Here is a 55,403-nt window from a genome sequence, read left to right on the forward strand (position 1 = left end):
CGGGGGCGACGAGCCGTCGGAGCCGGAGGTGTTCCGGGCCCTCGACCTCCTGCATCGTCCGCATGTACGGGCGGCAGTGGTCGGGGATGTCCATCCGCTGATAGCTGTTCTCGCTCAGGGCGAAACGCGGGTCGCTCAGCATTTTCCGTGCCTCTTCGTGGCGCAGGATCGCCCACATCGAAAACCCCGGCGCGGCGAGCTTGGCGATCGGGGAGCGCTCGCGGACCGGGCCGTAGGCGGTGAACGGGTCGCGCAGGACCTCGGGGTCGGTCAGGAGGATCTCGGGAACGTCGGACAAGGCAGCTCTCCAGTTCGGATGTTCAAATCAGATGTTCTCGTCATCTGAATGGTCAAGGTATCTTGTTCCGTGTCCGAGAGCAATCGTGCTGGCTGACGGGAGGCCGATGGTCCGGCTGAGCAGGGCGGAGACGCAGGAGCGCAATCGCGCGAAGGTGCTGGCCGCCGCGCGCGACGAGTTCGCGGAACAGGGCTTCCGGGACGCCAAGATCGACGTCATCGCCGAACGGGCGGAGCTCACCCGCGGCGCGGTCTACTCGAACTTCCCGGGGAAACGCGCGCTGTACTTCGCCGTCCTGGCCGAGCTGGCGGAACGGTCCGCCGGAGCGCCGCACGCCGTGCCCGGTGAGACGCTCCAAGGTGCGCTGGGCGCGCTGGCCAGGTCGAGAGTGGCGGCGCTTCCGCTGGACGACGACCAGGCGGGCCTCGCGCGCGACCTGATGCCGGAAGTGCTCGCGGACGAGCGGATCCGGCGCCCGTTCGCTCAGCTGGTGAAGCTCAACGGACTGCTGCTCGGGCTCGCGCTGGAGCGGCTCGACCCGCCGGAGCGTCCGGCGGGAGCGCCGATCCCGCGTCGTGTCCGGCTCGCGGAGACCGTGCTGACCACACTGCACGGCGCCGGCCAGCTGGCGGCCGCCGCGCCGGGGCTTGTCGAACCCTTCGACGTCGTGAGCGCCTGCGAACGGCTGGCGGGGCTGGCCTTCAACGACTGGTGGGCGCCGCCGGTGATCGCGCCCGCGGCGCAGGCCGCCGACCGGCCGTGGTCACCGCCCGGGACCGTCGACCTCGTGCGCTCCGAACCTTTCGTGCCCGCCGACGGCGTGGTCGTCGTACTGGGAACCCATCGGCTGGCCGCCGCGGAAGAGGCCGTCCGGGCATCCGGCCGCGATGTCACCGTCGTCGTCGTGACCAGTGAGCCCGACGAGCTGGTGCCGCTGACCCGGCTGACCGTCGCGGAACTGTGCGGCGGTCTGCGGCAGGCCTTCCCGGAAACATCCTGGCCGGGAGTGCGCGTGGTGTGCGACGTGACCGGGACGCTGGCGGCGGCCGCCGGGGTGCTCGCGGTCAGCGACGAGACCGAGGCCGCGATACGGGTCGAACAAGGCCGGATCGTCGCCACTGCGGACGGTCGCGGCGCGGGGCACGCCGTCTCGGGCGAAGTGTCCCGCGTGGACAGCGCCTAGGGCAGTACACCTAGACGATGTCCGTGTGCCGGATCCGGTACACCTGCAGGCGAAGCCCGTAGTACTTGTCGGTTTCCCCGACCCACATCATCCCGAGTCGTTTCGCTGTCGCGATGGCGCGCACGTTGTTCGGCCGCGCGACGGCGAAGAGCTCGTCCGTGTCCTGGGTGAACGCCCAGCCGATCAGCGCGCGGGCGGCTTCGGAGGCGTACCCCTCGCCCCACGCGTCCGGATGGAGCTGCCAGCTGATCTCCAGGTCCTCTTTGTACGGTGGCAGCAGATGGATGCCCAGTCCGCCGATGACCACGCCGTCCTCCTTGCGCTGCACCGCCCATCTTCCGCGCGGCGGCACGAGATCCGACTGCGCCTGTTGCCAGGCCTGAAGAACCGAACGCATGGCCGCGGCGTCGGTCACCCGGTCCATCGCCGGGGTGAGCCAGCGGGTCACATCGGCGATGCCGTAGATCGCCAACGCGGCTTCGGCGTCGTCCTCGGACCAATCACGGACGACGAGCCTTTCGGTGGTCAAGTCCATGACAGAACGTTACGCGCACAGGTGGGGTCATGGGGTGTCCGGATCATGACAACTCGGCAACCCGCGTACCTTGGCTTCATGCGCGCCGACGCCTCGACGACCCCTGAACAGGCCTGCCCGATCGCCCCGGTGGTCGACCTCGTCTTCAGCCGCTGGACCACACCGATCCTTTGGGTGCTCAACGAATTCGGCAGGCAGCGGTTCGTCGAACTCGAGCGGCGCATCGGCTCGATCACGCCGAAGGTGCTGACGCAACGGCTGCGGCAACTGGAACGCGACGGTCTGCTCATCCGGACCTATCACGCCGAGGTACCGCCCCGGGTCGAGTACGAGATCAGCGACCTGGGCCGGAGCCTGGCGCCGCTGTTCGCCACCCTCGCGGACTGGTCGACGGCGAATCTGCCGAAGGTGGAAGAGGCCCGATCGGCTTACGACTCCGCTTCCTGAGCGTTCTTCCTGCTCGCAAGTAGGTGACTACTTGCGGCGGGGTTGCTTTCTTGACCGATCGGTCCAGATGTGGTTGAGTTTCTCTCGTGTCCAGGGTGAAGGAATTCGACGTCGACGCGGCCTGTGAAGCCGCGCTGGAGCTGTTCTGGCGGCAGGGGTATGAGGCCACCTCGGTCAGTGACCTGGTCGCCGAGCTCGGCATCGGCAAGGCGAGTCTCTACGCGACGTTCGGTACCAAGCACGAGCTGTACCTGACGGCGTTGAATCGCTACGTCGCCCGGGGTAACGAGCGGTTCGTCGAAGACTTCACCGGGCCGGGACCCGCGCTCGAAGGGGTGCGGCGGCTCATCGACCGCTATCTCGCCGAAATACTCGGCGAATCGGGACATAAAGGCTGTTTCGTGGTCAACGCCGCCATGGAGATGATGCCGAGGGATCCCGAGGTCGCGCGGGTGGTCGAGCGCAGCTGGGACGCGCTCGAGCTGGCTGTGCGGATGGCGTTGAGCCGGGCGAAGGCGCAGGGCGAACTCGACGAGGCCGCCGACCCGGAAGAGCTGGCCGGCTTCCTGCTCGCCGTCCTGCAAGGGATGCGGGTGCTGGGCAAGGGGCCCGATCCCGCGGCGCGGGTCAAGGCGACGGCGAGGCAGGCCGTCGCGGTTCTCGAAGCCGCTCGCAGACACTGATAATGGAACGATCGGACTAGAAAGTTGGCTACTGTGTCTACTGCGGGGAAGCGATTCAGCGGCAAGGTCGTCCTGGTCACCGGGGGAGGTTCCGGGATAGGCCGCGCCACGGCGGCGGCTTTCGCGCGCGAAGGCGCTCAGGTCGTCGTGTCCGGGCGTGACGGCGAGAAACTACGTCAGACGGTGAAGGAGATCGAGGCCGACGGCGGAACGGCCGACGCGGTGACCGCCGACGTGAGTGCCGGTCCCGAAGTCGAGCGTCTCGTCGCCGAGACCGTACGGCGGCACGGCAAACTCGACATCGCGTTCAACAACGCCGGTGTGCTCGGCAGTCCCGCGCCGACAGCGGATCTCGACGAAGACGGCTTCGACGCCGTCGTGCGGACGAATCTCACGGGCACCTGGCTGTCGATGAAGCACGAGATCGCCCAGATGCGGCAGGGCGGCGGGGGAGTCATCGTCAACATGTCGTCCAACCTCGGCTCGCACAGCCGCCTGCCGGGAATGGCCGCCTACGCCGCTTCGAAGGCCGCCGTGGACGTGCTGACCCGGACCGCCGCCCGTGATCACATCGCCGAGGGGATCCGGATCAACGCGGTCAGCCCCGGCGCCACCGACACCGGCATGTCGTTCCGGCCCGGCGAGACCGAGGCCGACCGTGCCGAGCGGCTCGGCGCGGTCATCCCGCTCGGCCGGATCGGCGCGGTCGAGGAGATCGCCGCGGCGGTCCTCTGGCTGGCCTCCGACGAGTCCGCGTACGTCGTGGGACACGACATCGTCCTCGATGGCGGTGCGAGCGCCTGAGCTTCAGCGACGTGAGGGCAGCAGTTCCTGCATCTTCGTCTTGATCCCCTGCGTCACCAGGTGCCAGGCGTCGGGCTCGCCCTTGAGGACGGCTTCGGTCATGGCCTTCACCTGTTCGAAGGTGGCGTGCGGCGGAATCGGGGGCACCTCGGGATCGCAGCGGACGTCGAGCACGGTCGGCACGTCGGCCGACAGCGCGACGTCCCACGCCTCACCGAGCCGGGCGGGATCGTCGACGGCGATCCCGCCGAGGCCGATCTCGAGGGCGAAGTCCGCATAAGACACTTCCGGCAGGGTCTGCGACGGTTCGAACTTCGGCGCGCCGCCCATGGCGCGCAGTTCCCAGGTGACCTGGTTCAGATCACCGTTGTGGAACACGCAGATGACGCACCGCCGGTCCGCCCACAGTTCGCGGTACCGGGCGATGGTCAGCAGTTCCGCCATCCCGTTCATCTGCATCGCGCCGTCTCCGACCAGCGCGATCACCGGCCGGTCGGGATGGGCGAACTTCGCGCCGATCGCGTAAGGGACGCCGGAGCCCATCGTCGCCAGCGTGCCGGAGAGCGTGCCCCGCATCCGGCCGCGCATCCGGAGATTCCTGGCGTACCAGTTGGTCGCCGAACCGGAGTCGGCGGTGACGATGGCGTCCTCGGGGATCCGTTCCGACAGTTCGTGCACGATCCGCATCGGGTTGACCGGTTCCGCGTCCAGCATCGCCTGGCGGGTCACCGTCTCCTGCCACTCGCCGACGTTCTTCTCGATCCGCTCCCGCCAGCCGCGTCCCGTTTTTCCTTCCAGCAACGGGATCAGCTGTTGCAAGGTGCCCTTCGCGTCGCCGAGCAGATTGACCTCGGTCGGATATCGCAGCCCGAGGAACCGGGGATCGATGTCGATCTGGACGGCACGCGCCTGGCCGAACTCCGGCAGGAACTGCGCGTAAGGCATGTTCGAGCCGACGATCAGGAGCGTGTCGCAGTCCCGCATCATCTCGTACGTCGGCCGCGTGCCGAGCAGGCCGATGGAGCCGGTGACGTACGACAGGTCGTCGGGCAGGACATCCTTGCCCAGCAACGCTTTCGCCACGCCGGCACCGGTCAGCTCGGCGACCTCGCGCAACTCGGTGACGGCGTTGCGCGCGCCCTGCCCGACCAGGATCGCGACCTTCTCACCCGCGTTCAGCACCTCGGCCGCGCGGGCGACCTCCTCCGCGGGCGGGATGACGCTGGCCCGCGGGTGATCAGGAGGGGACGACGGCACGTGCTTGAATTCGTGCCGCGGCGGCTGGTAGGGCTCCTCCTGCAGATCCGCCGGGATGATCAGTGCCGTGGGGGCGCGCTGGGCGATGGCCGTGCGGAGGGCACGGTCGAGCGCGTTCGGCAGTTGTTCGGGCACGTTCACCTCGACGAGATACTCGCTCGCGACGTCCTTGAACAGCGCCTGCAGGTCCACCTCCTGCTGGTAACTGCCGCCCATCGCGCTGCGTGCCGTCTGCCCGACGATCGCCACCACCGGCACGTGGTCGAGTTTGGCGTCGTAGAGGCCGTTGAGCAGATGGATCGCCCCCGGGCCCGACGTCGCCATGCAGACACCCGGCCGTCCGCTCAGTTTCGCGTAACCGACGGCCGCGAACGCCGCCATCTCCTCGTGACGCGTCTGCACGAAACGAGGCTTGTTCCCCGCCGCGCCGAACGCGGTCACCAGCCCGTTGATCCCGTCCCCGGGATAGGCGAAGACCTGCTCCACTTCCCATTCGCGCAGCCTGGTCAGAACATGGTCCGCAACGGTTTCGCTCATGGGCGCCGGATACCGCCCCCGCCTGGCGGCTAAACGTCCTCGAGGATCTTGGTGATCCCGGCGACGACGTCCGGATGCCCGAGCGGGAGCGGCGGAGGGACCCGGTTGTACGGTGCGCCGGTGCTGTGGGGGAGTACGTCCACCGCGGTCCCGGCGGAGCGTACGCGGTCGGCCAGTTCGGAGGACTCGTCCGGCACCGGGTCGATCAGCAGGACATGGGACGCGGCGCCGGGATGGCGTTCGGCCAGCCGCAGCGCGTGCGCGGCCGAGTCGCCGGCGGCCACGACGTCGACCGGCGGGCCGCCGGGTTCAGCGTCACCGAGTAGGTCTTCGGCCTGACTGAGGGCGCCGTCGACCGGCAGCCTGCACCAGATGACCTGACGCCGGGCCGCGAGTGGCCGCCATGTGGCCGGGAGCTCACCATGCTTGCCCTCGCCCGCGGGGTCGAGGACCAGCAGCTTCGCCCCTTCGTCACCGCCATCGGTGACGACCGAGGGGCCTTCGGCGCGGACGGGATCGGATTCGGCGGTCATGGACATCCCTCCTCAGCAGTTCGTGCGGGGCAGTTCCGGCGAATCGGTGTCCAGTGGCACCGACGCGGCCCGAACTAGTCCTAATTGGACGGTATGGCGCTTCGTCACCGCTTCGAGCGCCCAGTCGGTGGCGGTGCGCAGCCGGTTGCCCGGCATGGCCAGCAAATGGTATCCGCGGGTGACCGCCTTGGCGGCGAACCCGGAAAGCGGGATGTGCAAGGGGTTCGCCGCGGCCTGGTGGGCGCCGAGGTCGACGACGAAGCCGAGATCATGATGCCGGTAGGTACTGTGCGAACCGTGTCCGAGGGACGCCGCCACGTTCAGCCCGGCGAGTTTGCCCTGCCGTTCGGCGTGCTGCGCCGTCATCGGCGTGTATTCGCCGGGCCTGGTCAGGTCCGGGACCGCCGCCGCGTCCCCGCACGCGTAGACGTCGCGCCGTCCGGGAACGTTCAGTTGCGCTGTCACGACGAGCCTTCCCTTGGCCGTCTTCATGCCCAGGTCCTCGATCAGTGGGTCCGGCCGGACCCCGACGCACCACACCAGGGTGCGGGTCGGCACGGATTCACCGGAGGTCAGCGTGACCCCCTTTTCGCCGGCGTTGTCGATCGACGTCTTCATCAGCACCTCGACGCCCCGTTCCCGCAGGACCTCGTCCGCGGTGGCCCCGAGCCGCCGGTCGAGTTCCGGCAGGACACGATCGGCCACGTCCAGCAGCAGCCACCGGATCTTCTGGCCCTTCAGCTCGGGATGCCGGGAGGCGAGCGCGGCGGTGAACGCCGGGCCCTGCGCGGCGACCTCCGTGCCGGTGTAACCGGCGCCGACCACGACGAACGTGCAGCGCGCGTCGCGTTCGGCCGGATCCTCCTCGGAGGCGGCGAGTTCTATCTGCCGGGTGACGTGGTCCCGAAGGTAGAGGGCCTCCGGCAGACCTCGGAAACCGTGCGCGTACTCGGACACGCCGGGGATCGGCAGGAGCTTGTTCACGCTGCCGACGGCGAGCACGAGGCGGTCGTAGCCGATGCTGTGCTCGCGGTCCTCCGGGTCGGTGTAGCGCACGCTTCGGCCATCGAAGTCGACCGACGTCGCGGTGCCGAGCACCAGGCGCACCCCGCGCAGAGTGCCGGGGATGGACACCGAAATCCGCCGTGGCTCGAGGATTCCCGCGGCGACTTCGGGCAGCAAGGGGAGATAAAGGAAGTAGTCGGTCGGGTTCAGCACGACGATCTCGGTGTCGCTCCCGGCCGATTTGAGCAGGGCCTTGGCCGCGTTGTATCCCGCGAACCCGCCTCCGATGATCACGACGCGCATCGTCAGTCCTCCGTGGGCCAGTCGCCGGTAGCCTTGCGGTAGCCGACCGCGCCCGCCCGTTCGGTGGCCGCTTTCACCGCCCCGAAGATCGCGCCCTGCGCGGCGGCCGCGACGATCACCTGGGTCCAGGTGAAGTCCCGGTCCGTGGCGTTCGGCGCGTCTTCTTCGCCGCTCACGCGTTTCCAGATCTGCTTGAACGCGATCCCGGCGAGCACACCGCCCGCGGCGCTCACGACCATGTTCAGCGGTTTGTAGAGAACCTTGTTCACGACGAAGACCTCTTTCGCATGATGAGCCGGATCGTCACGAGCAGCGCGAGGACACCGGCGAAGATCGGCACGGGGTTCGCACGGACGACCTCGGTGCCCTGACGGAACTTCTCCGCCGCGGGCTCGGAAACCTTCTCGGAGATCTTGGCGCCGGCCTGATCGACCTTGGCGTCGAGGTTGTCGTTGATCCTCGCCTTGACGTCCATCTTCTTGCCCAGCGCGTCCAAGGTCTCGGTGAGTTCCTCGCGAGTCACGTCACGATCGGCGCGGGCTTCTTCGGCGTTCTTGGGGAAATCGGTCATGAGCGCACTCCTTGCTTGACGGTGTCGACATCCTCGCGGACACCTTCGATGGCCTCCTCCGGCACCGGCGGGCTCGCGCTCGAGACCTCCTTCTTGCCGACGATGGCCGAAAGGCCGCCGATCAGCAGCAGGGCCGCACCCGTCACCACGGCAGCCAGCCACGCGGGCATCACCAGAGCGAGTGCCAGTACGGCCGCGGCGATCAAGGTCGCCAGGCCGAACAGCGCCATAATGCCCGCGGCGCCGAACAACCCGGCGCCGAGGCCCATTTTCTTTCCTTTGTTCTGCAACTCGAACACGGCCAGCCGCATCTCGTCGCGGACCAGGTGTTTCACCTCGTCGCTGAGATCGGAAACCAGTTCGCCGACCGACTTTTCCTCGGGCGGCTTCCGGTGGGTCTCTTTGATCATGGGGCACCTCCTCGGAGCGTTCTGCCCGCCGGGTACCCGGCGACCCGGCCGGTCAATCACAGCGTGTTTCGCCCCGCTGAGCGCCGGGTAGCCGTGGAGTGCCGGCTCGAAAAGCACCCAACCGACAGGAGGATGCATGAGCACGATCACCGAAATGGTGGACGTCGAAGTCCCGGTGCAAACCGCGTACAACCAGTGGACTCAGTTCGAGAGCTTCCCGCAATTCATGGAAGGTGTCGAGGAGATCCGTCAGATCGACGCGACCCACACCCACTGGGTGACCAAATTCGGTGGGGTGAGCCGGGAATTCGACGCGACCATCACCGAACAACATCCCGACGAACGTGTGGCGTGGACGTCGGACTCCGGCCCCGACCACGCCGGTGTCATCACCTTCCACCGCTTGGATGACAACAAGACCCGTGTCACCGCGCAGATGGACATCGACCCGGAAGGCTTCGCCGAGAACGTCGCCGACAAACTCGGCGTGCTCGACCGCCGGGTCAAGGGCGACATGAAGCGGTTCAAGGAGTTCATCGAGAGCCGCGGTCACGAATCCGGCGCGTGGCGCGGTGACGTGGACCGCCCCGGCAGCTGACCGGCACTCCGGACCTCCCCCTGGAAGACGGCGTTTTCCTGGGGGAGGTCCTGGGTATTTCCTGGGGTGAGGTCCATTACGAAGGGAGCGTTCCGGCATGACTACCAACGCATACGTGGCCTTCCTCGTCATCGGGGTGGCACTGGTCATGCTCGACGGTCTGATCATCTACCAGAGCGGGAAGCGCTACCTGCGAGGTTCCCACGGCGATCCGGCCGCGGGCGCGTCCATGACGTGGCTCGTCACGGTGCTGTTCCATCTCGCGACGCTGGGCGTCTTGGCGCTGCTGTCGACCGTCGACATCGGGGGCAGCGACCTTCCTGGTGTGGTGGGCAGGCTGGGTGTTCTGCTGCTGGTTCTGGCCATCGCCCACGCGATCACGCTCAGCGTGCTTTCACGGATTCGTGGTGAGCAGGAGGCCGAAGCGGTCATCAACCGGCCCAGGCAGCGTGTCGAGCCCGAGCAACAGGGCACGACCGTGACGCCGGTGCCCGGACAGGAAGGCCGTTACCCGGCCGCGAGCCCGTCCATCGAGCAGCAGGCGCCGTACACGACGCCTTAGGAAGTCGAGTGCTGGCAGGAGGGTTCGCCGTGCACGAGATCGATGACGAACTGTGGGACGAGTTCCATCGCGTCGTCAACATGACGTCGCGGGAACTGGCCGACTGGCTGCGCACGCGGTCGGCCGACGACGAGGACGAAGCATTGCCGGACCAGGCGGGTACGCCGACCGGGCGGCATGTGCTGGGCATCCTCGGCAAGCGCAGGACCGACCTCACCGCCGAGGACGAGCGGGTGATGCGCTCGGTCGTGCGGCGGGTCGAGGACCAGCGGCGTGACGACCTCGAACCGGTCGCGGGCGAGGCGCATTGGCGGCACAAGCTGATGTCGATGGGACATGATCCGCTGAAACCCGTGTGACCATTGATATTTGAAGGCTCCCTTCATTGCGTCCGACGCAGTGAAGGGAGCCTTCAAGTACTGGTAGGTGGAGGACAGACGGTCGCGGGTGCTCGTGAGTGGTAAAGAGGGTTAGAACGCTCTTTACCACTCACGACCCCCACGCGAAGCCAGCCACTCGCGCCGCCAACCCCACCTCGCTACATTTGCCCTACCCCTCGATAACCGTCCTCACCACTCACGAGGCTACTCCGAGAGCTTCCCGCGCAGCTGGTCCAGAGTCTGCGACAGGAGCCGCGAAACGTGCATCTGCGAGATGCCGATCCGTTCCGCGATCTGCGTCTGGGTGTAGCCGCCGAAGAACCGCATCACCAGGATCGCGCGTTCCCGCTTCGGAAGTTCCCGCAGCAGCGGTTGCAGCGCCTCGTGGTTCTCCACCAAGGTCATCTCGTGGTCCTCCTCGCCGATCGTGTCGGCGAGAGAGAGGGCCTCGGTGGCGTTGTCGTGGACCGGTTTGTCGACCGACAACGTCTGGTACGCCTGGCCGGCGAGCAGCCCTTCGCGCACGTCGTTGACCTCGAGCCCGAGGTGTTCGGCGAGTTCGGTCGGGGTCGGCGCGCGGCCCAGTCGCTGGGACAGCGCGGCCGTGCCCTGGCTCAGCGAGACGTGGAGTTCCTTGAGCCGCCTCGGTACCCGGACGGACCAGCCGGTGTCCCGGAAGTGCCGCCGCACCTCGCCCATGATCGTGGGTACGGCGAACGAGAGGAAGTCGTGCCCACGGCCGGGGTCGAACCGGTCGACCGCGTTGATCAAGCCGATCCGTGCCACCTGCACCAGATCTTCGCGGGGCTCGCCCCGGCCGGAGAACCGGGTGGCGATGTGCTCGGCGAGCGGCAGGAGTTCGGTGACGAGCCGGGCGCGCAGGTCCCGGCGGCGCCGGGAGTCCTCCGGCAGGGAGGACATCTCCTCGAACAGGGGTTCGCAATGGGCGTAGTCGTCCGCCTGCCGGGTGAGTGTTTTGCGCTCGTCACTCACCCGTCGCTCGTTCCCGGGGCCAGGACGAGGTCGATCGTCGTCGTGCCCCCTGTTTCGCCGGGAATCGGTTCGCACCGTGCCTTCACCGAGTGGGTCAACGTCGTCAAGACGTGCCAGCCGAACGTCGTCTCGCTCGGCAGATAGGGCCTGCTCGTCCGCGTCGAGATCGAGACGGCGATTCCTTCCGGTATCTCGTGAAAGACACAACAAAGAACGGCTCCCAGTTCTGCTGGCTGGACAAGTTGGGAACAGGCTTCGTCAACGGCCATCTTCGCGTCTGAAATGGCGTCCAAGCCGAAGTCCGCACGGGCCACCACGCCGTGGGCGAGCGTGCGGACGAGAGGGATCTGCTCCGCCTCGGCGGGAAGACGAAGCTCGACCCGGTCGGACAGACCGTCCGACTGGAATCGGGTTTGCGGGGTCAGGCCGCCCCGCCCGTGTGCATCCATTACGAAACCCATCCGTCCGTGGCCGTGGGGGAAACGCGGCGGGAATCCGCCGCGGGACGCGTGATCAACGGCCGAGGGCGCGCTGAAGCTCCTTTTTGGACATCTTCGACCTGCCCTTGACGTTGCGCTGCTTCGCTTCGTTGTAGAGCTGGTCCTTGGTCGGGCCGTTCGGGCCCAGTCGGTTCCCGGACCGCTTGCCACCCCGCCGCTGCGGTGACATGTCCTGGAGGGAAGTGCGGCTCGCCTCGCGGGATTCGCCCGCCTGCGCGCGGTTCTTGTTGACGGTGCGTGCGGCGATCTCCTTGGCGCGGCCGGTGCTCGCGCCCCGGTCCTTCGCCGAATCCTTGATGTGCTCGTACTGACGTTCTCGTTTGTCACTCCAAGCCTGCTGCGGCATCGCGGCTCCTTTCTTCCCCGGGTCAGGTACCCCGTTCGGTTCACCGGATAAACGTCTGGTTGATCCCGGAGACGGGCGGGTACGCGGAGGTCGGACGGAAGGAGGCTTCTATGCGCATCGGCTACACACTCATGACCGAACAGGCCGGACCGAAGGACCTGGTGGGATACGCCGCGGGGGCCGAGAAGGCGGGATTCGACTTCGAGGTGATGAGCGACCACTATTCGCCCTGGCTGGACGAGCAGGGGCATTCGCCGTACGCGTGGAGCGTGCTGGGAGCGGTCACCCAGAGCACCGAACGGGTTGAACTGATGACCTTCGTGACATGTCCGACGATGCGCTATCACCCGGCGGTGGTGGCACAGAAGGCGGCGACCGTTCAGGCGCTGTCGGACGGCCGGTTCACCCTCGGGCTCGGCGCGGGGGAGAACCTCAACGAACACGTCGTCGGACGCGGCTGGCCGCCGGCGAACGTCCGGCACGAAATGCTCGCCGAAGCGGTCCAGATCATCGGAGGGCTGTTCGACGGCGGTTACTTCAACTACAAGGGCGACCACTTCCGGGTGGACTCGGCGAAACTCTGGGACCTGCCGGAGCACCGTGTCCCGATCGCGGTCGCGGTGTCCGGGTCGCAGTCGGTCACCCGGTTCGCGCCGATCGCCGACGCGATGATCGCGGTGGAGCCGGACGAGGCGCTGAGCCGGGAGTGGGACGCCACCAAACTCGGCCCGCCCGCCAGGAAGATCGCCCAGTTGCCGGTGTCCTGGGGCGAGGATCGCGACGCCGCTGTCCAGCGGGCACACGAGCAGTTCCGCTGGTTCGGCGGCGGCTGGAAGGTCAACGCCGAACTGCCGGGGCCCGCGGGGTTCGCCGGAGCCACCCAGTTCGTCAAACCGGAGGACGTCGCCGCGGCCATCCCGTGCGGCCCCGACGTCGATCAGATCGTGAAGCAGGTGGGCGAATTCGAGGCGGCCGGGTTCACGGATCTCGCCTTGATCCAGATCGGTGGCGATCAGCAGGAGGGCTTCCTTCGCTTCGCCGAAGACACGCTGCTCCCGGCGCTGCGGAGCTGATTCACACGGACGGAGTAAGACGCCTGTGTCTCTGCGCACCCGAACAGGAACACCTGTGTTCAAACCCGCGAGCGCGGGTACCAAAGCGACACGTCGTTCTTCACCCAAGGGGGAACCGATGCACAACGAACTCGGACTTCATCCGGTGCCCGACCTGCTGCCGGAAGGGCAGGACACGCCGGAGCAGGAGGAAATCCGTCGTAAGGCGGCCCTCGCCGTGGCTTCACGGGCGACGAGCGCCGAAGACTGCGCGACCCTGCTGGACATGCTAGGCCTGCACCGCGGCGGCCGTAGCTCCGAAGTGGCTTGATTCAGCGGTCGCCGCGCGCCGCCACGAGATCCGCGACGAAGGCCCGATAGGCCTCGTCGCGATCCGGCGCGCGCAGCACCGCGGACGGGTGCACCGTGGCGACCGCGGTGGCGGCGAACTCGGCGAGGTCGATCCGCTCGCCGCGGCTACGGGTGATGCGGAAATCGTCGCCGAGCAGCGACTTCGCCGCCGTCGCGCCGAGGAAGATCAGCAGTTCCGGGTGGACCGCCGCCAGTTCGGCGTGCAGCCACGGACGGCAGGCGGCGATCTCGGTCTTCGACGGCGTCTTGTGGATACGCCGTTTGCCGCGTTCGTCACGCTTGAACTTGAAGTGCTTCACCGCGTTGGTGACGTAGATCTTCCGGCGATCGAAGCCCGCTTCGTCGAGAGCCCGGTCGAGCAGCCGCCCGGCGGGCCCGACGAACGGGGCACCCTGCCGGTCCTCCTGGTCACCTGGTTGTTCACCGACCACCATGATCTCCGCCGCGCGGGGGCCCTCACCGAAGACGGTCTGGGTGGCATCGCGGTAGAGGTCGCATCCACGGCAGCCGGACGCCGCCGAACGGAGACGCTCCAGATCCGCGGTCTCGGGCGGGTCCGCCCCGGGTGCCTTCGTCGCCATGACCACCGGATTCCCCGCCTGGCGGTGCGACAAACCGGTTACGTGCCCGCCGCGCCGGGTAGCCCTCCGGTATGGCGACTACGACCGAACCAGCCACCGCTTCCGTTCAGGACACCGTGCGTGTAGCGCTGCGGGTCGTGCTTCCCACGCTCGCCGGAGGGGTGATCAAGCGGCGTCCGCTGGGGCTGGCGGTGGCCCAGAAACTCCAGCTGGACCGCCCCGCCGTGCGGCTGTTGTGCCGGCTTCGGTCCCAGTACGGTCCGGGGCCGCTGCGCCTGCGGGTGCCCGGCCGCACGATCGACCTGGTTCTGTGCGGGGAAGACGTCGGCGAGGTGCTCGCCGCGGCGCCGGTCCCGTTCAGCCCGTCGAGCAAGGAGAAGAGGGCGGCGCTGGGACATTTCCAGCCGCACGGCGTGCTCATCTCCGACGCGGTGGAGCGTTCACCACGCCGCCGGTTCAACGAGGAGGTCCTTGAACCGGGCAGGCCGCTACACGACCTCGCGGCTCCCTTCGCGGCGGTGATCGGCGAGGAAGCGGCATCGCTCTGGGACGGCGGCACGCTGGACTGGGACACCTTCAACGTGGCCTGGTGGCGGATGGTCCGCAGGGTCACTCTTGGCGAGTCCGCGGCGGACGACCACGGCCTCACCGATGCGCTCGCCCGCCTGCGGAAGGACGCGAACTGGGCGTACGCGCATCCCCGGCGCGACAGGCTCCACGACCAGTTCCGAACCCGGCTCATCGGCCATCTGGAACGGGCGGAGCGGGGGAGCCTCGCCGAAGCCATCGCGTCGGCGGGCCCGTCGGGCGAGCGGACGATGGAGGTCGTCGCCGATCAGGTCGCCCACTGGCTCTTCGCGTTCGACGCCGCCGGGATCGTCACCTTCCGCGCGCTCGCGCTGCTGGCCACCCACCCCGCCGCGCGGGAGCGCGCCGACGAGGAGGTCGCGGCCGCCGACCTGGCCGCGCCGGACCAGTTCGCGTACCTGCGCGCCTGCGCCCTCGAATCGGTCCGGCTGTGGCCGACCACTCCCGCGCTGCTGCGCGAGAGCACGGCCGACACCGCCTGGGGACCCGCGGGGACCACGGTCCTGATCTTCACCCCGTTCTTCCACCGCGACCCCGAATCCCTGCCCTACGCCGACCGGTTCGAACCCGGGATCTGGCTGGACGGCAGCGCGGCGGCCAATCCGGCACTCGTCCCGTTCAGTGCCGGGCCGGCCATCTGCCCCGGCCGGGACCTGGTGCTGTTCTGCGCGAGCACGATGCTGGCGCACTTGATCAAGGATCGCCGCTTCGAACTGGTCTCCGGTGCCGTCCTCGGGCCGGAGCGGCCGTTGCCCGCGACGCTGGACAACTTCCACCTGAAGTTCGCGCTGGTCGCCGGCTGAGTGCCTCATCACGACCACGAGCAGGCCCCGCACGGGACGCCGATCAACGCCGGGAACACCAGCAGCGGCAGACCGGGGTCGTCGGCGTTCGCACGATGGCAAGCCCGTCGGCTCAGCCGAGGAAACTCGGCCTTCACACCCTGGCGAAGTACATGATGGCCCCCTTCCTCGCGCTAGGCGCAAGGAAGGGGGCCATCATGTACTCGCAAGACCTTCACGCGGCACCGCTGTGACTGCTGGTGTGCCTGGGGCCGCAGATGCCGTTCACGGACACGCCACTCGACACGACACCTTGCCTTACCCCTCAATAACCGTCTTTACCACTCACGAGCCGGTGCACAGGCCGCGCCGCATCAGCCGGCGCGGTCTCCGGTCCGAACGGGCCTTTGGCCTGGCGCGTTCGGTGAATCGCTCACCGCATTCGGCGAACGGGGTTGAATTTTCGTTGCGCGAAGGAATTCACCCGGCCGTTGTCGCGCCAGGAAGCGTCTGCCAGGATGCTTGAAACCCGACCAAAAGGAGCGTTCCAGTGGCTTCCCGTCTCAATCCTTACATCAGCTTCGCCGGCGACGCCCGGCAGGCCATGGAGTTCTACAAGTCGGTGTTCGGCGGAGAACTGACGCTGAATACGTTCGGTGAGTCCGGTATGGCGGGGTCGCCGGTGGAGAACCAGATCATGCACAGTCAGCTCGATTCCCCGAGCGGCTACACGATCATGGCGTCGGACACGCCGCCGGGAATGGAGCACAAGCCGGGCACGAACGTGTCGGTCAGCCTCAGCGGTGACGACGGCGAGGAATTGCGCGGATACTGGGAGAAACTCTCCGCCGAAGGCACCGTTTCGGTCCCCTTCGAAAAGCAGATGTGGGGTGACGAATTCGGTGCCTGTACCGACAAGTTCGGCATCTCGTGGATGGTGAACGTCATTCAGTCCTAGAGACTCCCGGCCCTGCCCGGCCCGTGCCGAAGTGTGAGCGGTCGTACGGGAAGCGGAACTAGACGGGCCTGAACCGGACGTCGATCGCTCCGCGTGGATCTTCCCGGCCGAGCCCGCGCAGCTGGATCGGCGCCCCGCCGGGGTTGTCGTACAGCCGGATGCCGTCACCGAGCAGGACCGGCGCGATGTGCAGGTCGATCTCGTCGATCAACCCCAAGGCGAGCAGTTGACGGCCGATGTCCGGCGAGAACACCTCGAGGTTCTTCCCGTTCGCCGCCTCCAGGCCGATCCGGACCGCTTCGCCCGCGTCGCAGTTCAGGAACGTGACCCCGTCCGTGGGCGTGGCGTCCTCGGGGTGGTGGGTGAGGACGAACACCGGCCCTTTCCAGGCGCCACCGTAGATGCCGCCCGGGTCGGGGTAGGCGTCCCAGCCGTCGCGACCGCCGAGGACGGCGCCCGTGGTCGTGGCGTACTCGTCGATCAGGTCCGGCCGGAAGGTGGTGCCGGTCATCCAGTCCATGCTGTGGCCCGGGCCCGCGACGAAGCCGTCGAGGGACATCGTGAAGTGCCACAGCACTTTTCCGTCCGCGGTCTGTGGTTCGAGCATCGCGGCCTCCTGGTGCTTGCGTTCTGCAATCGGTTGATTCACGATAAATTGGGTGATGGTAGTTTGCAATCACTTCTTCCGGAGGTGAGGGGATGGCGGAACCCGCCCGTTCCGGCTGTCCGATCAACGCCGCGGTCGAGGCGTTCGGCGACAGCTGGAGCCTGCTCGTGCTGCGGGACATCATGTTCGGCACCCGGCGCTATTTCCGGGAACTGCTCGCCGGATCCGAAGAGGGGATCGCGTCCAACATCCTGGCCGACCGGTTGAAGCGGCTGGTCAACGCCGGGCTGCTCACCCGTGAGGACGCCGGGCCCGGCAAGAAGGCCGCGTACAGCCTGACCGAGGCGTCGATCCAGCTGGTGCCCGTGTTCGCGCACCTCGGTTCCTGGGGGCTCCGGCATCGTCCGACGACCGAACGGCTGAGGGTGCGGGCCGAACTGCTCGCCGCGGGCGGGCCGGACCTGTGGGCCGAGTTCATGGCGGAACTGCGGGTCGTCCACCTCGGCGGGCCGGCACCGGAGAAGGACGGCCCTGGCGTGCTGGAGCGCCTTGCCGCCGCTTACGAAGCGGCCCTCTGACAGCTGCCCGGGAGCCACTGGGCAATCCTCGTATCACCCGCGTCCCCACCACGCATCCCGTTGATTGTTCTTCCCGAATCAAGGGTTCCGGTCAACCCGCCCCCGGGATGTAGTAGCCCGCGACGAAGCGACGGGCTGGTGGGGAGAGGGAATGAGCTCAGCGGAGGGTGTTGTCCTGGTGATCGGCTGCGGGATGCGGCCGTACCGGGAGTACCTGTTGGCGTCGGCCGGGCACCGGCATCCCTTGTGGCTGTTCAACGGGACCGAACCGACCTGGCAGGAGCGCTACATCACCGGCGCGACGGTGCTGGACACGCAGGACCAGGACGCCGTGCTGGCCGCGGCCCGCGCGCTCAACGCCACCACGCCGGTGCTCGGCGTCGTGTCCTGGGACGAGGCGTTGATCGTGGCGGCGGCGCATGTCGCGGACGAACTCGGGGTACCGGGTGCCGGGATCTCCGCGATCGAAGGCTGCCGCGACAAGTGGTTCAGCCGACGGACGCTCACCGCGGCCGGCGTCGCGCAGCCCGATTTCGGGTTCGTGCACGACGACGACCAGGCGGTCCGCGTGGCGGAGCGGATCGGGTACCCGGTCGTCGTCAAGCCGCGCGGGGGCGGGGCCAGTATCGGCGTCAGCCTCGCGGAAGACGCGGAGGCGGTGCGGAAGGCGTTCCGGACCGCGGAGGACGCCAGCTTCGGCGGCTCTCCCGCCTACAAGGGCGGGGCGCTGGTCGAGGAGTACCTGAGCGGTCCGGAGATCAGTGTGGACGGCGCCGTCGTGGACGGTGAGTACACGCCGATGTTCGTGGCGCACAAGACGGTCGGCATGCAGCCGTACTTCGAGGAGCTCGGCCACCTGGTCAGCTCCGCGGACGAACTCCTCGCCGACCCGGCACTGCGCTCGACACTGGCCCGTGCGCACAGCGCGATCGACTTCCGGTACGGCATCACCCACACCGAGCTCAAGCTCACCGAACGCGGACCGGTGATCGTGGAGATCAACGGCAGGCTCGGCGGCGACCTGATCCCGCTGCTCGCCCGGTTCGCGACCGGGGTCGACCCGGGCGCGGCCGCGGTCGACGTCGCGCTCGGCATGCGTCCCCACATCCCGCACGAGGCCGAACCCCGATGGGTCGGCGTGCGGTTCGGCTACCCGAAACAGGACTGTGTCGTCGAGTCCGTGTCCGTACCGGGTTCCCTGCGGAACAACGGAATCCTCGCCGCGGACGTGCTCGTCGAGCCGGGCGCGCGCATGCGGCTGCCGCCGGCGGAGTTCATCTCGCGGCACGCGTACGTGATCTGCGCGGGCGCCGATCCCGACGACTGTGAGGCGGTGCTGGACAAGGCCATGGCCCAGGTCCGGCTGACCGCGCACCCCCTGCTGCCCTCGGTGGCCGCCGGTGGCTGACCGCGCACGGGCACCGCAGAACACCTTCCCAGCACTCTCAACGATGGCGGAGCAAACAATGGCGAACCGTGATGTCGAGCTGCTCGCAGTCGGAGCAGGACCGTCCAACCTGGCACTCGCAGTGGCACTGGAAGAGCTCGCGCCCGGCCTGGCCCGCGAATCGGTCCTGCTCGAACGCGACGAAGAGGTCTCGTGGCAGCGGGGTATGCTCCTGCCGGAGGCGCTGTCGCAGGTCTCGTTCCTCAAGGACCTGGTGACCCTGCGCAACCCGCGCAGTCGCTTCTCGTTCCTGAACTACCTGCACGCCACGAACCGGCTCAACGAGTTCGTGAACATGGGCAGTTTCGTCCCCTACCGGGTGGAGCTCGCCGACTATCTCAAGTGGACGGCCGACTCGCTTTCGCTGGTGGACCTGCAGCGTGGCCGCGAATGTCTCGAAATCACTCCGGTGTGGACGGACGGCACGCTCACCGGCTGGGACACGCACGTCGCCGACGGCGAGACCATCCGCAGCCGGTACCTGGTGGTCGGCGCGGGCCGCGACGCGCGGATTCCCGACCGGCTCCGGACGGTGAACCAGGACCGCGTCATCCACAGCACGCAGTACCTGCCGAGGATCGCCAAGCTGCGCAAGGACCTCCCGTACCGCGTCGCGGTGATCGGCGCCGGGCAGAGCGCGGCGGAACTGTTCGGCGCGGTGCAGAAGGACCTGCCCGAGTGCAAGCCGACCATGGTGATGCGTTCGATCGGCCTGAACTACTACGAGAGCAGCAAGTTCAACAACGAGCTGTTCTTCCCGTCCCATGTGGACAAGTTCTTCGAGGCGCGGCCGGAGGCGCGCGAGCAGATGCTCAAGGAGATGCACCACACGAACTACTCCGGGCTGGCGCCGGGCACGATGGACGCGTTGTACCGCTCGATCTACCTGGACCGCCTCTCCGGCCGTTCCCGGCTGCGGATGATCACCATGAGCGACATCACCGACGCCCGCGACGAGGGCGACGAGATCGTGCTGGAACTCACCGACCGGCGTACCGGCGAGACCCAGGAACTGCGCACCGATCTCGTCCTGCTCGGCACCGGTTTCTCCCCGGAGATGCCGAGGATGGTCCAGGACATCGCGAAGTCGATCGGCCTCTCCGAGATCAAGGTGACCCGTGACTACCGGCTGGAGATCGAGCAGCCCGCCACCGCGGCCGTCTACCTCCAGGGTGTCAACGAAGCGACGCACGGGATCGCGGACTCGCTGCTGAGCGTCCTCGCCCCGCGGGCCAACGACATCCTGCAGGACATCCTCGCCCACCGCGGCGAAACCCCCGAGGTGCCACCGCAACCGACATCGGACGCCGCCCCCATCGTCGCCACCCGCTGAGTCCGGAAAGGAAAAGAGAGTCATGGAGATCCGTCCGCTCGAGCGGGAAAAGATGGTCTTCGAGAACGGCGCCTACGGCCAGCGGCTCCTGCCGTGGGCGGCACTGAACGCGCCGTTCGAAGGCGCCTGGGTCACGGTGCCGGCGCACGGCGCGACGGGTGCGCATTCCCACCACGAGTACGAGATCTTCATCGCCGTCAACGGCGAGGCGGTCGTCGAGTCCGGGGGAGAGCGCCGCGCCTTCCGGCCCGGCGACATCGAGTTCCACAAGCCCGGCACCGAGCATCGCATTCTCAACGACGGCGCGGAGGACTTCGAGATGTACGCGATCTGGTGGGACTCCGACATGACGGCGAAGTTCGCCGCCCGGCACGCAGCGCAGGCGTCCGACCGGGAGGAGGCGTGACCATGGCCGACACGAGACCGGTGGTCATCATCGGCGGCCCCCCGACTTCCAATGGGGACCTGCACATCGGGCATATCGCCGGCCCGTACCTCGGTGCCGACGTGCACCGCCGGTACCTGCGCGCGGCGGGCCGGGAGGCCGTGTTCGCCTCCTGCACCGACGACAGCCAGACCTACCTCGTCACCAGCGCGGCCAGGGTCGGGCTGACGCCGCCCGAACTGGTGAAGCAGTCGACCGAGAACATCCAGCGCACGTTCAAGGCCATGGGTGTCGAGGTCGACGGCTTCTCGCCGACCGACGACGGTTACAAGGCGCTCGTCTACGACTACGTGAAGCGGTTGTACGACAAGGGAAAGCTCCGCCTGCGCAAGGTTCGGCTGCCCTACAGCGAGAGCAAGGGCGAGTTCCTGGTCGAGGGTTTCGTCGGCGGTGGCTGCCCGACCTGCCTCGCCGACAGCCGTGGCGGGTTCTGCGAGGGTTGCGGGCATCCGATCGACTTCGACGCGCTCATCGAGCCGTACTCGGTGCTCGACCCGGCCGACGAGGTGACCTACCGCGAGACCGAGATCATGGTCTTCCCCGTCTCGGAGTACCGCGAGCAGCTGCTCGCCTACTACGAGGAACGCGGTCCCGCGTGGCGGCCGCACGTGCTCGGGCTGATGCGGGAACTGCTGTCCGGGCCGTTGCCCGACTTCGCGATCACGTACCCGGTGAAATGGGGGCTGCCGGCGCCGTTCCTCCAGACGCCGGGGCAGCGGCTCAACGCCTGGGTCGAGGGGATGCCCGCCTCGATGTACTGCACCGAATACGCGTTGCGGCGCAACGGGAAGCCGAAGGTCGCCGACGACGACGCCTGGCTCGTGGAGAACGACGCGCGGGTCGTGGTGTTCATGGGGTTCGACCCCTTGTTCACCTGGGGCGTCGTCCACGTCGCCGAGCTGATCGCCCTGGAGGGCCGCTACGTCCTCCCGGACACCCTGCTCGTCAACGAGTTCTACGAACTGGAGAACGAGAAGTTCTCCACCAGCAAGGGACATGTGGTCTGGGCCCGTGAACTGGCGGCCGAGGTACCCCGCGACATCGCGCGGTTCCACCTCAACCTCACCGCCCCCGAGTTCGCGCGGACCAACTTCTCCCGCGCGGCACTGGAGAAGGTCGCGGGGGAGCGGCTGGTCACGCCATGGAACGAGCTCGCCGAGACACTGGCCAAACTCACCGCCGAGGTCGGCGGAGAGAGCGGCTCGCTCCCGGTGTCGACCGAAGCCACGGAACGCGCGGCGGCGATGGTCTCCCGGTTCGCGTTGAACTACGAACTCGAGGACTTCAGCCTCAGCCGCGCCGCCGATCTGGTGGTGCAGCACGTCGAACGCCTGCGGGCGGCGACGGAACGCACGCTGAAGGGCAACCTCGACCAGGAGATGCTCCGCGCGCGGCTCGGTGACCTCTTCCTCGAACTGCGGGCGCTGATCGGCTGTGCGTCGCCGATCCTGATCGACCTCGCCGGACGTGCCGCCGAAGCGGGCGGGTTCGACCTCCGGATCACCGCGGCCGCCTTCGACGTCACGCACACCACGGCCTTCACCGTGCCACCACTGGAATTCACCCCGACGAGCGAGGTCTGACACCCCATGTCACTCGACAGCACCCTCTCCACCGACGCGGTCCGGAGTTCCCGGCTCGCCGAACGCCTGCTGGTCCCGGCGGGATTCATCACCACGGCGGGCAACGCGTTCCAGATCACCGCGGCCGCGATCCTGGTCTTCCACGCCGAACAGACCACGCTCGCGGTCGGCTGGCTGTTCATCGCGGTGTCCATCCCGCAGGTCGCGCTCGCGGTCCTGTTCGGCAAACTGGTCGACAAGGTCGACCGCCGGATGCTGTGTGTGGCGGCGGACCTCGTCAGCGCGATGACCGCGTTCGCGCTGCCGGTGTGGTTGTGGATCGGTGGTCCGGCGAACCTGGGTTCCTACCTAGCGAACTTCATGCTCGCCTGCACCGCGGCGTTGTTCATGCCCGCGAGCAACGGACTCATCAAGGAACGGATCCGGGACGAGCGGCTCGGGAAGTTCAACTCGCACTTCGAGATGGCGAGCAACTCCGGCATGCTGCTGGCGTCTTCGCTGGCGGGCTTCCTGGTGATCTGGTTCGGCGCCACGCCGTTGTTCGTGTTCAACTCGCTGAGCTTCGTCCTCTCGGCCGTGCTGGTCTACGCGATCGGCCGCAAGCCCGCCAAGGCCCCGGTGGCCGAGGAGACCACGGCCACCGGCACGTCGACGCCGGTCGAAGCCCCCGTGCGCCAGCCGATCAAGCGGCTCGCGCTGCTGTACGCCAACGGCAACATCGGCCTGATGGTCGCCAACGTCATCCTGACGACGCTGATCCTGCAGACCTTCAACCAGGGCGCCTGGATGATCGGTGTGGTCGATGCCCTCGCCGGCGCCGGGTTCATCATCGGCGCCGCGGCCTACGGCAAGGTCAGCAAGCGGTTCAAGGGGATCCACCTGGCCGTGCTCGGCACCCTCGGCAACCTGATCTGTCTGGCGATCCAGCCACTGCACTACATCGCGCTGATGGCGGCGATCCCGTTCGCCGGGTTCTGCTTCGCGCAGGGCCGGATCGCGGCCCGCACGCTGCTGATGCGGGCCAGCCCGGAAGACCGCGTCGGCCGGATCTTCGGCAGCACCCAGGCCCTGGGCCTCGGGCTCGGCGTCGGAGCGACGGTCGCGCTGTCCTCGCTGGCGGACGCGACGACGGTGCCCTACGCCTTCTGGGGATTGGCCCTCCTGCAGGGCGCGATCGTGATCGGCACCTACTTCAGCCTGGCGAAACCGTTGTCGGCGCAGGAGAAGCGGCCGGCCGAGGTTCTCGAGGCGACCGCCGCCTGAGCGCGGCGACGAGCGGAGGAAACGAAAGTCATGACGGAAAAGCCGATCAAGGGCGGCGTGGCGACGTGGGCCTGCCTGCCGGGATTCCCACCCGCGATGATCTTCCCATTCACCCCCGGTGAGCGCTACGGCATGCGGAGCCTTTACGAGTTCCAGATGCTGATGTACCGGCCGCTGTACTGGCTCGGCCGCGACGGCCGGCCTGAGGTCGACTACGACCTCAGCCTCGGCGAGGAACCGGTGTGGGACGAGACCGGCCGCACCTGCACGGTCCGCATCAAGCCCTGGAAATGGTCCAACGGCGAGACGGTCTGCGCGGACAACGTCATCTTCTGGGTCAACATGCTGAAGGTGAAGGGGCCGAAGTTCGGCGCCTACACCGAAGGATTCTTCCCGGACAACCTGGAGTCGTTCGAGAAGGTCGCCGACGACAAGGTGAGCTTCACCTTCGACAAGGCGTACTCGAAGAACTGGATCCTGCTCAACCAGCTCACCATGATCACGCCGATGCCTAAGGCCTGGGACCGCACCGCGGACGGGCCCGCCGACGCGACGCACGACATCGGCCAGGCCGAGGCCGTGTACGAGTTCCTGATGGAGGAGAACGGCGATCCCGTCGCCGAGGACAACAGCCACCGCGCGACCTGGGCGGACAGTCCGGTGTGGAGCGTGGTCAACGGACCGTGGAAGCTGAAGAGCTACACGGAGGAAGGCGTCGTCTCCTTCCTGCCGAACGAGCACTACAGCGGTCCGAACCCCGCGCACCTCGACGAGTTGCGCCAGGTCGCGACGTCGTCGGACGAACAGCAGTACGCGCTGCTGGAATCCGGTGAGGTCGAGGTCGGCTTCCTGCCGCTGGGGATGGGTGTGCAGCCCGACGGCGACCCGACCCGGGGCGGGCCGAACCCGCTCGGCGACGGTTTCCAGCTGGAACCGCAGATCCTGTTCACCATCAACTTCATCGCGGTGAACTTCGGCAACCCGACCATCGCCGGCGACCTGATCCGGCAGCCCTACATCCGGCAGGCGCTGCAGAGCTGTCTCGACCAGGAATACGGGGCGCGCGAGATCTACCAGGGCTACGGCTGGAGCCAGACCGGCCCCATCCCGATGTTGCCGACGAGCGACCTCGTCTCGCCGAAGATCGCCGAGCGCGGCGGCTTCTGGCCGTTCGACCTGGAGAAGGCGCGGAGCCTGCTCTCCGAAAACGGGTGGGACGTCAGCGTCTTCCCCGCGGTGTGCGTGCGTCCCGGCACCGGCCCCGGCGAGGCGGGTGAGGGCATCCCGGCGGGCACCGAGCTGAGCTTCTCCCTGCGGTACTGGGAAGGCAGGCCGGCGCTGACCCGGCTGATGGAGCAGCTGCGCGACAACGCGGCCAAGGCCGGGATCGAGATCCGCCTCCAGGAGGTGATGGGTTCGGTCCTGGTGGCGCAGGACGGGCCGGGCGACGCGCGGTTGTGGGAGCTGTCCTGCTGGGGCGGCGGCTGGGTCTACAACTACCCGACCGGCGAGAACCTGTTCCAGAGCGGGGCTTCCTGCAACTTCAGCAACTACCGCGACGCCAAGGCGGACGAGCTGATCGCGAAGACCGTCACCAGTGACGACCTCGGCGCGCTGCACGAGTACCAGGAGTACATCGCAGACCAGGCCCCGGTGATCTTCATGCCGACGTTCCCGCGGCGGCTGTTCGAGGTCAAGGGCAACCTGCGCGGGTTCTCGCCGATCAATCCGTACGGCCTGATCAACCCCGAGAACTGGTACTACGTCGAGGACGAGTCATGACGCGCCCGGTGGTGCTGGTCGGGTTCGTGGCCGCCGCGCTGGGTTCGTCCATCAAGGACTTCCAGCCGGACGGATCGGTCATCTTCGTCGAAGAACCCGATGTCATCCGCAAACGCAACGCGCGGGAGACGGTGGCCGGTTCGGCGCTGGTGCGCGAGCTGATCGAATGGGAGTTCCACCTCCCCGGCAAGGCGGACGAGTTCTACCATGTCCACCACGACCTCGACCCGGCCGCGGTGGTCCCGCTGACCGAGTACGCGACCCCGTTCGCGGCGCGGCTCGCGGAACGCTACGGCCTGCCGGGCGCGGGGTTCGGCGCGGCGCAGATCCTGCGGGACAAGGCGGTGCTGCGCCTGGTCAGCCGGGCGGCGGGGATCGCGAATCCGGCTTCGGCGCGCGTCGAAAGCCCCGAACAGGTCCGTGAGTTCATGGCGCGGAATCCGGGGAAGACCGTGCTGAAGCCCGCGAACCGGCAGGCGTCGGTGGGGACGCAGGTGCTCACCGACCCGGCCGAGGCCGAGCAGGCGTGGGCGAACTGCGTCGTGCAGGACGAAGGGATCTTCGTCCCGGACCGCGCGATGGAACTGAAGATGCTGGCCGAGAGCTTCGTCGAGGGCGACGAGTACAGCGTCGAGATGCTGCTGCGGGACGGCGAGCCGCTGTTCGCCAACGTCACCGGCAAGCGGCTGTTCCCCGGGCCGCGTCCGATCGAACTCGCGCACATCGTCCCCGCCGACATCCCGGACGAGCTGACGGCGTCGCTGACCGAGGAGACGCGGCGGCTCACCGGCGCGGCCGGGTTCCGCACCGGGATCGTCCACTGCGAATGGATCGTCTCGGACGGCGTCCCGTACTTGGTCGAATGCGCCGGCCGGTTCGCCGGCGACGGCATCATCGAGCTGATCCAGCGCGCCTACCCGGTGGAGCTGAACCGCGCCTACTTCTCGGTGATGAAGGACGAGCCGGTCGTGGACGTCTTGCCACGCAAGGCCGAAGGCGGCGCCGCGGTCCGGTTCCTCTCGATCGAGCCGGGCCTCATCGCGGACGTACGCGGAGTGGAGAAGGCGTCGCAGTCCGAAGGCGTGTTCATGTGCGACGTCGGGGTTTCGGCGGGCGACCGGTTCGGCGGACTGCGCAGCTCGTGGGACCGCGTCGGCGATCTGATGGTGACCGCGGACAGCCCGGCGGAGGCGTCACGCCTGGCCGAAGAGGCGGTCGCGCTGATCGAGATCGACGTGCGGCCGGACCGCGAAGAGAGGGAGAACGCCGCACCATGACCATCGAAGCCGTCCAGTCCACGCTCCCGGACGCCGGTCTCGACGTGATCGTCACCGGGCTCTCGTCCGACGCGCACACCTGGAACCTGGTGTACCTGGAGCTGTTGCTGGAGGAACTGGGCTGCCGGGTCACCAACCTCGGCGCCTGCGTCCCGGACGCGACCATCGTGCGCGAATGCGTCACCCGGCGGCCGGACCTGCTGGTGATCAGCAGCCTCAACGGGCACGGCCGTCAGGACGGCGTCCGGTTGATGGAAACCTTCCGCGCGCGGGCGGAGCTGGTCACGACGCCGGTCGTCATCGGCGGGAAGCTCGACGTCACGGGCGGCAGCAACGCGGCACGGCTGCTGGAGGCCGGGTTCGACGCGGTGTTCGAGGATTCCGGCGGGCTGACCCCGTTCCGCACTTTCCTCCGCACCCTGTCCGTGCGCACCCCCGGTGTCCCGCTGGGCGCGGGATGAGCGTGCTCACCCCGCGGCGGGGGCTTTCGTTCGGCGAGGTGGTCGCGCGCCACCACGCGAGGGGGGACCTGGTCGTCCAACCCCGGATGGGGTTCGCCGATCCGGGGCGGATGGCCCGGGGGCTGCTGGCGACCAGGGCGGCGCGGGCCGCGACGGTCGGCACGATCACGATCGACAGCTACACCAGGGTCGGCGACCACGAGGCGGCTCGCGCCGCGCTGGCCGCCGGCGCCGATCTCAACGGGTACCCGCTCGTCGACCACGACCCCGTGACGACGACGGCGTTGCTCGACGGCGTGCTGACCGGGGACTTCCCGGTGCAGGTCCGGCACGGTTCGGCGGATCCCCGCCGGATCGTACGGGCGCTGCTGGACTTCGGGCTGCACGCGACCGAGGGCGGGCCGGTGTCGTATTGCCTGCCGTACAGCCGGATGCCGCTCTCGGCGGCCGTCGACAACTGGCGGCGCTCCTGCGAAACGCTGGCCGAGGCCCGGGGTCCCGAACTGGAGCCGCATCTGGAGACCTTCGGCGGCTGCATGATGGGCCAGCTGTGCCCGCCGGCGCTGCTGGTCGCGCTGAGCGTGCTGGAGGGGATGTTCTTTTGGCGGCACGGGATCCGCTGCCTGTCCTTCAGCTACGCACAGCAGACCCACGCCGGGCAGGACGAGGAGGCTGTCGCCGCGTTACACGCGCTGATCGGGGAATACGTGCCGCACGCGCGGACGCATGTGGTGATCTACGGCTACATGGGCGTCCACCCGAGGACATCGGGCGGCGCGCTGGCGCTGATCGCGGAGTCCGCGCGGCTGGCCGCCCGCACCGGGGCGAGCAGATTGATCGTCAAGACCACCGCCGAAGCGCACCGGCTGCCGACCGTGGCCGAGAACGTGACCGCGCTGGAGCACGCCGCCGAGGCCGCGCGGGGCGTGTCCCGGAGCGGCCGTCTCGGCGACACCGGGATCCACGCGCAGGCGAAAGCGTTGGTGGACAACGTTCTTTCGCTCGACGCCGACCTCGGCAGAGCGCTGGTCACCGCGTTCGCGCGGGGCCAGCTGGACGTCCCGTTCTGCCTGCACCCGGACAACGCAGGCCGCGCGCGTGGCCGGCTGGATCCCAACGGTCGCCTGGAATGGCAGCGGATCGGCGCGATGCCGCTGGGCGATCTCGTCGACCTGCCCGCGGACCGGCGGATGACTTCGGGCGATCTGCTGGACGCGCTCCGGTACGTCGAGCGGTCGTTCGACGAGAAGTACGGGATGCCCGGAATCGAAACCGTGCACCGACTGACACAGGGGAGTAGGACATGACCGGAACAACGGAGGCGGCGCTGCCGCCGGGCACCCGCGAGCACCTGACGTCACCGGTGACGCAGGCGGCGTTGCGCATCCAGAACAGCATCACCGCGGGCACCCGCGAGTACCTCGGCATGAACGGGTTCGTGGAGCTGCAGCCGCCGCTGATCGGGCCGGTCACCGACCCTGGATGCCGCGGTGCCAAGCAGGTCGACGTCGACTACTACGGGCACAAGTACAAGATGATGACCAGCGTCATCCTGTACAAGCAGGCGTCGCTGCTCGCGTTCGACAAGATCTTCTACGTCGCCCCGAACGTGCGGCTGGAGCCGTTGGAGACCTCGACCACCGGTCGGCATCTGGTCGAGTTCACCCAGATCGACGTCGAGGTCGCGCGGGCGAGCCGCGAGGAGGTCCTCGACATCGCGCAGGGCCTGCTCCGCCATGTGGTCGGCTACACGCTGCGAGAGTCCAAAGTGGACCTCGCCACGCTGGGCCGGGACCAGGACGCGTTCACGGCGTTGCTGGAAGAGGACTTCGAGCGGATGACGCACCGCGAGGCGGTGTCACGGCTGCAGGGCCTGCTGCACGGGCAGAGCGCCGACGCGGAGATCGACTGGCAGGGCGAGCGGATCATCTCGGAGCAGACGAACCGGCCGTTCTTCATCGTCGACTACCCCAAGGGCTCGCGCGGGTTCACCGACGGCGAGTCCAGCACCGAACCGGGAGTGCTGCGGAACTTCGACCTCATCGCCTCGGACGGGTTCGGCGAACTCTGCAGTGGCGGCGAGCGCACGCACGAGTACCGGCGGCTGATCGAACGGATGCGGGAGACGGGGGAGAACCCGGCGAAGTACGCCTGGTACCTCGACCTCGCGCGCGAGGGGTTGCCGCCGAGCGCGGGCTTCGGGATGGGTCTGGAGCGGGTGACGCGCTACATCGCCGGGCTGGACGCGGTCTGGCAGGCCAACGCGTACCCGAAGCTGCCGGGGATCGCGGCGCCGTGATCACCGCACGGCAGCTCCCGGAAGACGCGATCCGGGCAAGGGCACGGGAAGGCAGCGCGGCGATCTTCCCCGAAGTCGCGGGATACGGCCGGTCGCTGTTCGGCTCGGACGTCGACAGTCCGCCCGACGAACTCGACCGCGCGCGCATCGTGCCGCCGGTGTTCGTCCCACGGCGGCTGGAGAAGATGTTCGACCTCGCCCGCGAACCGGTGTACGGGGACGTCGGACTTTCGACCGTGCTCGGCGGGTTCACCGCGCCGTCGCCGGTGTTCCTGTGCGCGTTCGGATCCACGCAGGTGGCGGGCAGCGGGCTCGGGATCGCCGCGAGCGAGCAGGCGGGCAGGCTCGGGATGCCGATGGTGATCGGCGAGAACGTCGTCCCGATGCACGGATACGGCCGGATGGGCGAAAGCGTCGAAGACGGCCTGCTCGGCCGGATCCGCGCGTACGCCGGCGCCGTGCCGGACGGGCTGGGCGGTGTCGTCGTCCAGCAGAGCACCGAAGACGCGGACGCGGAGGTGTGGAACCTCGTCTACAGCGACCCGTCCGCGACGAAACTGCTGGAGACCGGGCGGCTGGCGTTCGAGCTCAAGGTCGGCCAAGGCGCCAAGCCGGGCCTCGGCGGGATGACCGTGCTGTCGCGCACGGCCGCGGGCGAGATCGCCGAACAGTACACAGTGGACGAAGCCTTCGGCACGGACACGGCCATGGTGCTGCGCTCCAGCAGCCCCGGCACGTTCACCGGGGAGATCCTGCGCCAGCAGATCCACCTGATGCGCAACAACTACCCGCGGGCCCGCGCCTGGGTGAAACTGCACCCTGGCCGCGATGTCGGCGAGGCGGCACAGGTCGCGTGGGCGGCGGGAGCGGACGCCGTCACCGTGGACGGTGCCGAGGGCGGCACCGGCTGGGCGCCGTCGGTCTTCCTCGACCAGGTGGGGCTGCCGCTGGTGGAATGCCTGCGCCGGGTCGGCAAGCACGACGCGTCGCTGCTGGTGTCGGGGCGGATCTGGGAAGGGGCCCGTGCGCTGAAGTGCCTGGCGATGGGCGCTTCCGCGGTCGGTCTCGGCCGGGCGGCGCTGCTCGCCGTCGACGAAGACGCGACCGAGGGGCTCGTGCGGCTCGTGCGGTGTCTCGAACTCGAACTGCGGCTGCTCACCAGTGCGCTCGGGAAGTACGACCTCGCGGATGTCACCTCGGACGACCTCTGGTTCCCCGGCAGGACGGAGCACGACGGATGATCAACTACGACGGGAAACGGTTCCGCAAGGTCAGCACCGACCCGGACGCGCCGGTCACCCTGTACCGGCAGAAGGACGACCTGGTGTGGGCCGAGCTGACCGGCGGCGGGGTGCGGCTCGGCTCGCTGACCGGGAAGTGCGGCGAGGACGGGACGATCGACATGGCCTACACGATGGTGCTGGCCAGCGGTCAGGTGATCTCGGGGCACAGCACGAACACCCCGGAGTTCCTGCCGGACGGGCGGATCCGGCTGAACGAGGTATGGGAGCGGTACGGGACCCACGGCTCCCGCGGAACCTCGGCGATCGAAGAGGTCGCCGAGTAGCCCCTGAAGTACATGAAGGCCCCCTTCCTTGCGCCTACCGCAAGGAAGGGGGCCTTCACGCGCCTGGGCTTCGATGCCACACTCGCGTGCTTGGGCCCGGATCTCGCGTGCTTGAAGGCGGAACTCGCGTGCTCAGAAGCCGCACACCCGAGTGCGGTCTCCAGGCACGTGAGTTCCGGCCCCAAGCACGCGAGTCACGTCTCCGATCACGCGAGTCCCGCTTTTCTGTCGCCCGAAAGACAATTGACGCGACCGAAAAGGGCAGTCGAGGGGGCCGAACGGCGCACGCCGAAGGAGTGGTTCAGCTCGGGTTCTTTTCCAGGTATTCCGCCCAGACCTTCTTCGGCACGCACATTCGCCACGAGTCGACGATCAGCTCCCGTAACTCCTCGTAATCGATCGCGGACAGCCGGACGCGGACCCACTGATAGCGCATATCGGACGGAATCGGCATCATGAACTTGTCCGGCTCGCCCGCCACCAGCGCTTCCCGCTCTTCTTTGGGATAGCCGAATCCCATCACGGTTTCGTCGGGTGAGAGCGAAAGGAAGACGATTCGCCCCACGCGGAACTTCGCCCGGTCCCGGACCAGCGCCTCATAGGCGCGCGGCAGGTCCGCGACGATACTTCTGACGTCATCCCCGGTTACCATTTTTCCACCATTCTCCGCTGTCTGTGCCCCAGTCACCCGTGGCGCCCATGGTGAAGGCGACGTAAAGGTATTCGTCGAGGATCTTCGCCAGTGACACGGGTCTGCCCATCAGGGCGGGGATCTCCGCCCCGTCTTCTCCCGCCTCCGCGATCACCGCGGCGGCCCAAGTGCGGCCGAGTCGCAGATGCCTGCCGAACGCGGCGCCGTCACGGGCACCGTGGAGGGCGGCCGCGATGGCGGCGTCCCACGGCATGATCGTGTTGGGCCGCAACGCATACAGCGCCTTGGCCGCGGCGGTCGGGCCCAGCGTACGCCTGGCCCGTCCCGCTGAGACGACGACACCCGAAAGGTCCGCGTAAGCCTTCGCGGCGATGTCGATCCCCGCGTCCGTCAGGTCGACGAGGTCGGCGGACGGGAGGCTGTTTCCCCAGGTCTCCCACCAGGTCCGGACACCGTCGTCGAAGGGGGCCGGCTCGCCTTCGCGCGGGTACCGGATTCGGCATCCCCACGAGTTCAGCCAGCGAAGAAGAATTGTGCGATGTGCGGACTGTGACAGGTCGATCGCGGACTGCCCTCTTTGATCGGACGTGGCTTCGAGGAGCCGAAGCCAAGTGGTGTCGGCATTCGCGAAGCCGTTGAACACTTCGGCGGCCCGCCGGAGTTCGGCGAGCGGGGGCAGGGGCGCAGACATGGGCGAACCCTATCCGGTGCCACCAAGGGGGTGAATTTCCGCGTCCAACTATTGGACTTTGTACATTGAGTCACCTATTTGTATCTGCTGCGAGGTTCATTGGTCCTTTAGGGTTGTGGTCAGGAAGGCCACAAGGATGACGGTCACGCAGTGCGATTGCGTTACCCCATCCAGGGGAGGGAGATGGCATGGGCAGACCCGAGCGACCGTTGGACGGCTCCACTGGTCCGATCGCCGCATTCGCTCACGATCTGCGCGTCTTGAGGAACCGGGCGGGAAACCCGAGCTACCGGGAACTCGCCAGGACGGCATTGTTCGCACCTTCCGTGCTGTCCAGCGCGGCCAGCGGCCACCGGTTGCCCACTCTCGCCGTGACGTTGGCGTTCGTCTCCGCGTGCGGTGGGGACCGTGCGGCGTGGGAACGGCGTTGGCGGAGTGTCGCCGGGCAGACAGGGGGCGGCGCCGAGGTACGAGAGGAACGTGCGCCCGCGCCACCGGCCGAGACTCCGCCGGATGGCGCGCACGCTCCGGCATCCGGCGTCATCCGCCTCGCCCGTCCGGCACAGCTGCCCATGGGCTCGAGGACTTTCGTCGGCAGGGAACGGGATCTGGCCGACGCCGCGGAGATGATCGGGGCGAGCGGCCCGGTCAAGGTGCCGTTGCTCGTCAGCGGTCCGATCGGTGTGGGGAAGACGGCTTTCGCCTTGCGGCTGGCGGAAGAGGTGGCGGCGGACTTCCCGGACGGGCAGCTCTACGCCGATCTGAGCGACACCGGATCCGGAGGCCGGTCGGCCAACGGGATCGTGCGCGGTTTCCTGCGCGCGCTCGGCGTGCCGGCACATCTCGTGCCCGACGATCCGATGCAGCGGATCGGGTTGTACCGATCCCTGCTGGCGGAACGCAGGTTGTTCGTGCTCCTGGCGGGTGTCAGGGACGAGGGGCAGGTGCGGCCGCTGCTGGGCCAGGCCCCGCACAGCCAGGTCGTGGTGACCAGCCGTGCCCGGCTGCTCGGATTGGAGGACACGAACCGTATCGAGCTGGATACGTTCTCCCGCAGGGAATCACTGGCGTTGATCGGCCGGATCGCCGGCCAGGGCCGGGTGCGGGCGGAGCTCGACGCCACCGACACGATCGCCGAACTGTGCGGGGATCTTCCGCTGGCGGTCAACATCGTCGGCCGCAAGATCGCCGCACGCCCGGAATGGGCGATCGCGTACACGGCGGGCCGGCTCGCCGATCGCGAACGGCTCATGGACAGTCTCTGTGTCGGTGACGTCAACGTTCGGGACCGGTTCACCGCGGCGTACGAACATCTGTCGCCCACCGAGCGGGAGGCCATCCGTCACTTCGGGCAGAGCGGGGCGGGCTGGACGACGTCGATCAGCATCGCCGCGGCGATGGGCATCATGATCGAGACCGCCGACGAACTCCTCGAGTCGGTGGTGGACGCCGGGCTTCTCCAGCGCGCCAACGTCGCCGGCCGCTACGCGGTCTCCCGGTTGGTCAGCGCGTTCGCCGCCGAGCGGCAACGGGAACCGGGTGCGTTCGCCGCCGCCGTCCCGATGGCCGGCCGCAGGACGCGGAAGAACGCGTTCGAGTCGCTGCGCCACGAGGCCGTGCGCACCCTGCCGGGTGGTTCGTCCGAAGGTTGATTGTTCGAGCCGCGCGGCGCTTCCGGTCAACGGGCCGCGCGGCTTGAATGAGTCGACGAATGAAGGCGAGCGAAATTCGGTGACACAATGCTGATTCTGTCGATGAAAGAGGGCCACGATGGCGGGATCGTGGCGATCGAGGACGGCAAGCTGCTGTTCGCGCTGGAGTCGGAAAAGGACAACTACCCGCGCTACGACCGGATCACCGGTGAGCTGATGGCGCGCGCGGCGGGCATGCTGGACTCCCGTCCCGACGTGGTCGCGCTCGGCGGCTGGGTCAAGGGGGAGTTCTCGGTGGAACCTCCCTCCCGCACCGGATACTTCGGTGTCGGCGAGGGCGCGATCTCCGACGAGGCGGGCAAGTTCTTCGGCAAGGACGTGCGCTACTTCTCCTCCACCCACGAGCGCTCGCACATCTACACCTCCCTCGGGATGGCCCCCGCGGCCCCCGGCCAGGCGTACTACTCCCTGGTGTGGGAAGGGAACATCGGTGACTTCTACCGGATCGACGAGCGCGGCGAGGCCACCCACCTGCAGCACGTACTGACCGACCCCGGCGCGAAGTACGCGTACCTCTTCGCGCTGGCGGACCCGGGTTTCCCGCTGGGCAAGGGGAAATTCCGCTTCAACGACGCCGGCAAGCAGATGGCGCTGACCGGGTTCGCCGAGCCGGGCCCGCTCACGCCGGACGAGCAGAAGACCATCGACTTCATCCTCGACCGCGACGGCATCATCCTCGGTCTGTCCAAAGAGGAAATGTCCTGGTCCCATCTGTACAACGCCGGTGTCTGGTCGCAGGAATACCGCAACGCGGCGGCGAAGCACTCGCAGGCGATCTTCAACCGGTTCTACGACTACGCCGAGAAGAACCTGACCGAAGGTCTCCCGCTGCTGATCTCCGGCGGCTGCGGCCTGAACTGCGACTGGAACCGCTTGTGGCGTGAAAGTGGCCTGTTCTCCTCGGTGTTCGTGCCGCCGTGTCCCAACGACAGCGGTTCCGCGCTGGGCACCGCCATCGACGCGCAGTGGTTCTACACCGGACAGGCGACCATCGAGTGGGACGTCTACGCGGGGGAGAACTTCGTCGAGGACGTGGTCCCGGATCCCGCCAAGTACGAGACGCGGCCGCTCGTGGCGAGCGAGGTGGCGAAGTACCTCAAGGACGGCAACATCATCGGCTGGGCGCGCGGCCGGTACGAGATGGGCCCGCGGGCGCTGGGCAACCGGTCGATCCTCGCCGCGCCGTTCACCGTGGACACCACCGTGCGGCTCAACAAGATCAAGCGCCGCGAGGACTACCGCCCGATCGCCCCGATCGCGCTGGAATCCGATGCCCCCAAGTGGTTCGTCGGCTCGGTGCAGGACCCGTACATGCTGTACTTCAACCACGTCACCTCCGACGAGCTGAAGGCCATCACGCACGTCGACGGGACCGCGCGCACCCAGACGGTGACGCGGGAGCGCAACGCCGGCATCACCGACCTGCTCGAGGCGTTCCGCGAGCAGACCGGGTTCAGCGTGCTGTGCAACACCTCGCTGAACAACAACGGGCGCGGTTTCCTCAACCGCACCAGCGATCTCATCGAGTACGGGGAGACGTACGGCCTCGACGGCTACGTCATCAACGACACGTTCGTCACCCCGCGCGCCTCCTGAAATCCTTGCCCGACGGGGGCAAGGCCCGGATGCCGCTATCCCAGTGGTGGCATCCGGGTACCTCGTGGCGCCCAACCGAACTTTCGCCCGGAGGGGGAAGGCCATGCGAGTCGTGCTCGCGGGCGGTGGTGTCATCGCGCTGCTGACCGCGCTGGAGTGTGTGTCGGCCGGGCACGAAGTGGTGATCGCCGACCAGGCGGACATCCCGTTCTCCGGTGCGACGTCGTTCGACCGTCATCGCGTGCTGCGCGCGTCGCATCCCGGTGACCTCGCCACCACGACGGCCGCGATCGGCGCCCATCACGCGTGGATCGAACTCGAACACCTGCTGTCCACGTCGTTCTACGAACAGGTCGGCGCGCTCACCGCGCTGCCGTCGCCCGACGCGACGGCCGCGCGGGATCTGCTGACCGCTGCCGGATCGAAGGCCGAAGTGCTCGGCGCGGACGAACTCGCAGCGGAGTTCCCGCACGCCGGGTTCGTCCCGGGGACGGGCGCGGTCTTCGAGTCGCACGCGGGGGTCCTGCTCGCCGATCGGGTGCTGACCGCGTGCGCCACCCGCCTGCGGTGGCACGCGAACGCGGAACTCCACCCGCATCGCAAGGTGGTCGGAATCGACGCCGACCGGGCCGAGGTCCGGCTTGCCGACGGGGAGATCCTCCACGGTGACGCAGTACTGGTGGCGGCGGGCCCGTGGTCCCGGGATCTGCTGGCCCCGGCGCTGTCCAGGGAACTCGTGCTGCACCGGCAGACGATGCTCTACTGCGACGTCCCGCCCGCCGACGCCGCCGCGTGGGCCGCGACGCCGGCGATCACCTCGCTCGGCTCGACGGGCGGCGCGTGGCTGGTGCCGCCCGTCGCCGGGACGCCGCTGAAGCTCAGCGCCGCGAGCGCGTGCCGGGTCGTCGACGAGGTCGGCGGCGCCACGGTGCCCTCGTGGTGGCGTGAGCACCTGATCGACACGTTCGCCGCGCTGATCCCGGGCTTCCGCCGGGACTGGCTGGTCGACACCCGGGACTGCCACTACCTCGCCCGGCGCTCCACCCTCGGCCCGATGCTCGCCGTCCTGGGCGACCGGGTCCTGTCCTACGCGGCGTGCGGTGGCTCGTCGTTCAAGTTCGCCCCGCTGATCGCCCGGTCCCTGGCCGCGCGCCTGACCGGCGCCGACCCGGTCCCGACCGGACTCGAACCGCTCGACCGGCCGCTCGTGCGAGCGGGCGGTGTCCACCCGATCCGTCCTGCCCTACGAGGTGTGTCGTGAAACTGCTCGCGCTGGAAGCCAGCCAGAACTCCTACTACTACCTGCCCCGGTATCAGCAGATCGAGGACTTCGGCGGCGTGCTGTACGTGCTCAACGGGATCGGGACCGAGGATCTCTGGCCGTCCGAGCGCTACCGGATCGCCGGCAGCAACCACATCGACGACCTGATCCGGCACGCGAAGGCCTGGCACGCCGAGGAGTCCTTCGACGGCGTGCTCACCTTCTCCGAGTCCGGTGTGGTCCTGGTCGCCGCGGTCGCCGAAGCGCTCGGCCTGCCCGGTATCGGGGTGGACGCGGCGCGGACGAGCCGGAACAAGCTGATCATGCGGCAGGCGCACGAAAAGGGCGGGGCGGCGCATCCGGACTTCCGGTTCGTCGAAGACCTCGATTCGGCCCTTCAGGCGGCGGAAGACTTCGGCTACCCGGTGATCCTCAAGCCGACACTCGGCGCGGCCAGCAACTTCGTCTTCCGGGTCGACGACGAAGAGAAGATGCGGGAACGCTACGCGCAGGCACGCGAGGGCATCGACGGGATGTCCTGGTACAACATGGAGGCCGAAGGGCTGGACCTCGGCCCGCACGGCCTGCTCGTCGAGTCCTTTCTGGACGGTCACGAGCACCTCATCGAAGCGGTCGCGTGGGACGACGAAGTCTACCTCGGATCCATTGTGGATAGAGTCACCTCGGAGGGCGAGACCTTCGACGACGACGTGCACCATGCCCCCACATCGCTCACCTCCGAGCAGGTGGCCGAGGTGCACGCGGTGGTGGCCGCCGGGGTGCGGTCCCAGGGGCTCACCCGCGGCGCGTTGCACGCCGAAGTCCGTTTTCACCAGGGAAAACCGTTCCTGCTGGAGATCGCCGTCCGTCCCGGCGGCGGGGGGCTCGACCACATGGCGCGGCTTTCGGCCGGGTACGACCCGATCAAGGGGCTCATGGACGTCTCCCGCGGCGTGCGGCCGGATGTCCGGCACTTCAGCCCGACCGGACTGCACACCGCCGCGATGTGCCTGATCTGCCCCGGTGGCGTGATCGCCTCGATCGACGTGCCGCCCGCGGTGAACGAATCGGAAGCGTTGTACTACCTCAAGATCTTCGCCAAGCCGGGTGACCTGATCAAGCGTCCTCCGCTCGGCAACAACATCTTCGGCGGCATCGGCGCGCTGGGCTCGTCCTTCGACGAAGCCATGCGCAACGCGAACGACCTCGCCGGGAAGATCGAGGTCAAACTCTCCGAAACCCAGAAGTAGCAGCGAAAACTGTTCGACGAAACCGGGCCCTTACCCAGGGTCCGGTGGCGGAAGACGCCCAAAACCGCGTGGAGGAAGCGTGTCACGGACTGCCACCCAACGGCACTACCTGATGGTCAGACCGACGTACTTCGACGTCGAGTACTCGATCAACCCCTGGATGGACCCGAAGAAACCGACGGACACCGAGCTGGCCATCGCGCAGTGGGAGTGGCTGCACGACCTGTACGTCGACCTGGGGCATCGTGTCGAGCTGCTCGATCCGCTGCCCGGCCTGCCCGACATGGTGTTCGCGGCCAACGGCGCCACCGTGGTCGACGGGCAGGTGCTCGTCGCGCGATTCCATCACGTGCAGCGGGCGGGCGAGTCCGACGCGTACCTGGAGTGGTTCCGGGCCAACGGATATCGCTACGTGCGGCAGGCGCAGTGGGTCAACGAGGGGGAGGGCGACTACCTCGTCGCCGGGAAGACGATCCTCGCCGGGACCGGGTTCCGTACGAACCCCGAGGCGCACAACGAATCGCGCGAGTTCTTCGGCCGTCCGGTGACCAGGCTGACGCTGATCGACCCGCGGTACTACCACCTCGACACGGCGCTCGCCGTCCTCGACGACGACACGGTCATGTACTACCCGGGGGCGTTCTCGGAGGAAAGCCGCCTGTTGCTGAAGGAGATGTACCCCGACGCGATCCTGGCCACCGAACGCGACGCTTCCGTCTTCGGCCTCAACGCCGTTTCCGACGGCAAGCACGTCGTGCTCCCGCAGGCGGCCACCGAGCTGACCGCGCGGTTGCGGGAGCACGGCTTCGAACCGATCGGCGCCGACCTGTCCGAATTGCTCAAGGCAGGCGGCAGTGTCAAGTGCTGCACGCTGGAACTGCGTGCCGGTTAGGGAGAACTCGATGGATTCGGCTGTGCGGGGTCGGGGCGGGCGCACCACACTGCGCCGGATCGTCGTCGGGACGGCGTTGATCGCGGTTCCGGCGGTGGTCGTCGTCGTGGTGCTCGGTCTGGGGTCGGCCTACGCGCCTGTCGCGAGTACGGGGGCCAAGGCCGCGGGCGGCGGCCCCGACACCTACACGCGCCTGCTGGTCGCGTTGCCGGTGATCCTGGGCGCCTGCTATCTGGCGGGCGTACTGGCCCGGCGGCTCGGCCAGCCCGCGGTGATCGGCGAGATCGTCGCCGGCATCCTCCTGGGACCGTCGCTGTTCGGGATCGTCTGGCCCGGCGCGTTCGGCTGGCTGTTCCCCGGCGGCGTGGTCTCGGCGATCAACATCCTGTCGCAGCTGGGCCTGATCTTCTTCATGTACCTGGTCGGTTCCGAGATCGACCTCGACGCGGTGCGCAAGCGCGGGTTCACCGCGGTGACGGTCAGCCAGGTCAGCATCGCGCTGCCGATGGTCTGCGGCATCGTGCTCGCGCTCGGCATGTACCCGACCTTCGGCGGTGATGTCGGCTTCCTCGCGTTCGGGCTGTTCATCGCGGTCTCCATGAGCGTGACGGCGTTCCCGGTGCTGGCGCGGATCCTCACCGACCGTGGCATCTCGAAGACGCCGCTGGGAGCGCTGGCGCTCACCTGCGCCGCCGTCGACGACGTCGCCGCGTGGTGCCTGCTCGCCGTCGTGGTCGCCGTCAGCCAGGGCGGCGCGCCGTCGGAGGTCTTCCTGACCGCCGGGCTCACCCTGGTGTTCGTCGTGGTCATGATCTACGTCGTCCGGCCGGTGCTGGGCAAGGTGCTCGCCCGCGTTCCGGAGCCAGGGGTACTCGCGATCCTGCTCGGCGGGATCATGCTGTCAGCCTTGGCCACCAACGAGATCGGCATCCACGCGATCTTCGGCGCCTTCCTCTTCGGGGTGATCGCGCCGAGGAAGGATCCGGTCGTCGCCCGCGCCGCCGGGAAACTCGGCAGCGTGACCCTGACGTTGCTGCTGCCGCTCTTCTTCGCCTACACCGGACTGCACACCGAGTTCAGCCTGCTCGGCTCCGGATCGCTGTGGCTCTGGACCGTGGTGATCACGGCGGTGGCGGTGTTCGGGAAGTGGGCGGGCAGCACCACGGCGGCGCGGTTGACCGGAGTCGGCTGGCGCGAGTCACTGTCACTCGGGGCGCTCATGAACTGCCGGGGGCTGACGGAACTGGTGGTGCTCAACGTCGGCCTCCAGCTGAAGGTGATCAGCCCGGCGGTGTTCGCGATGCTCGTGATCATGACGCTGGTCTCGACGATCGCGACCGCCCCCGCGCTCACCCTCATCGCCAGGTTCTCGAAGAAGTCCGGAAAGGACTCGGACAAGACCGCCGGTCCAGCGGCGGCGGAAAGTAGATAGGACATCATGACCAGCAAGCAGGAAACCCTAGTCAGCACCTTCGCCGAGGTCGTGCTCGCCGACGAGGTCCGGGACACCATCGGGAGCGAGCTGCGGTCCTTCCCGAACCCCGTCGACGACATCGACCGCTCGCTGGCGATGCTCAGGGTCGCGTTCTCGAAGCTGCCCATCGACCAGTTGCAGACGATCCTGGACTTCGGCAGGCACGTCGACACCCCCGGCGTCGCGCTCGTGCGCAACCTGCCGGTGGACCCGGAACTCCCGGAGACGCCGATCGACGGGGAACCCAGCAAGGACAAGAAGACGTTCGTCGCCGAGACCGTCCTTTTGGGACTGAGCCAGCTGCTCGGCGAGCCCGTCGGGTTCACCACCGAGAAGAGCGGGCGGCTCGTGCACGACGTCGTCCCGGTCTCGGCGGGGGCGCGGAGCCAGACCAACCAGAGCTCGCACGTGTTCCTGAACTTCCACAACGACATCGTGCACGACGAGGTCGGACGGTACGACGTGTCCAATCCGGACTTCCTGGTGCTGAACTGCGTGCGCCAGGACGGGAACAAGGAGGCCGTCACCTACTACGCCGACGGCAGGGACATTTCGGCCGCCCTGGACCCGGAGGTGCTCGACGTCCTGCGCCGCCCGCTGTTCCGGCTCAACGCGCCCGGGAGCTACGTGCGCGACGTGGCCAAGGGGGCCGACGTGCTCTCCGACCTCGTGCCGGTGATCTCCGGGCCGGCGGAGTCGCCGGAAGTGGCGGTCTCGGCCAACGGCGTGGTGGGGGAGACGGTGGAGGCGGAGCAGGCGCTGGAGCACCTGCAGCGGGTCTGCCGCGAGGTCGCGCACCAGGTCAAGCTGGAGCCGGGGACGGCGCTGCTGATCAACAACCGGAAGGGCCTGCACGCGCGGTCGCAGTTCTTCGCGCGGCACAACGGGCGCGACCGGTGGCTGCAGCGCACCTACATCCGCCGCAGCCTGTGGACGATCCGGTACCGGGGCACGGCGGAGGACCGGCGGGTGCACTGATCCACAAGCACCTCGTGAGTGGTAAGGACGGTTCTATAGAGGGTAAGGCAAAGGTGGCTCCGTGAAGGCCTCCTTCCCTACTTTCAGGGTAGGGAAGGAGGCCTTCACGGACTTTCCTGACTCGCGGCTCAGCCGTGGAAACTCGACCTTCACACCCTGGCGAAGTACATGATGGTCCCCTTCCTTGCGCCAGGCGCAAGGAAGGGGACCATCATGTACCCGCGCAAGGCCTTCACGCGGCACCGCTGTGACTGCTGGTGTGCCTGAGGCCGCAGGTACCGTTCGGGTGTCCGCCACATTTGCCCTACCTCTCAAGAACCGTCCTTACCACTCACGAGACCGGATCATGTTCGAGACCGCGGCCACCCGGGTAACCCTCCGGAAAGCACCCCGAACGGAGGAGTCCCGATGGCAGACAAGTTACGGCCGCCGCAGCAGCAGGAACCGCCGGGCGTGACGTCGAAAATGGACCCGCCGCCGCGTGACTCCATGGAGGACTACGAGGGCCGCGAACTGCTGGTCGGCAAGCGTGCCTTGATCACCGGCGGTGACTCCGGGATCGGCCGCGCGGTCGCCATCGCCTTCGCGAAGGAAGGCGCCGACGTGGCGATCGCCTACCTCAACGAGCACGAGGACGCGAAGTACACCGAGGAACGCGTACGCGCTGAAGGACGCGAGTGCCTCCTCTTGCCGGGTGACCTCGCCGAGGCGGCGCAATGCCGCGAGATCGTGGACCGGACGGTGAAGGAGCTCGGCGGCCTGGACATCCTGGTCAACAATGTCGCCACGCAGTGGCCGGTCGACTCCCCGGAGGAGCTCACCGACGAGCAGTGGACGCACACCTTCGATGTGAACATCCACAGCTTCTTCCGGGTGACGAACGCCGCGTTGCCCCACCTGGCCGAGGGCTCGGTCATCATCAACACCGGTTCGGTGAACGGCCTGCGGGGCAACAAATCCCTCATCGACTACTCCGCGACCAAGGGCGCCGTGCACGCTTGGACGTACGCGATGGCGCAGGCGCTGGCCGATCGCGGCGTCCGGATCAACTGTGTCGCGCCCGGTCCGGTGTGGACACCGTTGATTCCGTCGACGTTCCCGCCCGAAAAGGTGGAGAAGTTCGGCCTCCAGGTCCCGTTCGAGCGGGCGGCGCATCCTGACGACCTCGCGCCGTCGTACGTCTTCTTGGCGTCCAACCGGCTCTCGTCGTATTACAGCGGTGAGGTCATCGCAGCGCTGGGCGGCGAGACGACACCCGGCTGAGGCGCGACACGGCGTCGACGACGGCTTCGGGCGCGAGACGGTCCAGGCACGGATGGCCGGGCACGGGACAGACCCGGGCCCGGCTGTCCCGGCACGCCGCCTGCTGGTCGCCGAGCACTTCGGACGGCACCCCGTACGGCGCCCAGCGTGACGCCGGCACGACAGGTGCGAACAGGGAGACCACCGGTGTCCCGACGGCGGCCGCGAGGTGAGCGGGACCGGTGTTGGGCGCCACAACGACGTCCGCCCCGGAGAGCACGGCCGCCAATTCGGACAGTCCGGTACGGCCACCCAGGTCGAGAGCGTCGCCGGCGACCTTCCTGGTCAGCGCGCTTTCCGACGGGGACCCGGTGACGACGACGTGGTGCCCGGCGGCCCGTAGTTTCCGCACGATCTCCGCCGAGCGTTCGGCGGAGGGTTGCCTGGCCGGGACCGACGCGGCGGGGTGGACGACGACGTAACCCTTGTCGCGCGTTTCCGTGCCGAGCAGGTCGTCCACCGGCGGCAGCGGTTCGCGGATCGCGAGACCGCCGTCGTCGCCGGGCGGCAACGGGAATCCGGCTTCTTCGGCCAGGGAGAGCATCCGGACCGGCTCCGGCGGATCACCGGGAACGCGGTGCCGCAGGTCCAGCAGCGACCCGGGATAGTCCTCACAGACCGCGCCGATCCACGGCACCCCCGCCATCCTCAGCAGCAGCGCCAAGGGGAGCGGGGATTGGTGGAACGACGTCAGCACCAGCGCCGCGTCGAAGGAGAACTCGCGCAAGCGCCGGACGAACGCATCGGTGTCCTTTCGAGTGACCGGCGGCGGCTCGGGGTCGATCCACGGCGCGCACCAGGTGATCACCTCGTCGACGCCGGGCAGCAGTTCTCCCGCGGCGCGGCCCCGGGGCCCGGTCAGCAGGACCACCCGTTCCGAATCGGCCGCGACCGCGCGGACGCAGGGGCCGGCGAGCAGTACGTCGCCGAGGTTGTCCATCCTCGCGACCAGGACGTTCCCTTTCATCGAGAACCCGCGACGGCCAGGTGGACGGCTTCGGCGAGGTCGCGGGCGACGGTCGCGCGGCGGCGGGCGCGATCGACCTCTTCCGGCCGGGTCCGCGCGGTCGGGACGAGGATTGCGCGGGCTCCGGCGGCGAGAGCGGCGTCGACGTCGGCACCGGTGTCGCCGATGACCACGCAACGGCGGACGTCCACATTGAGTGCCTCCGCGGCCTGGTGAACCAGTCCCGGCGCGGGTTTCCGGCAGGCGCAGCCGTCGCCGTCGTCGTGTACGCAGACCTGCCAGGTTCCGAACGGACCGAGGACCTGTTCGACACGGGCGTTCACCGCGGCCAGCCGGTCCGGGGTGATCAGGCCTTTGGCCACTCCGGACTGATTGCTGACCACGCCGATCCTGATACCCGCCGCACGGACGTCGTGCAGAAGTTCTCCGGCGCCGGGAACGGGACGGACCCCGTCGGGATCGTCGAGGTAGGGCACGTCGACGATGAGGGTGTCGTCCCGGTCGAACAGCAGGGCCTGCGGCCGCCGGGACAGCCGGTGCCGCAGCTCCCCGCGCAGCCGGTGGTAGCAGGCCGCGGGCGGGATGAGCACGCTGGTCAGGAGCATTCGCGAGACCTCGCCCGGGGTGAGCGGTCCCGGGGCGATCCGGCGCGCGGCGAACTCGGCGGTCAGTCCCGCCCACACCCCGGCCGCCACCGCGGCGGCCTTACGGCGTCCCAGCGCGAACAGAGCCACGGCGCCGGCCGCGCTCACGGTGGCCAGCGCGTGCCGTTCGAGCCGTCCGTGACCGGCTCCGGTCTGCTGCCGCCAGAGGACACCGTGCTTGTGCCGCATGAGCGCGTCGTCGGCGTTGCCCCGCTGGGCGCGCAGGCTGGCCAGCGGGCCCGACCGTTTGGGCGGGTGGACGGTGACGCGTTCGCCCCGTGCGATGAGATGGCCCGCCTTCGCGACCTTCAAGGCCAGGTCCGAATCTTCCCGGTAGGCGCGGGGAAAGCGTTCGTCGAAGCCGCCGACCTCGGCTAGCACGGCCCGGCGGTACGCCATGTCGGCGGTGATCCACCTGGCCGTCTCCAGCCCGGCCGTTCCGCGTTCGTCGTCGGTCGGGCGGCGGTCCGGGGGCAGCGGTACGACCAGGCGTGCCTGTGACGCCGCCGTCTCCGGTCCGAGAGGGAGAAGATCTTCCGCGAGCTTCCGAGGCCAGTCCGAACCGATCAGCACGTCGTCGTCGAGGAACGCGACCCATTCGGTCTTCGCGCGACGCCAGCCGGCGTTGCGGGCCGCGGCGGGACCGCGCCCGCCGGAGCGGACCACTTCGATTCCCGCTGTGGACGGGGGAAGCCGCAGGTCGTCGCCGACGGGCCGGTCGTCGGCGACGATGATCCGCGCGGGCCGCGGTTCCCCGGCGGCTTCGATCGCTGCCAGGAGTGTGTAAAGGTTCTCCCGGCCGGTCGTCGGGATCACGATCGTGTAGTCAAGGGCGGTCACCCTCTTCCGGTACCCGGGTCCCACGGCCGCAAACTCCGGTCACGCCGGGATCGCGTCGGTCTTCCGCTGCCACGAGCGATGTTCGCCCAGTTGCGCGGTGAACGAGGCGAAGAAGCCGTCGGGAAGGGTCGCTTCGGCCGCCGTGGTGGTCACGACGCCCTGATCGATCAGGATTTCGGCGTCGTCGGCCAGCTTCGAGGTCACCCCGGCCCGGCGCAGCAGGTCCAGACCCGAGCCGAAGGCGGCCACCGGCTTGCCGTGCTTGTATGCCTCGGCGACGAAATGCACCGCGTACCCGTCATGTTCGAGGATGGTGATCGCGCTCGGGCCGCACGGCACGACGACAGCGTCGTAAAGCACCGAAGCCATGGTGTTGAGCTGCCTGTCCGGCCGCAGGGGGTCGCCTTCGCCACCCGGCCGGAGTTCGGCCTCGGTGGGAGCCAGGACCTCGGCGATCGCGCCCTCGGTGGTCAGCGCCTCGACCAGGCGGCGGACGCCGATCGTGTCCACCCCGTCGGCGGCGAGCACGGCGACCTTCCGGCTGATCGCGGCGCCCGAGGGCTGGTCGAGCTGGGAAAGCGCGGGCGACGTGCGGTCGTGATGGGGTGTGGCGGGAGCCGCGGGCACGCTCACCCCGATGCCCTCGGCCACCCTGGCCGCCAGGTCGTGGTCGACGTTGTTGAGTTCGGCGACCGTCCGCGCCCGGACCTCCCGGTCCTCGACCTTGCCGAGTTCGAACCGGAACGCGGCGACGATGTGCTCGCGTTCGATCGGCGACATGCTGTTCCAGAACAGGGTCGCCTGGCTGTAGAAGTCCTTGAAACTCTCGCTGCGTTCCCGGATCTTGTGGCCCGACACGGCTTCGGTGTAGTGCCGGAACACGCCGGAATCGGCGATCGCCGGGCAGCCACCGCCGAGCGAGTTCGGGAAGTAGCTCGTCCGTCCCTTGTGGACGTTCTGCTGGCCGTACCCGTCACGCTGGTTCGTGTGCACCGGCGCGATCGGCCGGTTCACCGGGAGCTGGGAGAAGTTGGGCCCGCCGAGCCGGATCAGCTGCGTGTCGAGGTAGGAGAAGTTCCGTGCCTGCAACAGCGGATCGTTGGTGAAGTCGATGCCGGGGACCACGTTCGCGGTGTGGAAGGCGATCTGCTCGGTCTCGGCGAAGAAGTCGTCGGGGTTGCGGTCCAGGACCATCCGCCCGACCGGACGCACCGGCACCTGCTCCTCGGGGATGATCTTCGTGGCGTCCAGCAGATCGAAGTCGAAGTCGTGCTCGGAGTCCTCGTCCACCAGTTGGACGCCGAGCTCCCATTCCGGGTACTGCCCGGATTCGATGGCGTCCCACAGGTCGCGCCGGTTGAAGTCGGGGTCCTTGCCCGCGATCTTCTGACATTCGTCCCACACCAGTGAATGCGTGCCGAGGACGGGCTTCCAGTGGAACTTCACGAAGGTGCCCTTGCCGTCGGCGTTGACGAGCCGGAAGGTGTGGACGCCGAAACCCTGCATCATCCGGTAACTGCGCGGCAGCGCCCGATCGGACATCAGCCAGAGCACCATGTGCAGGCTCTCCGGCTGCAGCGAGACGAAATCCCAGAAGGTGTCGTGCGCCGACTGGGCCTGCGGGATCTCGTTGCGCGGCTCGGGTTTGACCGCGTGCACGAAGTCGGGGAACTTGATGCCGTCCTGGATGAAGAACACCGGCATGTTGTTGCCCACGAGGTCGTAGTTGCCCTGGCGGGTGTAGAACTTGGTCGCGAAGCCGCGGACGTCGCGCACGGTGTCGGCCGAACCACGCGAACCGGCGACGGTGGAGAACCGCACGAACACGGGGATCTTCTCGCCGCTGGTGAGGAATTCGGCGACCGTGTAGTCGGACAGAGCGTCGTCGTAAGCCTCGAAGAACCCGTAGGCGCCCGCCCCGCGCGCGTGCACCACACGTTCGGGGATGCGCTCGTGGTCGAAATGCGTGATCTTCTCGCGGGCGTGGAAATCTTCGAGCAGGGTCGGGCCCCGGGTGCCCGCCGTCAGTGAATCGTCCGTGTGGTCGACCCGGACACCCTGCTGGGTCGTCAGCGCGGATTGTTCAGGATCCACCCGGCTTCCGCCCAGTTGTTCGTCCTTCGCGTCCTCTCGATGCTGTGCCACAGATCTCGCCCCTTCGCGGTGGTGGGTTCCCTCGCGGCTACCCCGGCACGGTTTCCGCGAAACGGCCACGTGTGCGAGGCGGCGGCACCGGGTAACCGACGCGCAGGAACTCGGAGGAGGTGCGAATGACCACGGTGGATCGGCAGACCGTGCTGGAGATCCGCGATCCCGCCGACGACAGTCTCGTCGGCAGCGTCAAGGCGGCGACGCCCGAAGGGGTCGAGACGGCGATCGCCACGGCGAAGCGGCAGGCGCCGGGTTGGGCGGCCACACCGGCGGCCGGACGCGGGGTCGCGCTGAAGGACGCGGCCAGGTCGCTCCGGGCGCGGGCGGCCGAAATCGCCGTCCTCATCGAGAGCGAGACCGGTAAGCCTCGCGCCGAGGCCGAAGAAGGCGTCCTCGCCGGAGCCGGGACCTTGGAGCAGTACGCCGAACTGGGTCCGGTGCACCGCGGACGGTCCCTGCTGGGCGACCCGTCGGCCACCGACCTGATGGTGCCGGAACCCCGGGGCGTGGTCGTGGTGCTGACGCCGTGGAACGACCCCGTCGCCGTGGCCTGCGGGCTGCTGGGCGCCGCGGTGGTCATGGGCAACACGGTGGTGCACAAGCCGAGCGAGCGCTGTCCGCACACCGGCGCCTGGCTGGGGAACGTGCTGTCGGAGGCACTTCCCGAGGGCGTGCTCCAGACCGTCCAGGGCGACGGGAGCGTCGGCGCGGAACTCGCGGCCCACGCGGACGTCGACGTCATCGCGCACGTCGGCGGGACCGCCGCGGGCCGCTCGATCGCGGCGAGCGCGGCGAAGACCGGCGCCAAGGTGCTGCTGGAGAACGGCGGCAACGATCCGCTCGTCGTCGACGCCGGCGTGGACCCCGTCTGGGCGGCCGAGCAGGCGGCGACCGGGGCCTTCGCCAACTCCGGGCAGATCTGTGTCTCGGTCGAACGGATCCATGTGCACCAGGACATCGCGGACGCTTTCCTCACCGCGCTGGCCGCCGAAGCGGGCCATCGCGAACTGGCCCCGCTCGTCGACCGGCGGCACCGCGAAGGTGTGCACGCCCAAGTCGCGGAAGCGATCGCGCAAGGCGCCGATCCGCTCGTCGGAGGTATCGTGCCGGACGGTCCCGGTGCCTTCTACCCGGCGACCGTCCTCACCGGATGCACCTCCGAGATGAGGGTCCTCACCGAGGAGACCTTCGGCCCGGTCGCGCCGGTGACGGTGGCCGCGAACTTCGATCAGGCACTCGCACAGGCCGCCGCCGGCGAGTACGGTCTCGCGGCCACGGTGCTGACCTCCTCGATGGCGCACGCGCAGCGGGCCTGGCGCGAACTCCCGGTCGGGACCGTGAAGATCAACAGCGTCTTCGGTGGCGCTCCAGGCGGGGCCGCCCATCCGCGGGGGGCCAGCGGCAGTGGTTACGGTTACGGGCCCGAACTGCTCGGCGAGATGACGCAGACGAAGGTCGTTCATCTGGCGATCCCGGGACCGTGATGGACGTCCGGAACCGATGGACGGCGCCGTTCACCTGGGCCGCCCGGGCGTTCCGGGTCCCGGGGGAAGAGCGCCGGAGTCTCATCCAGATCGCGAAGGCCACGGCCGCGGCAGTGATCGCCTGGATCGTCGCGACGTCGGTTCTGCGGTTGCCGCAGCCCTTCCTAGCGCCGTACGCGGCGGTGTTCCTCGTGCAGGCCACCGTCTACCGGTCCCTGCGGGGCTGGGCGCAGCAGGTCGGCGCGGTCGGCGTGGGGGTGGTGCTCGCGGCGGGTGCCGGTCAGGTCATCCCGTCGGTGACGGTGGCGCTCGGGCTGGTCATCTTCACCGGGCTGCTGATCGGCTCTTGGCGGGGTTTCGGCGATTCAGGGGTGTGGGTCGGGATCACCGGCATGCTGCTGATCTCCTACGGCAACGCGACCGAACCCGTCCTGCTCGCCGACCGGCTGCTGGAAACCGCGCTGGGGGCGGCGATCGGCGCGGTGCTCAACGCGGTGATCCTGCCGCCGCTGCACGGCGAGCGCCTGCGAGCGGCGGCTTCCCGGCTGGCCGCGGTGATCGCCGACGTCCTCGACGAGACCGCGGCACTGGTCCGCGCCGGCGAGGCGACCGAGGTCCTGGACGACCGCATGCGGGACGTTCGCAGCCTGGTCGCGGAGGCGGAAGACGCGATCGGCTGGACCCGGGAGAGCCGGTACCTGAACCTCCGTGGACGGCGTGAGACCAGGGAGGAGCCACTGGCGAACCTCGTTTCCCTGTGGCCGCCGCTCGCCCAGCTGATCGACGCGGTGAGTGAGGCCGCCCGGAGCGAACAGCCGTTCCGGCGTCCCGGCGAATACGCGCGCGGGGTGGTCGGCGACCTGCTCGAAGCCGTTGCCGAGGTGGCCCGCTCGGGTGACCCGGACAAGCTCGATCGATGCCGGAAGCTGCTCGACGAGATCGACCACCTGCTCGTCGCACCCACGGACGAGGTCACCACGTCGATCGGGCTGGGGGCGATGGCGTTGCCCGCCCGCCGTCTCGTCCAGCGGCTCCGCGCCGATTAAGCCGGTGCGACGGTGGGTAACCGTACCCATGAGCAGTGGTAAGCGGATCGTGGTCACCGGCGCCACCGGCAACGTCGGGACGGCGGTGGTACGCGCACTGGGTTCGGACCCCGAGGTCGGATCGATCGTCGGCGTGGCGAGGCGCCCCAGCCACTGGGAGAGCCCGAAGACCGAGTTCGTCACCGCCGACGTCGCCCGCGACGACCTTCGCGCCGTGTTCGACGGCGCTGACGTGGTGATCCACCTCGCCTGGCTTTTCCAGCCCACACACCGGCCCGAGGTCACCTGGCGATCCAACGTGCTGGGTTCGATCCGGGTGTTCGAAGCCGCGCAGGCGATGCGGGTACCGGCGCTGGTGTACGCGTCGTCGATCGGGGCGTACTCGCCGAGTGACGACGACCGGCCGGTGACCGAGGACTGGCCGACCCACGGTTCACCGAAGGCGGCGTACACCCGCGAAAAGGCTTATGTGGAAAGGGTTCTCGAGGCGTTCGATCGAAGTCATCCCCGTCTGCGGGTGGTACGGGTGCGGCCGGGGTTCCTCTTCCAGAAGGCCGCGGCGCCCGAACAGCGCCGTCTTTTCGGCGGGCCGTTCGTGCCGGGCAAGCTCGTGCGGCCGTCGCTGATCCCGGTGTTCCCGGACATCCCGCGACTGAGGATCCAGACCGCGCACACCGAGGATGTGGCCGACGCCTATCGCCGGTGCGCACTCCAGGACGTCAAGGGCGCCTTCAACATCGCCGCCGATCCGGTACTGGACACCCGCGCGCTGGCACGGATCTTCGGCGCCAGGCCGGTGAAGGTCCCGGCGCCCTTCGTCCGGCGCGCGCTCGCCGCGGCCTGGGCGCTGCACCTGCTCCCGGCCACGCCGGGGCTTTTCGACGCAGTCCTGCACCTTCCGGTGATGGACTGCACGCGCGCCAGGGAAGAGCTCGGCTGGACGCCGCGATACTCGTCGGAGGACGCGATCGAAGCGTTCCTCGAGGGGCTGTGGGAAGGCAAGGGATTTCCGACCGCACCGCTGGAAGCGGACGTCGGCAGGGGCCACGAACTGGCCACCGGGGTAGGGGAGCGGCCGTGAACGAGAAGGAACTGCTGCGCACTCTGACCAAGGTCGTGTCCACTTTGGACCAGACATCGGTGCGATTCGCCGTGGCGGGTGGCCTCGCCGTGTACGCGCGGGGCGGGCCGCCGTCGGATCACGACGTCGACCTTTTCCTCAAACACGAGGACATCGAGCAAGCGGCGGACGCCCTGGAGGCCGCGGGGCTGAGACGGGCGCATCCGCCGGAGGACTGGCTCACCAAGGTCTACGACGGCGACTGCCTCGTCGACCTGATCTTCCGGCCCAACCACCGGCCGGTCACCGACGAGATGCTCGACCGCGCTTCGCTGATGCGGGTCGGGGCGACCGCCGCACCCGTGCTCAACGGGACCGATCTGCTCGTCGACAAGATCCTCGTGCTCAGTCCGCACCGATGCGATTTCGGCCCGCTGCTGCGGATCGCCCGCGACCTCCGTGAGCAGGTCGACTGGCACCGGGTGGCCGAGGAGACCGCCGGATCGCCGTACGCGTGGTCGTTCCTGACCCTGCTCGCGGCACTGTCCATCATCGACGGAAAGGAGCTTCCGATGCCCGAGGAAGCGCCCCAGTACCTGGTCGCCAGGCTGACCAAGGCGCTGGCGGAAGATCCGAGGACCGCCGAACTCGGCGTGCACGTCACCGTGCGCGGCGACCAGGTCCGGCTCAGCGGCGAGGTCCCTTGCACCAACCGCAAGGCCGACATCGAGGCGGTCGTCTGCGAACACATCGCGGCCGAACTGGTGCACAACGACGTGCGGCTGGCGGACGTCCGCGAGCCGTCGCACGCCGAGGAGATCCGGTGATCCGGGTCGCCGCGGTCGGGGACGTCCACCTCGGGGAGGACAACCGGGGCCTGCTGCGGCCGGCACTGGACAACATCGCCGAACACGCCGAAGTGCTGCTGCTCGCGGGCGACCTCACCCGGCACGGCAGCCTCGAAGAGGCCAGGGTGGTGGCCGACGAGTTCGCCGGGCTCGACGTCCCCGTGGTGTCGGTACTCGGCAACCACGACTACCACTCGGACGCGGCCGAAGCGGTCAGCGGGCTGCTGGAGGAAAGCGGGATCACCGTCCTGGAGGGTTCGGCCACCACGGTGGAACTGGAGGGAGGGAAGCTCGGCGTCGCCGGGGTGAAGGGCTTCGGTGGCGGCTTCGCGGGCAAATGCGCGAGCCGGTTCGGCGAACGCGAGATGAAGGACTTCGTGGAGCACACCATGGCGGCGGCCAAACGGCTGCGCACCGCGCTGGAAGGGCTCGAACGCGAGCAGCCCGACGTGACCGTCGCGCTGACGCACTACTCGCCGATCCCCGGCACACTGCACGGCGAGCCTCCGGAGATCCACCCGTTCCTGGGGTCGTATCTGCTGTGCGAACCGATCGACGACGCCCAGGTGGCGCTCGCGGTGCACGGGCACGCGCACTACGGCAGCGAGCAAGGTGTCAGCCCAGGCGGGGTGCCGGTGCGCAACGTCGCCCAGCCGGTGATCCGCGCGGCGTACGCGACGTACGTCCTGGAACCTGCGAAGGTGCTGACATGAGAGAACGATTCCACGGTCAACTGAGCGTCCTCGGTGAGCTCCTGTCGACCATGTGCGGCATGGCGTGCGAGGAACTGCGCCTGGCGAACCGGGTCTTTCTCGACCGGGACGTCGAGGCGGCCACCGAGCTGGCGACGATCGAGGCGAAGCTGAACGCGGCGCGGACCGAATGCGAAGAGACCGCGCAGAAACTGCTCGCCCTGCAGGCGCCGGTCGCGGGCGACCTGCGGACCGTACTCGCGGCGGTGTACTGCGCGGACCGGCTGGAGCGGATGGGCGACCTCGCCCAGCACATCGCCGACCAGGCGGCGCGAGCGCCGGAATTCGCCGTCCCCGACGCCCTCGCCGGACGCTTCGGGGAGATGGCCGGGCTCGTCTGCTCGATGGCGGAAGACCTCGGCGCGGCGATCGAGGGGCCGACGGCGGAGGCGTTCCATTCGCTCGCCCGGTCCGACGAGCGCGTCGACGCGCTGTACGAGGAACTGATGACGCTGGTCACCGAGCCGGACTGGGCCCACGGCGTCGCGCCCGCGATCTCGGTGGCGTTGCTGGCGCGGTTCTACGAACGGTTCGCGGACCAGGTCGTCTCCGTGGCGCGGCGGGTGGACTTCGCGCTCACCGGGGAACTTCCGGAATCCTCCGTGCGGGATGCCCCTGCCGAACTCTGACTCCGCGCTGTCCGTGAAGGCCTCCTTGAGGGACCCTGGGTCCCTCAAGGAGGCCTTCACGGACTTGTGACCCAAGCGCGCGGGTCAGGTGTCGCGGTTGGCCAGCGCGTCCCGGATCTTGTCGATGAACGCCGTCCCCGGTGCCAGGATCCGGTTCGCCGGCGGGCGGTCCGGGGCGGCGGGATGCGGCCGGGTCGGGGCGATCGCCTTGGCTCGCAACACTTTTTCGCCCAGGTCTCGCAGGTCCTCCGGCGAGCAGGCGGCCTGCAGCTTCGGCAGCAGATCGCTTTCTTCCTCCTCGATGTGGTGCCGGACGTCCTCGATCAGCTTGCCGACCAGTTCGTCGAACCGCTTGTCCGTCGGCTCCAGGCCGATGAGGTCGTTCATCACGCGCTCGGCTTCGGCGTGCTCCTCGATCTCGTGGTCGGCGACCTCGTCGCCGTCGGGGAGGTGCTTCCGCGCGGCGGGGTACATGTGCTGCTCTTCGGCGATCGAATGCCGCACGAGTTCGGCGATCACGTGGTCCGCGAGATCCTTGCGGTGCCGATCACCGCCCTTGCCGGACTCGAGCTCCTGGAAGATCCGTTCGAAGGCACGGTGATCCTCGGTGATCCTCGGTGATCACCGTGACGAGGTCGTGTTTCGTGGTGGTGGTCATGGACACTCCTGTCCGTGGTCGTCAGTCCGACGCCGCACGGATACCCGTTCTCCGCGCTTCAATCACCCGGATTCGTCGGTGGCGTGATGCGGGGCGCCGACGGGTTTGGATTCGGGGGAGCCGCGCTGGCGCAGGTACACGCTGAACACCGCCATCGAGCCGATGGCGAGGAATTCCGACTGCCAGTTCTGCAGCGTGCGGTTCCAGAAGTCGGACGACGCCAGATAGCCGGACCACGACACCGGATCGCCGAACTCGGTGAGCTGCTCGGCGTTGTAGGCGCTCATCCCGGCCACCGACTGGGCCAGCCAGGACAGCAGGAACAGTCCCAGCATCACCAGTCCGAGTGACATCGAGAAGATCCCTGTTCGCCAGCCGCCCGCCCGTGCCCATTTCGGTGAGCCGGCCGTCGCGTGTTGCCCGACCTGCTGGTCCTTGTCCGTTTCCAAGCCGACCCGGTCGGCCGGTTTCGATTCGGGGGACCCTCGTTGCAACAGCCACACGGTCGCGAACACGTAGAGGAAGAACTGCAGGTACTCGGATTGCCAGTTCTCGGCGACGTCGACGGCGAAATCCGCGGACGCCAGGTAGTCCAGCAGGCCGACCGGTTCGGCGGCGTGGCTGCGCCGTTCGTCGTTGTAGTCCGCGAGACCGGAGAACACCTGTCCCGCGAGACTCAGCACGAACAGCAGTCCGAACCCCAGCGAGAGGGCGTTGTCACGAAGAAAGCGCCGCATCAACGCCCCCTTCACCGGTGCAGCAGACCCAGTAGGACGCAGTAGCCGAGGACGGCCACGACGAAGACGAGATAGACGGTGAACACCGGACGCGCTCTCATGGCGCGCCCACCGCGCAGTCGTAGACCTGTTCGTCGCGGTGGCGGCAGCCTGCTCCCGTGATCACCCAGCCGGTGGACGACTCGTGCAGGAAAAGGGTGTCGCGGGCGGTCTTGACCTGGGCCTCTTCGCTCCAGACCGAGACCGTCTCGGGTGTTCCGTCCGGGATGTTCGCGCCCGCCAACCCCCGCTCGCAACTTTCCGGCGCCCAGGATTCCCGTGCCCGGGGAGCCAGCAGGGCGCAGGCCGAGCGGTGATCACCCGACGCGAGCGCGCCGAGGAACCGCCCGGCGGCCTCTTTCACCGGCTCTTGCCCGCTGGTTCCGGTACAGCCGGCGAGCAGCAGGCAAGCACCGAACGCCAGCACTTTGACGATCACGGGAAACGGATACCCCGCCGAGCGGTCGATCACACCTCGGGTCAGGACGCGGGGTACTGCTTCTCCCTCAGCAGGTTCGCCAGGTGGACGGCGTTGCGCGCCAGGGTCGCGTTGGTCGACGCGACCGCTTCCGGCGTTTCGTCGAGGTCGTTGTAGTCGCCGCCCTTCATCGCCTCGCCGTTCCAATAGGTCCCGCCCTGGGCCGGCACGGTGAAGCCGGTGTCGTTGAGGGCCTGGAACAGATCGGCGGTGATCTTGTGCGCGCCGTCCTCGTTGCCGACGACGGCGGTGACGCCGACCTTGCCGAACATCGCGGGCCTGCCTTCGTCGTCCGTTTCGGACAGTTCGGCGTCGAGCCGTTCCAGTACGCGCTGGGCCACA

At 68.6% G+C, this 55,403-nt stretch carries 59 protein-coding genes and 1 pseudogene (2 of these 60 only partly in view); 38 read left to right on the forward strand and 22 right to left on the reverse strand.

Annotated features, from left to right (window positions below; genetic code table 11):
• Positions 1 to 298, reverse strand: partial view of a cytochrome P450 gene (locus tag H074_RS11670; protein WP_007030236.1) — the start only. The gene continues 893 nt to the left of window position 1, outside the view; 298 of the gene's 1,191 nt are visible here — the first part of the coding sequence; it begins with the start codon at positions 296 to 298; its stop codon lies beyond the left edge, outside the window.
• Positions 299 to 404: 106 nt separating this feature from the next.
• Between H074_RS11670 and H074_RS11675 the strand changes: the two genes are divergently transcribed.
• Entirely contained in the window at positions 405 to 1,481 is a 1,077-nt protein-coding gene (locus H074_RS11675) for a TetR/AcrR family transcriptional regulator (protein ID WP_007030237.1), read from the forward strand.
• A 10-nt stretch (positions 1,482 to 1,491) separates the two neighbouring features.
• Here the strand turns inward: H074_RS11675 and H074_RS11680 are convergent, their stop codons facing one another.
• A complete protein-coding gene (locus H074_RS11680) occupies positions 1,492 to 2,016 on the reverse strand; it encodes a GNAT family N-acetyltransferase (RefSeq protein WP_007030238.1) in 525 nt (174 codons plus the stop codon).
• Between the two features lie 78 nt (positions 2,017 to 2,094).
• On the opposite strand from H074_RS11680, the gene H074_RS11685 reads away from it, so the two are divergent.
• The 3 genes from H074_RS11685 to H074_RS11695 all read left to right on the forward strand — a co-directional run bounded on the left by H074_RS11685 (position 2,095) and on the right by H074_RS11695 (position 3,950).
• Entirely contained in the window at positions 2,095 to 2,463 is a 369-nt protein-coding gene (locus tag H074_RS11685) for a winged helix-turn-helix transcriptional regulator (RefSeq protein WP_007030239.1), read from the forward strand.
• Between the two features lie 86 nt (positions 2,464 to 2,549).
• The gene (locus H074_RS11690) at positions 2,550 to 3,146 is read left to right on the forward strand and encodes a TetR/AcrR family transcriptional regulator (RefSeq protein WP_007030240.1); all 597 of its coding nucleotides are present in this window, start codon (positions 2,550 to 2,552) and stop codon (positions 3,144 to 3,146) included.
• A gap of 33 nt (positions 3,147 to 3,179) precedes the next feature.
• Positions 3,180 to 3,950: an SDR family NAD(P)-dependent oxidoreductase gene (locus H074_RS11695; protein WP_007030241.1), complete on the forward strand. Its 771-nt coding sequence runs from the start codon at positions 3,180 to 3,182 to the stop codon at positions 3,948 to 3,950.
• A gap of 3 nt (positions 3,951 to 3,953) precedes the next feature.
• On the opposite strand, the gene H074_RS11700 is transcribed toward H074_RS11695, so the two are convergent.
• The 6 genes from H074_RS11700 to H074_RS11725 are packed head-to-tail and all read right to left on the reverse strand — an operon-like array spanning position 3,954 to position 8,566.
• Complete coding sequence (locus tag H074_RS11700) at positions 3,954 to 5,744, reverse strand: thiamine pyrophosphate-requiring protein (protein WP_007030242.1); 1,791 nt, start codon at positions 5,742 to 5,744, stop codon at positions 3,954 to 3,956.
• Between the two features lie 29 nt (positions 5,745 to 5,773).
• Entirely contained in the window at positions 5,774 to 6,277 is a 504-nt protein-coding gene (locus tag H074_RS11705; protein ID WP_007030243.1) for a hypothetical protein, read from the reverse strand.
• Positions 6,278 to 6,289: 12 nt separating this feature from the next.
• Positions 6,290 to 7,585, reverse strand: a complete 1,296-nt coding sequence (locus H074_RS11710) for an NAD(P)/FAD-dependent oxidoreductase (RefSeq protein WP_007030244.1) — start codon at positions 7,583 to 7,585, stop codon at positions 6,290 to 6,292.
• 2 nt (positions 7,586 to 7,587) lie between these two features.
• Entirely contained in the window at positions 7,588 to 7,854 is a 267-nt protein-coding gene (locus H074_RS11715) for a DUF4235 domain-containing protein (RefSeq protein WP_007030245.1), read from the reverse strand.
• A complete protein-coding gene (locus H074_RS11720; protein ID WP_007030246.1) occupies positions 7,851 to 8,156 on the reverse strand; it encodes a DUF3618 domain-containing protein in 306 nt (101 codons plus the stop codon). Before H074_RS11720 ends, H074_RS11715 begins: the two co-directional genes overlap by 4 nt.
• Positions 8,153 to 8,566 (reverse strand): phage holin family protein, encoded by a 414-nt coding sequence (locus H074_RS11725; protein WP_007030247.1) that lies wholly within the window; start codon positions 8,564 to 8,566, stop codon positions 8,153 to 8,155. Before H074_RS11725 ends, H074_RS11720 begins: the two co-directional genes overlap by 4 nt.
• A gap of 136 nt (positions 8,567 to 8,702) precedes the next feature.
• On the opposite strand from H074_RS11725, the gene H074_RS11730 reads away from it, so the two are divergent.
• The 3 genes from H074_RS11730 (at position 8,703) to H074_RS11740 (ending at position 10,085) form a co-directional block, all read left to right on the forward strand.
• On the forward strand, positions 8,703 to 9,164 hold the full coding sequence (locus tag H074_RS11730) for an SRPBCC family protein (protein ID WP_007030248.1): 462 nt from the start codon (positions 8,703 to 8,705) through the stop codon (positions 9,162 to 9,164).
• Positions 9,165 to 9,261: 97 nt separating this feature from the next.
• Positions 9,262 to 9,726, forward strand: coding sequence for a hypothetical protein (locus tag H074_RS11735; protein ID WP_007030249.1), 465 nt, complete (start codon positions 9,262 to 9,264; stop codon positions 9,724 to 9,726).
• A gap of 29 nt (positions 9,727 to 9,755) precedes the next feature.
• Positions 9,756 to 10,085 carry a DUF3140 domain-containing protein gene (locus tag H074_RS11740; RefSeq protein ID WP_007030250.1) on the forward strand — a complete coding sequence of 110 codons (330 nt, stop codon included), beginning with the start codon at positions 9,756 to 9,758 and terminating at the stop codon, positions 10,083 to 10,085.
• Positions 10,086 to 10,310: 225 nt separating this feature from the next.
• Here the strand turns inward: H074_RS11740 and H074_RS11745 are convergent, their stop codons facing one another.
• The 3 genes from H074_RS11745 to H074_RS11755 form a co-directional block, all read right to left on the reverse strand.
• Positions 10,311 to 11,099 carry a SigB/SigF/SigG family RNA polymerase sigma factor gene (locus H074_RS11745; RefSeq protein WP_007030251.1) on the reverse strand — a complete coding sequence of 263 codons (789 nt, stop codon included), beginning with the start codon at positions 11,097 to 11,099 and terminating at the stop codon, positions 10,311 to 10,313.
• The gene (locus H074_RS11750) at positions 11,096 to 11,548 is read right to left on the reverse strand and encodes an ATP-binding protein (protein ID WP_007030252.1); all 453 of its coding nucleotides are present in this window, start codon (positions 11,546 to 11,548) and stop codon (positions 11,096 to 11,098) included. The genes H074_RS11745 and H074_RS11750 overlap by 4 nt, the downstream gene beginning before the upstream one ends.
• A gap of 64 nt (positions 11,549 to 11,612) precedes the next feature.
• The gene (locus H074_RS11755; protein ID WP_007030253.1) at positions 11,613 to 11,945 is read right to left on the reverse strand and encodes a hypothetical protein; all 333 of its coding nucleotides are present in this window, start codon (positions 11,943 to 11,945) and stop codon (positions 11,613 to 11,615) included.
• A 110-nt stretch (positions 11,946 to 12,055) separates the two neighbouring features.
• On the opposite strand from H074_RS11755, the gene H074_RS11760 reads away from it, so the two are divergent.
• Complete coding sequence (locus H074_RS11760; protein ID WP_007030254.1) at positions 12,056 to 13,018, forward strand: TIGR03557 family F420-dependent LLM class oxidoreductase; 963 nt, start codon at positions 12,056 to 12,058, stop codon at positions 13,016 to 13,018.
• Between the two features lie 118 nt (positions 13,019 to 13,136).
• On the forward strand, positions 13,137 to 13,328 hold the full coding sequence (locus H074_RS11765; RefSeq protein WP_007030255.1) for a hypothetical protein: 192 nt from the start codon (positions 13,137 to 13,139) through the stop codon (positions 13,326 to 13,328).
• A gap of 1 nt (position 13,329) precedes the next feature.
• On the opposite strand, the gene H074_RS11770 is transcribed toward H074_RS11765, so the two are convergent.
• Positions 13,330 to 13,950: a UdgX family uracil-DNA binding protein gene (locus H074_RS11770; protein WP_007030256.1), complete on the reverse strand. Its 621-nt coding sequence runs from the start codon at positions 13,948 to 13,950 to the stop codon at positions 13,330 to 13,332.
• Positions 13,951 to 14,021: 71 nt separating this feature from the next.
• Here H074_RS11770 and H074_RS11775 point away from each other — a divergent pair, with 71 nt between their 5' ends.
• Both H074_RS11775 and H074_RS11780 read left to right on the forward strand, forming a co-directional pair.
• Positions 14,022 to 15,341 (forward strand): cytochrome P450, encoded by a 1,320-nt coding sequence (locus H074_RS11775; RefSeq protein ID WP_007030257.1) that lies wholly within the window; start codon positions 14,022 to 14,024, stop codon positions 15,339 to 15,341.
• Positions 15,342 to 15,870: 529 nt separating this feature from the next.
• Positions 15,871 to 16,278, forward strand: a complete 408-nt coding sequence (locus tag H074_RS11780) for a VOC family protein (protein WP_007030258.1) — start codon at positions 15,871 to 15,873, stop codon at positions 16,276 to 16,278.
• Between the two features lie 58 nt (positions 16,279 to 16,336).
• Here the strand turns inward: H074_RS11780 and H074_RS11785 are convergent, their stop codons facing one another.
• The gene (locus tag H074_RS11785) at positions 16,337 to 16,885 is read right to left on the reverse strand and encodes a dihydrofolate reductase family protein (protein ID WP_007030259.1); all 549 of its coding nucleotides are present in this window, start codon (positions 16,883 to 16,885) and stop codon (positions 16,337 to 16,339) included.
• Positions 16,886 to 16,977: 92 nt separating this feature from the next.
• On the opposite strand from H074_RS11785, the gene H074_RS11790 reads away from it, so the two are divergent.
• From H074_RS11790 to H074_RS11850, 13 genes are all read left to right on the forward strand, one after another.
• Positions 16,978 to 17,463: a winged helix-turn-helix transcriptional regulator gene (locus H074_RS11790; RefSeq protein WP_007030260.1), complete on the forward strand. Its 486-nt coding sequence runs from the start codon at positions 16,978 to 16,980 to the stop codon at positions 17,461 to 17,463.
• Positions 17,464 to 17,614: 151 nt separating this feature from the next.
• Positions 17,615 to 18,871 carry an ATP-grasp domain-containing protein gene (locus H074_RS11795; RefSeq protein WP_039922221.1) on the forward strand — a complete coding sequence of 419 codons (1,257 nt, stop codon included), beginning with the start codon at positions 17,615 to 17,617 and terminating at the stop codon, positions 18,869 to 18,871.
• 58 nt (positions 18,872 to 18,929) lie between these two features.
• Positions 18,930 to 20,243: a lysine N(6)-hydroxylase/L-ornithine N(5)-oxygenase family protein gene (locus H074_RS11800; protein ID WP_007030262.1), complete on the forward strand. Its 1,314-nt coding sequence runs from the start codon at positions 18,930 to 18,932 to the stop codon at positions 20,241 to 20,243.
• Positions 20,244 to 20,265: 22 nt separating this feature from the next.
• On the forward strand, positions 20,266 to 20,649 hold the full coding sequence (locus tag H074_RS11805; protein WP_007030263.1) for a cupin domain-containing protein: 384 nt from the start codon (positions 20,266 to 20,268) through the stop codon (positions 20,647 to 20,649).
• Positions 20,650 to 20,651: 2 nt separating this feature from the next.
• Complete coding sequence (locus tag H074_RS11810) at positions 20,652 to 22,271, forward strand: class I tRNA ligase family protein (RefSeq protein ID WP_007030264.1); 1,620 nt, start codon at positions 20,652 to 20,654, stop codon at positions 22,269 to 22,271.
• Positions 22,272 to 22,277: 6 nt separating this feature from the next.
• On the forward strand, positions 22,278 to 23,534 hold the full coding sequence (locus H074_RS11815) for an MFS transporter (RefSeq protein ID WP_007030265.1): 1,257 nt from the start codon (positions 22,278 to 22,280) through the stop codon (positions 23,532 to 23,534).
• A gap of 30 nt (positions 23,535 to 23,564) precedes the next feature.
• Positions 23,565 to 25,316, forward strand: a complete 1,752-nt coding sequence (locus H074_RS11820; protein WP_007030266.1) for an ABC transporter substrate-binding protein — start codon at positions 23,565 to 23,567, stop codon at positions 25,314 to 25,316.
• Complete coding sequence (locus tag H074_RS11825) at positions 25,313 to 26,593, forward strand: ATP-grasp domain-containing protein (protein ID WP_007030267.1); 1,281 nt, start codon at positions 25,313 to 25,315, stop codon at positions 26,591 to 26,593. The genes H074_RS11820 and H074_RS11825 overlap by 4 nt, the downstream gene beginning before the upstream one ends.
• On the forward strand, positions 26,590 to 27,054 hold the full coding sequence (locus H074_RS11830) for a cobalamin B12-binding domain-containing protein (protein ID WP_007030268.1): 465 nt from the start codon (positions 26,590 to 26,592) through the stop codon (positions 27,052 to 27,054). Before H074_RS11825 ends, H074_RS11830 begins: the two co-directional genes overlap by 4 nt.
• Positions 27,051 to 28,361, forward strand: coding sequence for a glutamate mutase E-subunit (locus H074_RS11835; protein ID WP_007030269.1), 1,311 nt, complete (start codon positions 27,051 to 27,053; stop codon positions 28,359 to 28,361). Before H074_RS11830 ends, H074_RS11835 begins: the two co-directional genes overlap by 4 nt.
• Positions 28,358 to 29,353 carry an asparagine synthetase A gene (locus tag H074_RS11840; protein WP_007030270.1) on the forward strand — a complete coding sequence of 332 codons (996 nt, stop codon included), beginning with the start codon at positions 28,358 to 28,360 and terminating at the stop codon, positions 29,351 to 29,353. The genes H074_RS11835 and H074_RS11840 overlap by 4 nt, the downstream gene beginning before the upstream one ends.
• Complete coding sequence (locus H074_RS11845; protein WP_007030271.1) at positions 29,350 to 30,594, forward strand: glutamate synthase-related protein; 1,245 nt, start codon at positions 29,350 to 29,352, stop codon at positions 30,592 to 30,594. Before H074_RS11840 ends, H074_RS11845 begins: the two co-directional genes overlap by 4 nt.
• Complete coding sequence (locus H074_RS11850; RefSeq protein ID WP_007030272.1) at positions 30,591 to 30,920, forward strand: avidin-fold protein; 330 nt, start codon at positions 30,591 to 30,593, stop codon at positions 30,918 to 30,920. Before H074_RS11845 ends, H074_RS11850 begins: the two co-directional genes overlap by 4 nt.
• Before the next feature lie 301 nt (positions 30,921 to 31,221).
• Here H074_RS11850 and H074_RS11855 read toward each other — a convergent pair whose 3' ends face one another.
• Together H074_RS11855 and H074_RS11860 are read right to left on the reverse strand one after the other, a co-directional pair.
• Positions 31,222 to 31,572 carry an MmcQ/YjbR family DNA-binding protein gene (locus tag H074_RS11855; RefSeq protein WP_007030273.1) on the reverse strand — a complete coding sequence of 117 codons (351 nt, stop codon included), beginning with the start codon at positions 31,570 to 31,572 and terminating at the stop codon, positions 31,222 to 31,224.
• Complete coding sequence (locus tag H074_RS11860; protein ID WP_007030274.1) at positions 31,556 to 32,263, reverse strand: hypothetical protein; 708 nt, start codon at positions 32,261 to 32,263, stop codon at positions 31,556 to 31,558. The genes H074_RS11855 and H074_RS11860 overlap by 17 nt, the downstream gene beginning before the upstream one ends.
• 188 nt (positions 32,264 to 32,451) lie before the next feature.
• On the opposite strand from H074_RS11860, the gene H074_RS11865 reads away from it, so the two are divergent.
• The 8 genes from H074_RS11865 (at position 32,452) to H074_RS11900 (ending at position 42,689) form a co-directional block, all read left to right on the forward strand.
• Positions 32,452 to 33,915 carry an NB-ARC domain-containing protein gene (locus H074_RS11865; protein ID WP_007030275.1) on the forward strand — a complete coding sequence of 488 codons (1,464 nt, stop codon included), beginning with the start codon at positions 32,452 to 32,454 and terminating at the stop codon, positions 33,913 to 33,915.
• An 87-nt stretch (positions 33,916 to 34,002) separates the two neighbouring features.
• Complete coding sequence (locus H074_RS11870) at positions 34,003 to 35,571, forward strand: carbamoyltransferase C-terminal domain-containing protein (RefSeq protein WP_007030276.1); 1,569 nt, start codon at positions 34,003 to 34,005, stop codon at positions 35,569 to 35,571.
• A gap of 103 nt (positions 35,572 to 35,674) precedes the next feature.
• Positions 35,675 to 36,832 (forward strand): NAD(P)/FAD-dependent oxidoreductase, encoded by a 1,158-nt coding sequence (locus H074_RS11875; RefSeq protein WP_007030277.1) that lies wholly within the window; start codon positions 35,675 to 35,677, stop codon positions 36,830 to 36,832.
• Positions 36,829 to 38,082 (forward strand): ATP-grasp domain-containing protein, encoded by a 1,254-nt coding sequence (locus tag H074_RS11880; RefSeq protein ID WP_007030278.1) that lies wholly within the window; start codon positions 36,829 to 36,831, stop codon positions 38,080 to 38,082. Before H074_RS11875 ends, H074_RS11880 begins: the two co-directional genes overlap by 4 nt.
• A 79-nt stretch (positions 38,083 to 38,161) precedes the next feature.
• On the forward strand, positions 38,162 to 38,974 hold the full coding sequence (gene ddaH, locus H074_RS11885) for a dimethylargininase (protein WP_007030279.1): 813 nt from the start codon (positions 38,162 to 38,164) through the stop codon (positions 38,972 to 38,974).
• A gap of 10 nt (positions 38,975 to 38,984) precedes the next feature.
• The gene (locus H074_RS11890) at positions 38,985 to 40,406 is read left to right on the forward strand and encodes a cation:proton antiporter (protein WP_039922227.1); all 1,422 of its coding nucleotides are present in this window, start codon (positions 38,985 to 38,987) and stop codon (positions 40,404 to 40,406) included.
• 6 nt (positions 40,407 to 40,412) lie between these two features.
• Positions 40,413 to 41,426, forward strand: coding sequence for a TauD/TfdA family dioxygenase (locus H074_RS11895; RefSeq protein WP_007030281.1), 1,014 nt, complete (start codon positions 40,413 to 40,415; stop codon positions 41,424 to 41,426).
• Positions 41,427 to 41,834: 408 nt separating this feature from the next.
• Entirely contained in the window at positions 41,835 to 42,689 is an 855-nt protein-coding gene (locus H074_RS11900) for an SDR family oxidoreductase (protein WP_007030282.1), read from the forward strand.
• Here H074_RS11900 and H074_RS11905 read toward each other — a convergent pair.
• The 3 genes from H074_RS11905 to H074_RS11915 are packed head-to-tail and all read right to left on the reverse strand — an operon-like array spanning position 42,652 to position 47,324.
• Positions 42,652 to 43,695: a glycosyltransferase family 9 protein gene (locus tag H074_RS11905; RefSeq protein WP_007030283.1), complete on the reverse strand. Its 1,044-nt coding sequence runs from the start codon at positions 43,693 to 43,695 to the stop codon at positions 42,652 to 42,654. The two genes, H074_RS11900 and H074_RS11905, sit on opposite strands and share 38 nt — an antisense overlap.
• Positions 43,692 to 45,179, reverse strand: a complete 1,488-nt coding sequence (locus H074_RS11910; RefSeq protein ID WP_007030284.1) for an HAD-IIIA family hydrolase — start codon at positions 45,177 to 45,179, stop codon at positions 43,692 to 43,694. The genes H074_RS11905 and H074_RS11910 overlap by 4 nt, the downstream gene beginning before the upstream one ends.
• A gap of 39 nt (positions 45,180 to 45,218) precedes the next feature.
• Complete coding sequence (locus tag H074_RS11915) at positions 45,219 to 47,324, reverse strand: catalase (protein WP_007030285.1); 2,106 nt, start codon at positions 47,322 to 47,324, stop codon at positions 45,219 to 45,221.
• A gap of 125 nt (positions 47,325 to 47,449) precedes the next feature.
• Here H074_RS11915 and H074_RS11920 point away from each other — a divergent pair, with 125 nt between their 5' ends.
• From H074_RS11920 to H074_RS11945, 6 genes are read left to right on the forward strand one after another with little or no spacing between them, the layout of a single operon-like run.
• Positions 47,450 to 48,814, forward strand: coding sequence for an aldehyde dehydrogenase family protein (locus H074_RS11920; protein WP_007030286.1), 1,365 nt, complete (start codon positions 47,450 to 47,452; stop codon positions 48,812 to 48,814).
• Positions 48,814 to 49,860, forward strand: a complete 1,047-nt coding sequence (locus tag H074_RS11925; protein ID WP_007030287.1) for an FUSC family protein — start codon at positions 48,814 to 48,816, stop codon at positions 49,858 to 49,860. The genes H074_RS11920 and H074_RS11925 overlap by 1 nt, the downstream gene beginning before the upstream one ends.
• A 28-nt stretch (positions 49,861 to 49,888) precedes the next feature.
• Positions 49,889 to 50,941, forward strand: coding sequence for an NAD-dependent epimerase/dehydratase family protein (locus H074_RS11930; protein WP_007030288.1), 1,053 nt, complete (start codon positions 49,889 to 49,891; stop codon positions 50,939 to 50,941).
• Entirely contained in the window at positions 50,938 to 51,747 is an 810-nt protein-coding gene (locus H074_RS11935; protein WP_007030289.1) for a nucleotidyltransferase family protein, read from the forward strand. Before H074_RS11930 ends, H074_RS11935 begins: the two co-directional genes overlap by 4 nt.
• On the forward strand, positions 51,744 to 52,481 hold the full coding sequence (locus H074_RS11940; protein WP_007030290.1) for a metallophosphoesterase family protein: 738 nt from the start codon (positions 51,744 to 51,746) through the stop codon (positions 52,479 to 52,481). Before H074_RS11935 ends, H074_RS11940 begins: the two co-directional genes overlap by 4 nt.
• Positions 52,478 to 53,149 (forward strand): phosphate signaling complex PhoU family protein, encoded by a 672-nt coding sequence (locus tag H074_RS11945; RefSeq protein WP_007030291.1) that lies wholly within the window; start codon positions 52,478 to 52,480, stop codon positions 53,147 to 53,149. The genes H074_RS11940 and H074_RS11945 overlap by 4 nt, the downstream gene beginning before the upstream one ends.
• A gap of 84 nt (positions 53,150 to 53,233) precedes the next feature.
• Here H074_RS11945 and H074_RS11950 read toward each other — a convergent pair.
• From H074_RS11950 to H074_RS11965, 4 genes and pseudogenes are all read right to left on the reverse strand, one after another.
• Positions 53,234 to 53,807: pseudogene (locus tag H074_RS11950) on the reverse strand (hemerythrin domain-containing protein).
• A gap of 62 nt (positions 53,808 to 53,869) precedes the next feature.
• Positions 53,870 to 54,544, reverse strand: coding sequence for a DUF6766 family protein (locus H074_RS11955; protein ID WP_007030293.1), 675 nt, complete (start codon positions 54,542 to 54,544; stop codon positions 53,870 to 53,872).
• 97 nt (positions 54,545 to 54,641) lie between these two features.
• Positions 54,642 to 55,022, reverse strand: a complete 381-nt coding sequence (locus tag H074_RS11960) for a hypothetical protein (RefSeq protein WP_039922266.1) — start codon at positions 55,020 to 55,022, stop codon at positions 54,642 to 54,644.
• A gap of 41 nt (positions 55,023 to 55,063) precedes the next feature.
• Positions 55,064 to 55,403: the 3' portion of a flavodoxin family protein gene (locus H074_RS11965; RefSeq protein ID WP_007030295.1), read on the reverse strand. It continues 272 nt past the right edge of the window; the window shows 340 of its 612 coding nt (coding positions 273-612); its start codon lies beyond the right edge, outside the window — the gene reads right to left on this strand; it ends in the stop codon at positions 55,064 to 55,066.

Source organism: Amycolatopsis decaplanina DSM 44594 (genome assembly GCF_000342005.1).
Lineage (GTDB): Bacteria > Actinomycetota > Actinomycetes > Mycobacteriales > Pseudonocardiaceae > Amycolatopsis > Amycolatopsis decaplanina.

Bases quoted from the DNA above. Each gene is read 5' to 3' on its own strand.
- H074_RS11870 (WP_007030276.1), top strand. From the start codon at position 34,003: ATGCTGATTCTGTCGATGAAAGAGGGCCACGATGGCGGGATCGTGGCG.
- H074_RS11685 (WP_007030239.1), top strand. From the start codon at position 2,095: ATGCGCGCCGACGCCTCGACGACCCCTGAACAGGCCTGCCCGATCGCC.
- H074_RS11810 (WP_007030264.1), top strand. From the start codon at position 20,652: ATGGCCGACACGAGACCGGTGGTCATCATCGGCGGCCCCCCGACTTCC.
- H074_RS11705 (WP_007030243.1), bottom strand. From the start codon at position 6,277: ATGACCGCCGAATCCGATCCCGTCCGCGCCGAAGGCCCCTCGGTCGTC.
- H074_RS11820 (WP_007030266.1), top strand. From the start codon at position 23,565: ATGACGGAAAAGCCGATCAAGGGCGGCGTGGCGACGTGGGCCTGCCTG.
- H074_RS11955 (WP_007030293.1), bottom strand. From the start codon at position 54,544: ATGCGGCGCTTTCTTCGTGACAACGCCCTCTCGCTGGGGTTCGGACTG.
- H074_RS11835 (WP_007030269.1), top strand. From the start codon at position 27,051: ATGAGCGTGCTCACCCCGCGGCGGGGGCTTTCGTTCGGCGAGGTGGTC.
- H074_RS11865 (WP_007030275.1), top strand. From the start codon at position 32,452: ATGGGCAGACCCGAGCGACCGTTGGACGGCTCCACTGGTCCGATCGCC.
- H074_RS11680 (WP_007030238.1), bottom strand. From the start codon at position 2,016: ATGGACTTGACCACCGAAAGGCTCGTCGTCCGTGATTGGTCCGAGGAC.
- H074_RS11850 (WP_007030272.1), top strand. From the start codon at position 30,591: ATGATCAACTACGACGGGAAACGGTTCCGCAAGGTCAGCACCGACCCG.
- H074_RS11895 (WP_007030281.1), top strand. From the start codon at position 40,413: ATGACCAGCAAGCAGGAAACCCTAGTCAGCACCTTCGCCGAGGTCGTG.
- H074_RS11765 (WP_007030255.1), top strand. From the start codon at position 13,137: ATGCACAACGAACTCGGACTTCATCCGGTGCCCGACCTGCTGCCGGAA.
- H074_RS11790 (WP_007030260.1), top strand. From the start codon at position 16,978: ATGGCGGAACCCGCCCGTTCCGGCTGTCCGATCAACGCCGCGGTCGAG.
- H074_RS11750 (WP_007030252.1), bottom strand. From the start codon at position 11,548: ATGGATGCACACGGGCGGGGCGGCCTGACCCCGCAAACCCGATTCCAG.
- H074_RS11840 (WP_007030270.1), top strand. From the start codon at position 28,358: ATGACCGGAACAACGGAGGCGGCGCTGCCGCCGGGCACCCGCGAGCAC.
- H074_RS11930 (WP_007030288.1), top strand. From the start codon at position 49,889: ATGAGCAGTGGTAAGCGGATCGTGGTCACCGGCGCCACCGGCAACGTC.
- H074_RS11725 (WP_007030247.1), bottom strand. From the start codon at position 8,566: ATGATCAAAGAGACCCACCGGAAGCCGCCCGAGGAAAAGTCGGTCGGC.
- H074_RS11785 (WP_007030259.1), bottom strand. From the start codon at position 16,885: ATGCTCGAACCACAGACCGCGGACGGAAAAGTGCTGTGGCACTTCACG.
- H074_RS11920 (WP_007030286.1), top strand. From the start codon at position 47,450: ATGACCACGGTGGATCGGCAGACCGTGCTGGAGATCCGCGATCCCGCC.
- H074_RS11825 (WP_007030267.1), top strand. From the start codon at position 25,313: ATGACGCGCCCGGTGGTGCTGGTCGGGTTCGTGGCCGCCGCGCTGGGT.
- H074_RS11770 (WP_007030256.1), bottom strand. From the start codon at position 13,950: ATGGCGACGAAGGCACCCGGGGCGGACCCGCCCGAGACCGCGGATCTG.
- H074_RS11830 (WP_007030268.1), top strand. From the start codon at position 26,590: ATGACCATCGAAGCCGTCCAGTCCACGCTCCCGGACGCCGGTCTCGAC.
- H074_RS11875 (WP_007030277.1), top strand. From the start codon at position 35,675: ATGCGAGTCGTGCTCGCGGGCGGTGGTGTCATCGCGCTGCTGACCGCG.
- H074_RS11805 (WP_007030263.1), top strand. From the start codon at position 20,266: ATGGAGATCCGTCCGCTCGAGCGGGAAAAGATGGTCTTCGAGAACGGC.
- H074_RS11855 (WP_007030273.1), bottom strand. From the start codon at position 31,572: ATGGTAACCGGGGATGACGTCAGAAGTATCGTCGCGGACCTGCCGCGC.
- H074_RS11800 (WP_007030262.1), top strand. From the start codon at position 18,930: ATGGCGAACCGTGATGTCGAGCTGCTCGCAGTCGGAGCAGGACCGTCC.
- H074_RS11945 (WP_007030291.1), top strand. From the start codon at position 52,478: ATGAGAGAACGATTCCACGGTCAACTGAGCGTCCTCGGTGAGCTCCTG.
- H074_RS11710 (WP_007030244.1), bottom strand. From the start codon at position 7,585: ATGCGCGTCGTGATCATCGGAGGCGGGTTCGCGGGATACAACGCGGCC.
- H074_RS11890 (WP_039922227.1), top strand. From the start codon at position 38,985: ATGGATTCGGCTGTGCGGGGTCGGGGCGGGCGCACCACACTGCGCCGG.
- H074_RS11775 (WP_007030257.1), top strand. From the start codon at position 14,022: ATGGCGACTACGACCGAACCAGCCACCGCTTCCGTTCAGGACACCGTG.
- H074_RS11675 (WP_007030237.1), top strand. From the start codon at position 405: ATGGTCCGGCTGAGCAGGGCGGAGACGCAGGAGCGCAATCGCGCGAAG.
- H074_RS11925 (WP_007030287.1), top strand. From the start codon at position 48,814: ATGGACGTCCGGAACCGATGGACGGCGCCGTTCACCTGGGCCGCCCGG.
- H074_RS11755 (WP_007030253.1), bottom strand. From the start codon at position 11,945: ATGCCGCAGCAGGCTTGGAGTGACAAACGAGAACGTCAGTACGAGCAC.
- H074_RS11815 (WP_007030265.1), top strand. From the start codon at position 22,278: ATGTCACTCGACAGCACCCTCTCCACCGACGCGGTCCGGAGTTCCCGG.
- H074_RS11795 (WP_039922221.1), top strand. From the start codon at position 17,615: ATGAGCTCAGCGGAGGGTGTTGTCCTGGTGATCGGCTGCGGGATGCGG.
- H074_RS11860 (WP_007030274.1), bottom strand. From the start codon at position 32,263: ATGTCTGCGCCCCTGCCCCCGCTCGCCGAACTCCGGCGGGCCGCCGAA.
- H074_RS11900 (WP_007030282.1), top strand. From the start codon at position 41,835: ATGGCAGACAAGTTACGGCCGCCGCAGCAGCAGGAACCGCCGGGCGTG.
- H074_RS11730 (WP_007030248.1), top strand. From the start codon at position 8,703: ATGAGCACGATCACCGAAATGGTGGACGTCGAAGTCCCGGTGCAAACC.
- H074_RS11905 (WP_007030283.1), bottom strand. From the start codon at position 43,695: ATGAAAGGGAACGTCCTGGTCGCGAGGATGGACAACCTCGGCGACGTA.
- H074_RS11735 (WP_007030249.1), top strand. From the start codon at position 9,262: ATGACTACCAACGCATACGTGGCCTTCCTCGTCATCGGGGTGGCACTG.
- H074_RS11720 (WP_007030246.1), bottom strand. From the start codon at position 8,156: ATGACCGATTTCCCCAAGAACGCCGAAGAAGCCCGCGCCGATCGTGAC.
- H074_RS11760 (WP_007030254.1), top strand. From the start codon at position 12,056: ATGCGCATCGGCTACACACTCATGACCGAACAGGCCGGACCGAAGGAC.
- H074_RS11700 (WP_007030242.1), bottom strand. From the start codon at position 5,744: ATGAGCGAAACCGTTGCGGACCATGTTCTGACCAGGCTGCGCGAATGG.